Here is a 56914-nt window from a genome sequence, read left to right as displayed (position 1 = left end):
AGGTTGAATTTCTTCAGGTACCGGTACAGGGTCACCCGGCTTACGTCCAGCATCAGGGCCAGTTTGCTGATATTGCCCCCGGCGGCTTTCCAGGCGGCCACAAAGGCATCCTTGTCGTGCTTCCAGGATTTTTCAATCCGGTGTTCTCCCGGCAGTTTGATGTGGGAGGCTTCGATGACGCTTCCGGAGGTGTGGAAGAAGGCTTGTTCGATGACCCCCTGGAGCTGTTTGATGTTCCCGGGCCACTGGCAGCTGTTCAGCAGCTGGAGGGCTTCCTTGGACAGGGTCTTGCCAGGCATGTTGTGCCGGGCGGCCATTTCCGTCAGGATGTGGTTGGCGATCACTTCCACGTCTTCCACCCGCTCCCGCAGAGGCGGTACCCGGATCACCGTCCCGATCACCTGCTCATACAGGTTCCGGGAAAACAGTCCCTTGTCGGTCAGCCGTTTCAGGTTGGAATCGCAGGCGGCGATCACCCGCACATTGTATTTCCGGCGGGTGCCGGTTTCCCAGTTCAGGACCCCGTTCTTCAGGGCGTCCGCCAGGGCATCTTCCAGTTTGGTGGGGAATTTTTCAATTTCGTCCAGGAACAGGGTGCCTCCGTTGGCCAGTTCCAGGGCCCCGGCGGTTACATGGCCGGCTCCGTCGTCGCTGCCGAAGAATTCCGCTTCCAGTTCCGCTTCGGACCCGTCATGGCCCCGTACGGTAATGAGCGGTGCCGCCGCTCTGGGGCTGGCCTGATGGATCCCGTGGGCCAGGCGCTGTTTGCCGGTACCCGGTTCCCCCTGGAGCAGCAGGTTGTTGTCCCCCCGGGCCACCCGGGCGGCCTTGTGCTGGAGGGCCAGGAACTCGCTGGAATTCCCCACCATGCTGTACAGACTGTACCGGGAGCTGTACCCGGTGGCATGGGCGATGGTGGTCTTCAGGTCTTCAATGGCCATGGTGATGATCACCACACTGTCCACCTTCCCCCCGGTCTTCACCGGCAGTACGCTGGTCACATCTTCATAGGTCCGGTCCTGGGTGATCCAGGTGATTTCCTTCCGGATGGTGCTCTTCCCGGACAGCCCTTTCTGGATGGGGATGTGCTCATAGTTCAGGAACACTTCATCCAGCCGGTCCTTCCCTTCCATCCGCTTCCGGCCATTGCTGTTGGCATACCGCAGGGTTCCGTCCGGGTTCACCCAGTAGACGGAGGCGGGGATCTCTTCGGAGATCAGGCCGCAGACCTTCCAGTAGGCCAGCATGGTCAGGAAGTTCTCCACGGAATATTTCATGGTCATGAGCAGGCTCAGCAGGATGTCATAGGGCAGATCGTTCTGGTCCAGGGAGAACAGGGACAGGATGTACCGGCCCTGGCCGGCCACATCGATGGGAGCCGAGCAGGCATCCCCGGAATGGCTTTCCCGGATCCACATTTCCGGGCCGAACATCAGGAAGGGCACATTGTGGCTCCGGGCCACACAGATGCTGGAAGTACCCACATCCTCCTCCAGGACCCGCATGCCCTGGATATCCTCGATGCTCCGCTGGAAAAAGGGCAGGGCATAGTTCTTCAGTACATACCCGTCCTCATCCACCAGCAGCATGCTCAGGTTGTGAGAATTGAAATACTGTTTGTTCTGTTCAAAGAGCCCGTCCACATACTTCACCACATCCTCATGGACTTCCAGGGCCTTTTCCAGCTCCTGGGGCGACAGGCGCACCCCGTTGGACGGCATGGTCTCATGGTTCAGTTTCCGTGCTTCGCACCGGCGCCAGGACTCCGCTACCCACGGATGGACGTTGGGGTCTATAATGCCCTCCTCCACAAATTTGTTGTAGTAGCTGGTCAGTTTTTCCTTATTGCGTCGTTCCCTAATCATCGATTTACCCCCTGATTCGCTTTAGCGATATGATTTGTGCACCGGGACCAGGACCCGTTTTGCACCGTAATATCTGGATTTCCAGTAATCGTCGGACAGACTGCACAGCCGTACCCCCCGGGAGGAGGTGGCATTCCAGAACAACCCGTTCCCGGCATAGATCCCCACATGGGATGCCCCGGGCTCGTAGGTGGAGAAGAACACCAGGTCCCCGGGCTTCAGCTGCCGCTGGGTCACAAAGAGGCCCTTCTCGAACTGCAGGTCCGCCGTCCGGGGCAGCTGGGCCTTGTGCTGCCGGAACACGTACTGGACATAGCCGGAGCAGTCAAAAGCCCGTGGAGTGGTCCCTCCGAAGCTGTAGGGAACCCCCTTGTACCGGGAGGCGGTCCGGACCACATCCTCTCCCTTCACCCCGTGGATCCCCTCTTTTTCAAAGGCGGCCTCCTGAATCCGAAAATAGGTGGTGTCGTCCACTTTCCCGGTGGCCGGCAGTTTGTGTTCCTTCTGGAAGTTCCGGACCTGGGTTTCCAGTTCCCGGGTGTATTTCCCCGTCTGGGGGGTCTTCATGCCGATGGCGTTCAGTTTGATCTGCACCGTTTTGACTTTCCAGCCTTTGTCCCCCACCTTCAGAGGAGCCGCCCGATGGGCAGCCGCACCTGCCGAAAGGGGCAGAGCCAGTACAGCCAGGACCAGCGCTGTAACGAGCTTATGCAGTTTCATAGTGGTGCCTCTTTTCTTGTAACCGGAAAAATCCCTTCAGAATATCAGAAATGATACACTCTCAATACTCCATATTAGTATAAACTTCCCAATCCGTCAATTTTGAAAGTTTCTCCATGGAAACTTCCAGCTCCCGGAGCAGCCGGTCCCGGTCCTGGGGCAGGGTTCCGGCCAGGGGCACGTAGTTGGAAATGTGGTTGCTCCGGAACAGGGTGTGGTTCCCGGGCCGGATCTCCACATGTTCCAGCATGGTATGGACTTCCCGGGCCAGTCCCGCCGGAGACAGCAGTTCGAATTCCCCGGCTTCGAACTGCCGGAGCATCTCCGTTCCCTTGTACAGCCGCAGGGTCAGCACGCTGAGCATGTTGGGCTGGATGGCAGTGACGGCTTTGCCGGTTTCCACAGCATGGCGTTCGCTGCCGTCTTTGCCTCCCAGACCGGCGATTACCATCATGGACAGCTTCATGCCGCAGCGGACCACTTTCTGGCCGGCAGCAACGGCTTCTTCCCCGGTAACCCCTTTTTTGATCCGGGCCAGCAGCTCCGTGTCCCCGGTTTCCAGGCCGAAATACAGCATCTTCAGGCCCGCTTCCTGGAGCCGGATCATGTCCTCATCGCTTTTCCGCAGGATGTCCCGGGGACCGGCGTAGGACGTGACCCGCTGGAGGTTGGGGAAGGTCCGGTAGAGCACTTCCAGGATCTTCAGCAGCTTTTCCGTAGGGAGCACCAGGGCATCCCCGTCCGCCAGGAAGATCCGCTTCACCTGGTTCCGGGCATACTGGGCCGCCAGGGCGATCTGCCGGGAGATCTCCTCGTCCGGGCATACAGTGAACTGCACGTCCTTGTACATGGCACAGAAGGTGCAGGTGTTGTGGGCGCAGCCCCGGGTCACCCGCAGGATGAAGCTGTTGGCTTCGCTGGGGGGACGGAACACCGGCGTATCATAATCATCGAAATAAAGTCCAAACATGGGTATTTCCTCCAGAGTTTTAAAAAATCGCTTCCTAAAATATATATGGCTATATAGACAGTGTTTTCACAAGATTTTTTCAATTCTTTCAGCTGTACAAAAATCCACCTGCCACGCTCATTATTATAAACTATTTTACAATTTTCTGCATGAGTTTTTGTAAACTTTTTGAGAAGAAAAATTTTGCGTAATTTTTTTCATCTTCTCTTGACAGGCCTCTTTCACCCCTTGTTTTTTGCGATTTAACAATATATAATTTTTACTTGAAGTTGACACATGAAAGGTTAGAGGTGAACTGAATGTCTGCACAAGAAGCAAGTTTCATGGGCGGTGTAGAAGTACCCCCCAGCAAGTCCTTGACCGACAAAGTGGCCATCGAAAGATGCCCGGCTCCGGACGTGGTGTACATTCCGCTTTCCCAGCACATTGGTGCTCCGGCCAAGCCGGTGGTAAAACCAGGGGATAAGGTCACGATCGGACAGGTGATTGGTGAAGCAGGCGGTTTCGTCAGCACCAACATCCATGCCAGCGTCAGCGGCATGGTCATGAAACTGGAGAATCGGTATATGCCCAACGGCATGATTTCCCAGTGCGTGGTCATCAAAAATGATGGCCAGGACACCCTGTGCGAGGATATCAAACCCCGCAGCGAGGAAGAAATCACCCCGGATCTGATCCGTCAGGTCCTGCGGGAAAAAGGGATCGCCGGCATGGGCGGCGCCACCTTCCCTACGGCAGTGAAGTATGCTCCTCCCAAGGAAGGCCACTGCCCCATCGACACGATCCTGCTGAACGGGATCGAATGCGAACCCTTCGTCACGGCTGACCACCGTACCCTGCTGGAATACGCCGACGAAATCATCCAGGGCCTGAAGTACTTCATGCTGGCCTCCGGCGCTGCCAAAGGCGTCATCGGCATCGAAGACAACAAGCCTGACGCCATCGAACTGATGCAGAAGAAAGTGGCCGGGGAAGCCAACATCGAAGTCTGCGTCTGCAAGGAAAAGTACCCTCAGGGTTCTGAAAAACACCTGATCTATGCCGCTACCGGCCGTACGGTCCCTGACCGGGGTCTGCCTGCGGATGTAGGGGTGATCGTGGACAACGTGGGCACTGCGGTGGCAGCCTGCCGGGCCGTCAAGAACAACATCCCCCTGTACGAAAGAGTCGTAACCATCAGCGGTGACGGCGTAAAGAAACCGGGGAACTATATCGTCCGTCTGGGGACCCTCTACAGCGACGCTGTGGAAAAAGCCGCCGGCGGTCTGGAAGGGGCTCCCGGAAAGATCATTTCCGGCGGGATGATGATGGGCTTTGCCGTCAACTCCCTGGACTACCCCATCACCAAGGGTTCCAGCGGTCTCCTGATCTTCAATTCCAACTCTCCTTTTGCCCAATATCATGAACCGGATCCCTGCGTGCACTGCGCCCGCTGCGTGGATGCCTGCCCCATGAAGCTGGAACCCACGGAAATCGTCCAGGCTGTGAAGAAACAGAACTGGGATGATGCGGAACGGTTCTTCTGCCATGCCTGCATCGAATGCGGATCCTGTGCTTTCGTATGCCCTGCCCACATTCCTCTGGTGCAGTACATCCGGATGGGCAAGCAATTTATCAGAGGGAAAGGTGACGGCGGTCACAACCCCTTCTATAAATTCGACAAATAATTTCGCGAAAGGACTGGATATTGATTATGGAACCTATTAAAGAACCGAAACCGCTGGTTCTCGTTTCCTCGTCTCCCCACATGCACTGTGGGCTCACCATCAGCAAGTCCATGCGGGAAGTCATCCTGGCACTGGTACCGGCTGTCCTGGCTTCTGTCTATTATTTCCGCGTGGATGCGGTCCGGGTGATCGTATGCTGCGTGCTTTCTGCCATTATTTTTGAAAAACTGGCCAACAAGGTTATGGGCGTGAAGAAGGACACCATCAAAGACGGCTCTGCTGCTCTGACCGGTCTCCTGCTGGCCCTGTGCCTGCCTGCTTCCCTGCCCAGCTACATGGCTGTCCTGGGGGGCATGTTCGCTGTTGTGATCGGCAAAGCCATTTTCGGCGGCTTGGGCAAGAACATCTTCAACCCGGCCCATATCGGCCGTGCCATCCTGCTGGCTTCTTTCCCCCAGCAGATGACCACCTGGGTCATCCCCGCCACCAAAGCGGCTGCCGTAACAGCTACCACCGCCGGGGCTGACGCCACCACTGCCGCCACTCCGCTGGCCGTAATGCGGATGACGGAAAAAGTATGGCAGGCCGGCGGTGCCGCCGCCTCCCAGCTGCCTTCCCTGTCCGACCTGTTCATCGGCAACGTGGGCGGCTCCCTGGGTGAAACCTGCGTCCCTGCACTGGTCCTGGGCGGCCTGTACCTGATCTGGAAAAAGCTCATCGACTGGCGGATCCCTGCCTTCTATCTGGGCACGGTGGTTGTGATCACCGGGATCTATGGGGCTGTGATGGGTTATCCCTCCACTTTCCCTCTGTACCATCTGTTCGCCGGCGGCCTGATGATCGGTGCTTTCTTCATGGCCACTGACTGGGTCACCTCCCCCATCACCAAAAAAGGCAAGATCATCTATGCCATCGGTCTGGGCGTCCTGACTTCCCTGATCCGTCTGCGGGGCAGCTACACGGAAGGCGTGTGCTATTCCATCCTGATGATGAACATGGTCACTCCCATGATTGACCGGTTCGTTCGGAACGTATCCTTCGGAGGAGGTCAGAAAAAATGAGCAACCTCTTTGTGAAATATACCGGCATCCTGGCAATCATCTGCGGCGTCAGCGTAGGTCTTGTGGCCGCCGCCCATGAAGGGACCAAGGATACCATTGCCAAGAAACATGAAGCCGATACCCGGGCCGCCTACAAGGTGGTGCTGCCCGATCTGGGCAATCTGAAAAAGCTGCCGGCTCCCGGCGGACTGATCACTGATGTACAGCAGTCCTCCAAGAACGGCAAGCCCAACGGCTACATCTACACCGTGACCCCCAGCGGGTACGGCGGAAAAGTGACCCTGATGGTGGGCATCTCCAAAGATGGGGACAAAATCACCGGGATCAAAGTCATGAACCACAGTGAAACCCCTGGCCTGGGCGCCAAGAGCACGGAACCTGCCTGGCAGGCCCAGTTCAAGGGCAAACCCCTGAAGGATGCCCTGGCGGTCACCAAACAGGAACCTGGCAAGCCCAATGAAATCAAGGCCATCACTGCGGCAACTATCACTTCCAGAGCTGTGGTCACCGGCGTCAATGCCGCCCGGGAAGACTACATGAAGAATCATGCCAATGGAAAGGACTGATCGAGATGCTGCATGAATTGACCAAAGGTATCATCAAGGAAAACCCACTGTTCGTCCAGCTGCTGGGTGTATGTCCGTCGCTGGCCACCAGTACTTCCATGACCAACGCCATCGGTATGGGCTGTGCCTTTACCTTCGTGCTGGTTTTCACCAACATGATCATCGCTGCCATCCGGAAACTGATTCCGGACCAGATCCATATTCCCTGCTACATCGTGGTTATCGCTTCCGTGGTAACTGTGCTGGAAATGCTGATGAACGCTTTCGTACCGGCGCTGTACGCAGCCCTGGGCGTATTCGTTCCTCTGATCGTGGTTAACTGTATCGTTCTGGGCCGTGCAGAAGCCTTCGCCTGCGACCACGGCGTGATCGAATCCGCCCTGGACGCCATCGGCATGGGCATCGGCTTCACCTTCGCTCTGAGCTGCATCGCCTTCTTCCGGGAACTGATCGGTTCCGGCAAACTGCTGGACCACGCCGTTCTCCCTGCTGCTTATCAGCCGGTACTGATTTTCATCCTGCCGGCCGGAGCCTTCCTGACCATGGGCTTTGTATTCGCCACAGTCAACTACTTCAAAGAAAGAGGTGCTCACAATGCATAGTACTTTCGGCATTCTCTTCAGCTCCATTTTCGTTTCCAACATCATTTTGTCCCGGTTCCTGGGAATGTGCTCCTTCCTGGGGGTTTCCAAGAACTTCAAGAACTCCGTGGGCATGAGCGCCGCCGTATCCTTCGTTATGCTGCTGTCCACCATGCTGTCCTACGCCTGCTATCATCTGCTCCTGGTGCCCTACCACCTGGAATACCTGAAGACCCTGGTCTTCATCCTGGCCATCGCCACCCTGGTACAGCTGGTTGAAATGTTTATGAAAAAGGCCATGCCCTCCCTGCACAAGGCCATGGGTATCTACCTGCCTCTGATCACCACCAACTGCGCCATCCTGGGGATTGCGCTGATCAACGTGGAAAGCAACTACAGCTTCCTGGATTCCTGTGTGAACTCCATCGGTACGTCCATCGGTTACACCATGGCCATCCTGCTGTTCTCCTGCATCCGTGAACGTCTGGACGAAAAGGCTCTGCCCAAATGCCTCCAGAACCTTCCCATTGCCTTGATCACCGCCAGCTGCATGTCCATTTCCATGATGGGGATGAGCGGCATCCATTGAGTTAGGAGCTGAAAATTATGATTACAACTGCTGTGATTCTGGTCGCAGTGCTGGGCGGCGTATTCGGCCTGGTACTGGCTACGGCCAGCAAGAAATTTGCCGTTGAAGAAGATCCCCGGATCGGGGAGATCACCAACCTGCTGCCCGGCGCCAACTGCGGCGGGTGCGGGTTTGCCGGCTGCGGGGCCATGGCTGACGCCATTGTTTCCGGTCAGGAAAAAGACGCCACCAAATGCGTGGTCTGCAGCGCGGAAAACAAAAAAGCCATTGCCGCCATCATGGGGGTGGAATCCAACGATGACGAAAACGCCGTCCGCAGCATCCCCCGTCTCCACTGCAACGGCTGCACCGCCAACCGGACCCCTGTGGCCAACCGGGAAGGCATCAAGAACTGCTATGTGAAGGCTGCCAACGCCGGCGGCCCCGGCCAGTGCAACTTCGGCTGCTTCGGGGACGGTGCCTGTGTGGACGCCTGCAACTTCGGCGCCCTGAAAATCGGGAAAAACGGCCTGCCTGAATTCGACTACAACAAATGCGTCAGCTGCGGTGCCTGCTCCAAGGCCTGCCCTCAGCTGCTGATCGAAATGATCCCGGCCAACGAAAAAGTCCTGGTACAGTGCAACAACCGGGAAAAAGGCAAAGCCGCCATGACCGACTGCAAGGTGTCCTGCATCAGCTGCGGCATGTGCGTACGGAACTGCCCACAGAAATGCATTACCCTGGAAGATACACCCAACGGCAGCATCCCGGTCATTGACTACACCAAGTGCGATGGCTGCGGCATCTGCGTACAGAAATGTCCGCGGAAGTGCCTGGTTGACATCGTACCGGTAGAAGGCGATCCGGAGGCCCCCAAGAAGGCCGAACCCACCGGCTGTGCCTGCTGCGCCATGGCCGCTCAGTGCCCTTCCGCCCAGGCCCAAAAGCAGGAATAATGCAGGGAGCCTTCATGAAAAAACTGTTAGCATCGCTTCTGGTTTTCAGCAGCCTGACTTGTGCAGGCTGCTTTTTTCAAACCGAAAAACAGGAAGACACCCGGTTCATGATGGACACCATCGTCACCATCACCACCACCGGGAACAACACCGACGGTCTGAAGGCAGCCACCAATGACGCCTTCCATCTGTTCCAGACCATTGCCAACCAGACGGACCCCTATACGCAACAGGGGCCGGAAGACCTGTACGCCGTGAACCAGAGTGCCGGCCAGGGCCCCCACAAGGCCTCCCCCTATCTCATGGACATCCTGAGCCAGGTCCGGCCCATGGGGAACCGGGATCTGGATCTGACCCTGGGTCCGGTGATCCAGGTGTGGAATGCCCACAAGGAAACCAAGACCGTCCCCAGTGAGGGAGAAATCGCCCAGGCTCTGGCCAAAACCGGCCCTGAGAAGTATACTGTAGACACAGCCGCCAATACGGTGACCCTGGCTCCCGGCACCCAGCTGGATCTGGGAGCGGTGGCCAAAGGCTACGCAGTGGAACAGGCCGCGGACCTGTTGAGCCGGGACAAAAGGGTGAAGACCGCTCTCATCAACGCCGGCGGCAACATCAAGGTGCTGGGCACCAAGGAAGACGGCAGCCCCTGGAAGATCGGGGTCCAGGATTCCCGGAATCCCCAAAAGATCATCGGGACCCTGGCGGTGAAGGATGGTACAGCCATTGCCACCAGCGGGGACTACCAGCGGTATTATGAGGTGGACGGAAAACGGTACCACCATATTCTGGATCCCCGAACCGGCTGGCCTGCCTGGCATGCCCGGTCCGTTACCGTGGTCACCCGGTCGGCCTTCTGGGCGGACTACTATTCCACCCTGCTGTTCGTACTGCCGGAAGACCAGGCCATGGCCCTGGTGGAGAACAATCCCAATCTGGAAATGCTCTATGTGGACCTGGACGGGAACACCTACCTGTCTTCCGGTCTGAAAGACATCTATACCCCGGAAAAGTGAGGAGACCCTATGCGCAAGAATGATTTTTGGCTGATCCTGGTGCTGGCGGTGCTGGCCCTGGGAAGCTGGTTCCTGTTCCATTCCCGGACCGCCGACCGGGACAAGGTCCTGGTGGTCCGGAAGGACCAGCAGGTGATCCAGCGGATCGAACTGAAAAAAGTCACCTCGGAAACCAAACTGATCATTCCGGTGGACCATGGGGAACTGGTGGTGGCCTACGACCGGGAAGGGGGCCAGGTGGTGTCCTCTCCCTGCCCGGACCAGGTCTGCGTCCGCCAGGGCAAGATCACCCGGTCCGGCCAGACCATCGCCTGCGTACCGGAAAAAGTCCTGCTGACCCTGACCACTGCTGCAAAGGAAAATGATCATGATGCCATCCTCCGATAAACTGTCCATCCACGAAATCACCCAGCTGGGAGTACTGCTGGCCGCGGCCATCGCCCTCCGTCTGGCGGAAACCAGCCTGGCCTGGCTGCTGCCCCTCCCCGGGGCCCATCTGGGCCTGGCCAATACGGTGACCATCATCGTGCTGTACCTGTACGGACCGGGGAAGACCGCCCTGTTCCTGACCTGCCGGATCCTCCTTACCGGTCTTTTGTTCACCGGCCTTCTGACCCCCGGGTTCCTGATCGGCCTGGGAGGTGCCGCCCTGAGCTTTGGAGGCATGGCCCTGGCCCGGAAGCACCAGTGGTTCTCCACAGTGGGAGTGGGACTCCTGGGAGCCTTCCTCCACAACTGCGGCCAGATTCTGGTGGCCGTGGCCATTATGCGGACCCCGGCCCTGTTCTCCTACCTGCCGGTGCTGATCGCCATCGGCATCCCCACCGGCCTGTTCACCGGCTTTTTGGCCGGGTTCTTCCTGGAGAGGATGAAGGAGAAGGGGTCTGCTGCCTGAGCAGCAGGCCGTTGACCATTGACCACTGACAACCATACAACAAGGAGCATTCAAATCCATGGAACCTGCCACTACCTTTGAGGAACTGAAAAAACAGCTGGAGGACTGTGCCTCCTGCCCCCTCCGCCGGGACTGCCAGGCCCCGGTGGGCTGGTTCGGCAGCCTGGAAAGCCCTCTCATGATCGTGGGCGAAGGCCCGGGCGGAGTGGAGGATGACTACGGCTGTCCTCTCATCGGCCCCAGCGGCCAGCTGCTGGACAAGGCCCTCTGGTCCGTCCGGATCACCCGGGACCGGGTCTACACCACCAACGTGATCAAATGCCGGCCCAAAGGGAACCGGACCCCCACCGTGGAAGAAGGAGCCTTCTGCGCCCGGATCTGGCTGGAACAGGAGATCCGGCTCCTCCGGCCCAAAGTGATCCTGGCCCTGGGCAGTGTGGCTCTCCGGTACTTCAAGGGACCGGAAGCCCGGATCACCCGGGAACGGGGCCAGTGGTTCACCACAGGGGAAGGGCTCCCCTGCCTGGCCACCTTCCATCCCTCCTACCTGCTCCGGCTCACCGGTCAGGCCCAGATCGCCGCCAAATGGGACGTGTTCCACGACCTGGAAGCGGTGAAGGCCAAGGTGGAGGAACAGTGCCCCGGCTACAGCTGGAGTTCCGGTACCCCGGTGCATCTGTTTGAATTGTTTCGGAAAAGAGGCTGAAAAGGCTGCCGCAATGCGGCAGCCTTTTCTGTGCTAAAATAAAGGAAAGAGAGGTGTTTCCTATGACAATCCTTGCTTCTTTTGCGGTCCCCCATCCCCCCATCATCCTGCCGGAAGTGGGCCGGGGGGAGGAGAGAAAAATCGCCGCCACCACCGCTGCCTATGAGGCAGTCATGAAACAGGCGGCGGAGCTCCATCCGGATACCCTGATCATCACCAGTCCCCATGCGGAAATGTACCTGGACTACTTCCACATGGCCCCGGGCCGGAAGGCCCAGGGGAACTTCGCCCAGTTCCGGGCCCCCCAGGTGGAGATTTCCGCAGCCTATGACCAGGAGCTGGCATCCCTGATCGCCGACGAAGCGGAAAAAGCCGGGATCCCGGCGGGTTTTGAAGGGGAACGGAATCCGGACCTGGACCACGGCACTATGATTCCCCTGTATTTTTACCGGAAATACGGTTCCCTGGACCAGGTGAAAGTGGTCCGGATCGGCCTGTCCGGCTTCGGTCCTGATGTCCATTACCTTTTCGGCCGGTGCATCCGGGACGCGGCGGACAAGCTGGGCCGCCGGGCGGTGTTCATCGCCAGCGGGGACCTGTCCCACAAACTGAAGGAGGACGGTCCCTACGGCTATGTGCCGGAAGGTCCCGTCTTCGACCGGCAGTGCACGGAAGCCCTGGGCCAGGGGGACTTTTTCCGGCTCCTGACCCTGGACCATTCCCTGTGCACCCGGGCGGCGGAATGCGGTCTCCGCTCCTTCTGGATCATGGCTGGTGCCTGGGACGGCCGGGACGTGGCCTCCCGTCTCCTGTCCTATGAGGGACCCTTCGGGGTGGGCTACGGAGTGGCTTCCTTCCTGCCCCAGGGACCGGATCCTGCCAGGCAGTTCCTTTCTCCGCTGCTCCAGGCGGAGAAGCAGCAGCGGGAGGACCGGATCGCCCGGGAAGATCCCTATGTGAAGCTGGCCCGGCTGTCCGTGGAAACCTGGGTGAAGCACCGGGAAATGGCCTCCCTGCCGGCCCATCTCCCCCCGGAGATGCTCCAGACCCGGGCAGGTGCCTTTGTCTCCCTCCATCTCCATGACCAGCTCCGGGGCTGCATCGGCACCTTCCTGCCCACCCAGGCCAATGTGGCGGAAGAAATCCTCCGGAACGGGATCTCCGCCGCCTCCCGGGATCCCCGGTTCCCACCGGTACGGCCGGAAGAACTGCCCTTCCTGGAATACAATGTGGATGTGCTCAGCACCCCGGAACCGGTTTCCGGACCTGAAGGACTGGATCCCCGGAAGTACGGCGTCATTGTGAAAAGTGCCCGGGACGAACGGAGAGGTCTTCTGCTGCCGGATCTGGATGGAGTGGATACAACGGAGGAACAGATTGCCATCGCCCGTCAGAAAGGAAATATAGCGGCCACAGAGCCTGTCCAACTGTACCGGTTCCAGGTGGTGAGACACAGATGACGGAAACAGACGCCCTGCTCACCTGCCCTCTCTGTCCCCATCACTGCCGGCTGGCCCCGGGGCAGGCCGGCTTCTGCCGGGCCCGCTCCAACCGGGACGGACGCATCCTGCCGGACAATTACGGCTTCCTCACTTCCCTGGCCCTGGACCCCATCGAGAAAAAGCCCCTCCGCCGGTTCCATCCCGGCAGCCAGATCCTGTCCCTGGGCAGCTGGGGCTGCAGCCTCCGGTGTCCCTTCTGCCAGAACGCCTCCATTGCTCAAGCCGGACCGGAAACCGCCCGGCTCCGTCTGGATCCGGAGCAGCTGCTGGCCCTGGCCCTGGAATACCGGGAAAAAGCCGGCAGCATCGGGGTGCCCTTTACCTACAACGAGCCCCTGGTGGGCTATGAATATGTCCGGGACTGTGCCCGTCTGCTGAAAGAGCACGGCCTTGCCACGGTCCTGGTGACCAACGGGTTCCTGTGCCGGAAGCCCTGGGAAGCCCTGCTGCCCCCGGTGGACGCCGCCAACATCGACCTGAAAGGGTTCACCCCGGAGTTCTACCAGTGGCTCCAGGGGGATCTGGAAACGGTGAAGACCCATATCCGGCTGGCAGTGGAAGTCGGCTGCCATGTGGAAGTGACCACCCTGGTGATCCCGGGGAAAAATGACGGAGAGGAAGACATGGAAAAGGAGGCCCGATGGCTGGCCTCCCTCTCCCCGGATCTCCCCCTCCACATTTCCCGGTACTTCCCCCGCTGGCACCTGGACCTGCCCCCCACCCCGGTGGAAACGGTGTACCATCTGGCCGCTCTGGCCAGGAAATGGCTGAAGTACGTGTATGAGGGGAATTGCTGACCGTTGACAAAAAAAGTGGTGCCTGCGTGTATTTTTTGCACAGGCACCACTTTTTTATCTCCACCACCCTGCCTTCTGCTGGATGGGATTCAGTTTATGGACCTGTCCGTGCAGGACCTGTCCGCTTTGGGCATCCACCAGGAACTGGTAGCCCATGCCGTCTTTTTCACACCGGGCCAGATACACCCCCGGGAAAGCATTGGCCGCCTTGGCCATTTCCGGACGGGGCATCCCCGGCTGCCGGGAAGTGGCTCCGGTCCGGCTGTCCTTCCGTTCTTCCTTCTTTTCTCCCGGTTTCCGGTCATCCAGGGTAATGCTCTGGAAGGTGATGGAGGAAGGATCCGTTCCCAGGGTGCTGGCAATGCTTTCCTTCACCGCATCAGTGGACACCAGGGTAATATTCTGCTGGGCCGCCATGTTCTGGAGCATCCGGGTCTTGGCCTGGGCTTCCTGGAGCCTGGCTTCCGCCTTGGCCTTGTGCATGGCGAACTTGCCTCCCCCGGCCACAATGGCCAGGGCCACAAGGCACCCGGCGCCTTTCTTCAGCCGCTGAGGGGTGATCTGTTTCCGGCCCCATTGTGCTGCTTCAACCAAACGTGCTTTGCATTGTTCCATTTTTTCCTTTTCCATAACAAACCCTCCTCAGATGGATGCTGTGTTTTCCTTTTGATGGTTACAGTATAGGGGAGGAAGATGAAAAAGGAATGAAAAGCCAGAAGGTGCTTCCCTTTCCCACCTGGCTTTCGGCGCCGGCTTTGCCTTTCATCAGTTTGGCGGCGGCGGCCACGAAGGAAAGCCCCAATCCCAGGCCTGTGTTCTGTTTCTTGTTCCGGGAAGGATCCGCCTGGTACAGCCGGTTCCAGATCTTATCCAGTTCCTCCCGGGGCAGGCCGTTCCCATCATCGGTAATGGAAAGCCGGACGCCTCCCTCGGCTTCTTCCAGTCTCACCTGGATCCGGGTCCGGGTGAACTTCAAGGCATTGTCCAGATAGTTGCTGAGGATCCGGTTCAGCAGCGGTTCATCCCCCAGCACCTGAAGATCCGGAGCGATCCGGGCCTCCCACTGGAATTTCCCCGCCTGGGGCAGCTTCTGATAATCCTCCAGGGTCTCCCGGACCAGCCGGCTCAGGTCCACCGGCACCAGTTCCAGATTCTTCCGGTTCCCCAGCCGGGACAGTTCCAGCAGCTGGTTGATCAGCTGGCTCATCCGCCGGGACTGCTGGAAAATATGCTGGAATTCCTCCCGGGCTTCTTCCAGATTGTCCGTATAATCCTTGCCGAATTCGCTTTCCGCCATGATCACCGCCGTGGGAGTCCGCAGTTCGTGGGACACATCGGAAGTGAACCGTTTCTCCCGTTCCAGGAGTTCTTCGATCTGTCCCAGCATCCAGTTGAAGGTCCGGCCCATCTGGTGGATCTCATCCCGGCTGTCGTCCAGGGGGATCCGCTGGGACAGGTCCCCGGTTTCCCCAATGGCCCGGGCCGCCTCGCTGATGGCCCTGACCGGAGCAAAACTCCGTTTGATGATCTTGTAGCCCCCCAGGGTCACCAGGATCAGGAACAGGGGCAGGGCAATCAGCGCCCCCAGCAGCATGGCCTGATGGTACCGGGCATACACCGTATCCGCCAGATAGCCCCGGATGAACCGGCCCGGCCCGTGGTATGTCCCTTTCCGGAATTCCTCCCGATCCGGCCGCAGGGGCAGATCCAGATAATGATAGGGCACCCCATTGATCACCACCGGCTGAGGTCCCCGGCCAAACACGGGCTCCTTCGGATGAGGCGCGTTTTCCGGTTCCGTCCCCTGAAGCAGATTTCCCCGATCGTCCCGTAAGGCCAGATACACATTGTCATCATAGGCCCGGAATTTCCCCCCTTTTTCCATATACCGGTCCCCGGCTTTTTCCACCGCTTTGGTCAGGCTCCGGGTGGCGGTCCGTTTTTCATAATCCGCCCCCATTTTCAGGATCACCCCGGTGAAAAGCAGCAGGATGATGGACAGGAACAGGGTGTACCACAAAGTGACCCGGAGGGAAACCGGGAGACTCTTCAGCTGCTTCCACCTTTTTTGCAGCCAGTGACAGACGGCTGTTTTATACTTTAAGGACATAGCCGGTGCCTCTTACGGTGTGGAGCAGTTTGGGTTCGAAATCTTTGTCGATTTTTTTCCGCAGGGTCTTGATGTACACATCCACCATATTGGAATACCCTTCATAGGAAAAATCCCAGGCGTGTTCCAGGATCTGTTCCCGGGACAGGACCGTCCCCTGGTTCCGCAGGAGATAATCCAGCACGGAGAACTCCTTGGGAGTCAGAGAAATCTCCTGGCCCCCCCGGGTCACCTGATGGGTCCGGGTATCCAGGGTGAGATCCGCCAGGATCAGCTGGGTCCGGGCTGTCTGCTGGGCATTGCTCCGCCGGAGCAGGCTCCGGATCCGGGCCAGCAGCTCATCGAATTCAAAAGGCTTCACCAGGTAGTCATCTCCCCCGGCATCCAGGCCGGTGACCTTGTCCTGGGTGCTGTCCAGGGCCGTCAGGAACAGGACGGGCACCCGGCTGCCCTTTTCCCGGATCTTCTTCACCAGGGTCAGCCCGTCCATTTCCGGCATCATGATATCCACGATCAAAAGATCGTATTCCGCGGCGTCCAGATACTCCAGGGCTTCCTTCCCGTTGAAGGCGCAGTCCACGGAGTAGGCTTCGATCTTCAGCCGTTTGGCGATGATTTTATTCAGCGTGGGTTCATCTTCCACCACAAGGATTTTCATGCAGCATCCCTCCCATACTTCTACATTGTACAGGATAGCAGAGGAAAATGAAAAGCCAGTGAAGGGTGGATCTGCAGAAGAACTCCTATTGATTATAGTTAGTGTAACCTAAAATATTTTCACCAGGTTATAAGCCGCATTTTTCCTTGTTTTTTAACAGAAATAGAGTACAATATCTACAGGGGAGAAACAGTGGCAGAAAAATTTTTAAAAGTTTTTTCGAAAAAAGCTTGCATCCCTAGTGGATGTATGCTAGAATTGCTCCTGTAAGTAAAGACTAACCGCATTGTCTTTATTTTTTTCAAGGCTAATGGTTATGATTTCCTAACCATTAGCCACTCCCCTTGCTTATTGTCTTTGAGGACCTTCCTACCGATGGTCTTCAGCTCATTGTCATAAAGGAAACACCGGGTTGTGTGCCCCGGTGCCTCCACTCCCTCTCTGGGAGGGACCGCCACTCCTCAGGCCCTCCCCAACCGACCCTTTTTTATTGTCAACCTTCAAACAAAAACAGCGGCAGAGAAGCGCAGCTCTGCCGCTGTTTTTGTTGGGGCTGTTGCATGCGCAACAGCCCCTTAGTCGGAAGTCAGGAGTCTGAAGTCGGAAGCCTCAGGACAGGATCCGCCTGGCTGGACGGATCCTTTTGATTATGTAAAACCAGAATCGAATTCAATCTGAGCGACCATTTCGTCTAAAGGTTCTACATATTCAAAAATTTGCCTGCAAATTTAACATTCGGCTTCAGACTTCAGACTCCAGACTTGAGCCGCTATGCGGCTCTACAGCTAAGGGGGTGTTGCACGGAACGTGCGACACCCCCTTTTTTTTACATCTGGAACACACCCATGATCCCGGCAGCAAATACGGTGATGATGCTGAGGATCCACAGATAGGGAGCGGAGAATTTCAGCTGTTCCTTCAGGGATACCCCGGCCATGCCGATCAGCAGCCAGGTGGTGGCGTTGTGAGGAGTCACCATGATGCAGAAGTCTTTCCCGATCAGCATGCTCATGGCAATATCGTGAGCGGCCACCCCGAACTTCTCCGCCACCCCGATGCACAGAGGCATGAAGCCGAAGAAGAAGGAGTCGGTGCCCAGCATCATGCCGAAAGGCACGGACAGGCAGCCCATGACGGTGGCCAGTTTGGGCCCCAGGGCATCCGGCATAATGTAGATCAGGATATTGGCCATGCTCTTCATCATCCCGGTGCCGTTCAGGATCCCCAGGAAGATCCCGGTGGTCAAAAGGATCATGGGAGTCAAAAGAGCCGCGGAAGCATGGCGTTTCACCGCGTTGGCCTGCTCCTTGGCGGAACGGAAGTTGATGATCAGGGCAGCGGCCAGGCCGATCATGAAGGCGCCGTAGAGAGGAATCTTGGTGAAGCACATGAGCAGGATGACCACCAGGGTCACCAGCCAGTTGATCCACACCAGTTTGGGCCGTTTCAGGCTGGGATCAGCCGGCGCATCGTTCCCGGCCATGCTCAGGTCTTCACTGAGTTCCGCAGCCTTCCCGGTGGGGTTCAGGCCGGCGCCCCGTTTCTTTTCCAGGAGGCCCAGGTAAATGCAAAAGGCCAGCACAATGATCAGGCCCACACCCTGGAGAGGCAGCAGTTCATGCCACAGGATGCTGGCATCGGTTTTCAGGATAATGGCAGTACGGGCCACAGGGCCGCCCCAGGGGGTCAGGTTCATGATACTGATGGCGGCGGAAATGATGCAGCACAGCACCACAGGACGGATGTGGAGCTTTTTGTACAGGGGCAGCATGGCAGGGACGGTGATCAGGCAGGTCCCGGCAGTAGTGCCGTCCAGGTGGGCGATGGTGGCGATGATCCCGGTGGCGATGGTGACCAGGACAATGTTGTTCCCGGCTTTCTTGGCCAGGAAGTTCATGAGAGGATCGAACATGCCCACATCATTCATCAAAGCAAAGTAAACAATGGAAAACAGGAACAGGATGGCGGTGGACATGGTGGTGCCCACGCCTTTTTTGATGAAGGCGAATACTTCTGCAGGGGCAAAACCGCAGAGCAGGGCAATGATAATGGGGAATGCCACGAAAATGGGGATGGCATTCATCTTGGAGGAGATCAGACAGTACACGACCAGTCCGATCAGGACGAAACCAGCAATACCTAACAACATGTTGTACTCCTTTCTGCCAGGAAGCAGGAGAAGGAAGGGCCTGTGCCCGCCTTCTCCTCTTCAGGTTGGACGGCAGATCTTATTTTTTGCTGCCTGCGTAGTAGTTGATCAGACAGCCTGCAGCCAGGATGTCTTTCTGGGAGGGTTCCACACTGCCCAAGTGCAGGGTGATCTCCCCGGTCTTCTTTCCGTCCCGGATCAGGAAGCCCTTGTATTCATCCTTGTCACTCAGGAGGATTTCCCGAACATTGGGGACATAGACCAGATCCCCCACCGCCAGTTTCCGGGAGTCTTCATAGGAAGTCAGGAACGGCAGCATTCCCCAGTTCATCACATTGCTGCGGTACCGTTTGGTGGCATATTCCAAGGCAATGTTGGCTGCCCCGCCCAGTACCCGCTGGCAGGAAGCCGCCTGTTCCCGGGCGGACCCATCACCCGGTTTGTTGGCATAGACCACCGAACCTACAGAAGTATCTTTCTCCATCTGGTCCACAGATTCCTGCAAACACAGAGCATTTTTTACAGAACTGTACAGATTGTTCAGTTCTTCACAGTTTTCCCCGTCCTGCCGGGCTTTTTCCAGGGTCCGGACAGCTTTGGCCCGTCCCACATATTCCGGCACCTTCCGGCTCAGGGCAAATTCGCTGAGGGCATAGGGATCGCTCCGGTAGGAAGAGGTTTCCCCGGAGGGGATCAGTTCGTCGGTGGTGGTCACCGGATCATCGATCCAGGCAGCCACTTTCAGCAGCAGGTTCTTGTTGAGCTTTTCAATGGAAGGCCAGGGTTTGATGGAAGGTCCGTACACCAGCTCTTCCTTTTTGTCCGGCTGGCCGATGCCGTCGAACACCTTGTGGTCATAGGGCAGGCTGTCGTAATGGTAAGCCGGCACGCTGTCGTCGTAGTCCACCTCCGTGGCCGGGGTCAGGGCCCCATGGTTGGCCGCCGTGGCTGCCACGCTCCGGGCATCCATCAGGGCTACGGAAGCGATCTGTCCCTTGCCAGGCTTGCTCCCTTCCCGGTTGGGGAAGTTCCGGGTGGTGTGCCGGACGCTGAATCCCTTGTTGTTGGGAGTATCCCCAGCGCCAAAGCAGGGGCCGCAGAAAGCGGACCGGACCACGGCGCCGGCGTCCATGAGATCTGCCAGGGCTCCGTTGCGCATCAGTTCCATATAGATGGGATGGCTGGAGGGATAGACGCTGAAGGCGAACCGTTCGCTGCCGATGCTCTTTCCTTTCAGGATATGGGCGGCCGCCACCAGGTTTTCGTACAGACCGCCGGAGCAGCCGGCAATCAGACCCTGGTCGCAGTGCATCTTCCCGTCATAGTATTTGTCCGCCAGACCCAGGGACAGTTCCTTGTTGTCCAGCATGTTCACTGCCTGTTCTTCGATTTCCGCCAGCAGGTCTTTGCCCCCTTCGTTCAGTTCCTTGATGGTGTACACATGGCTGGGATGGAAGGGCATGGCAATCATGGATTCCACCTTGTCCAGATCTACCACCACGGCTCCGTCGTAGCAGGCCAGATCTCCCGGTTTCATTTCCTTGTAGGCTTCCGGACGGTGGTGGAGTTCCAGGTAGTCCTTTACGGTGGTGTCCGTGGACCAGATGGTGGTCAGGCAGGTGGTTTCCGTGGTCATCACGTCGATGCCGTTCCGGAAGTCCATGGACAGGCCGGCGATCCCCGGTCCCATGAATTCCATCACCTTGTTCTTCACGAAACCGTTTTTGAAAACGGCTTTTTCAATGGCCAGAGCCACATCCTGGGGCCCTACCCCATGGCGGGGTTTCCCTTTCAGATAAATGGCGATCACCTGGGGCCGCTGGACATCGTAGGTATGGCCCAGGAGCTGCTTCACCAGTTCCGGACCTCCTTCCCCGATGGCCATGGTGCCGAAGGCCCCGTACCGGGTATGGCTGTCGGACCCCAGGATCATCTTCCCGCCGCCGGCCATCCGTTCCCGCATGTATTCATGGATGACAGCCATATGGGGCGGTACGTAAAGACCCCCGAACCGCTTCACGGCAGACAGGCCGAAAACATGGTCGTCCTCGTTGATGGTGCCTCCTACGGCGGCCAGGCTGTTGTGGCAGTTGGTCAGGATGTAGGGGATGGGGAAATGGTCCAGGCCGCTGGCAATGGCCGTTTGGATGATCCCCACATAGGTGATGTCATGGCTGGTGAGAGCATCGAACTTCAGATGGAGGTCTTCCATCCCGCTGCCCTGCTGGTGGGCTTCCATCACCTGATAGGCCAGGGTCTTCTTCACCCCTTCCGCCCGGTCGGCTTTAACCCCCTGGGCAGCCAGTTCCTGCTCCGTCAGCAGCTGTCCATCTCTGTAATATACATTCTCGTGGATCAGTTCAACCATTTTTGTCCTCCTCCAAAATTCCGATTCAATTGTGCACAGCCTTATCATAGAATTCTCTGTGAAATAACACAAATACGTGTTTATTTGTATCAGCCATCAAATTATTCTATGGCTATTTTGAAACCACCGGCAGGCGGTTTCAAGGTTTTCCACAATTGGGAGAACCGGGACAGGTTCTTTCCATGGGCCTGAGACTCATGGCTTGAGACTCGAGACCCCAAAAAGGGACTGCTGCTCATGCAACAGTCCCTTTTGGGTTTGCTGGTTTCCAAGAGGCGACGCTCTCTTTCGAGATCTGCCCGCTGTCCCCTCTTTCCCTTTCAGTGTACCTGTTCCCGACCTAAAAAACAAATAGGATTTTATTCGGTTTTGCGATAAAATATATTTATCCTTTTAAGCCCTGAAGGAGGCCCCCTTATGGACAACAAAGACATCCTGCTGCTGAAGACCCTCTACGAAGAAAAGAACATCACCCACACCGCCAAGCGGCTGTTCCTGTCCCAGCCGGCCCTTACCGACCGGCTGAAACGGCTGGAGGCGGAATTTGGCTGTACCCTGTTCCTCCGCCAGCCCCGGGGGATCCAGTTCACTTCGGAAGGAGAACTGCTGTACCGGTTCTTCCTGAAAACTGAAGCCTCCTACCTGAAGATCCGGGACACCCTGTCCGACGCCAGGGTCCACCCGGCCGGCACCCTGTCCATTGCCTGTTCCAACGTGTTCGCCAAATACCATATGCCCCGGATCCTGACCCAGTTCCGGCAGACCTACCCCCGGATCGAAATCCACATGAAAAGCGGGTTCAGCCATGACCGGTACCGGGACTTCCTGGAAGGGAAATACCATGTGTGCATTGTCCGGGGCGGCCACAACTGGAACGAAGAAAAACGGCTCCTGTGGCAGGATCCTCTCTGTGCCTTCAGCCGGGACCCTCTGAACATGGATCTGCTGCCCAGCTATCCCTACATCCATTACATCACCGACCCCATGCTCCAGAACGTGCTGGACGAATGGTGGTACGCCCACTACCGGAAGCCCCCCTTCACCATCATCGAAACCGATGCCATGGACACCTGCCTGAAAATGGTCCAGGAAGGACTGGGGTTCACCCTGCTCTCCCGGAGCTGCGGCCAGGACACTCCCCAGGTCCACCCCACCGTGCTCACCACTGTGGAAGGCCAGCCCCTGATGCGGGAAACCTGGATGTACTACCGGAAAAACTACCACCTTCTGGCCAGCGTCCGGGCCTTTGTGGATTTCATGAAGGAGAAGTATTAAGAGGCGGCATAGGCGCCGCCCCGGTCAGCGGTCAACGGCCGATGGAAGGAACCCGGACACGGGTTCCTTTGCAAGAGGACGCAGCCTGCGGCTGCTAACCCACCACCAGCCTACTGGCTGGTCCCCCGCCCTTGCAAAGGGCGGATAATGAGTACCAGGGCATATGCCATGGCACTCACATAATGCAATGGGCCGAAGGCCCGAGCAGATATCCGCCCGTTTCAAGGGCGGGGGACCGTTGCGCTTGCGCAATGGTGGTGGGTTAGCATCCAACGGATGCGTTTCCAATCAAAAGCAGTTCCCTTTTGGGGAAAAAATTACGTACTTCCCAGCGAAATTTTTACTGTCTGCAATAAGCGTTGGGGAAATAAAAAGGGGCTGTTGCACGTTGCGTGCAACAACCCCTTGAGTCGCGGGCTTGTTAGTGCTGGCCGAAGGACCCGTTTTGCTGATTCCAGCAGATTTTGCCTTGTCATCCTATAGAAAAAGGTCAAACGGCTTGGACGTCCAGGCTCGCGACCCATGACCCACGGCCCGCGACCGGGGGTGTGGATACATTCACACCCCCTTACATATGCCCCATCTGGTGCATCTGATGCATTGGAGCGGGCATAGGCTGCCAACCGGTAATGGTGGGATCCACCATGCCGAACACCATGGCCACGTGGCTCACCACCAGGAACCCGATCAAAAGACCGAAATGGCGCAGGGTCCGCTGCTGATCCGTGAGATGCTTCCCTGTGATTCCCAGTTCCATGAGAGCAATGGCCCCCAGGGGAACGATTCCCAGCAGATAGGCCACGATGGCCAGCTGGTCCGCCCAGCCCTTCCAGTGGATTCCGGGCACAACGTTCACCAGAAGATACAGCACTACCAGAGCGAAATACACTCCGGCAGCAATTCCCAGCCAGTGATTCCAGGTCTTCCAGCCCGCCGCTTTGCCGTTGTAATAGGTGGTGTAGAATTCCGTGGCCACCAGGGATTCCGCCAGCACCACCGGGATCACCATAAACAGGATCAGGTTCCAGGGCTGGTTGGCCGCCAGCAGATCCATATAATTCGTCATAACCATTGCACATCGCTCCTTTTCAGCAGTTCCTTAAAATCATAGTTGTATTATAGGGATAGAATGTGCAGATGGTGGGAAGAGAATATGAAGAAAATATGAAGGGGTTGTTGCCTAGGCAACAGCCCGGTCAACGGTCAGCTGCCAACGTTCAACGGCCGCTGACCATGGACCGCCAACAGGCCGGCAGCCTATGCAGCCGGCCCTACAATTCCACCACAAACTCCGCCCCGCCCTCTTTCCGGTTCCGGGCAGTGATGGTCCCGCCCTGGGCTTCCACGAAGCTTTTGGCCAGAGAGAGCCCGATACCGCTGCCTCCAGAAGCCCGGTTCCGGGATTTGTCTCCCCGGTAGAACTGTTCGAACACATGGGGCAGGTCTTCCGGGGCAATTCCCGGCCCTTCATCGGCAATGGTCAGCCGCACCCGGTCTCCTGCCGGTTCCGTTTTCAGCAGGATGGGGGTCCCCGGATGGGTGTACCGGATGGCGTTGGTGATCAGGTTGTACAGAATCTGGTTCAGCCGGTCCGGATCCAGCTGCCGTTCCGGCAGACCGGGTGCCAGTTCCTTTACGAACCGGAGCTTTTTTTCTTCCAGCAGAGGTTCCAGCATGTCCGCCGCCCGTTCCACTTTTTCATCCAGATCCACCGGCTGGAGATGGAGTTCCAGACGATGAACCTGGGCCAGGGACAGATCCCGGAGATCTCCCACCAGCCGGGTCAGCCGCATAACCTCTTCCTGCATGGAGAACAGCTTGTCCGGAGCCGGTTCCTCCACTCCGTCCAGCATGCTTTCCAGGTGGCCCTGGAGCACCGCCAGCGGGGTTTTCAGTTCATGGGCGATGTTGGCCAGAAGCTCCTGCCGGTTGCTTTCATTGGCCGCCAGTTCCGCGGACATCTGGTTGAACACTTCCGCCAGCTGGCCCACTTCATCCTGGGTATCCACCGGGACTTCCTGTTTCAGGTCCCCCTGACGGATCTTTTCCGCCGCCTGGGACAGCTGCCGGAGAGGCCGGGTGATGTTCCCGGACAGGAAGTAGCTGACCACCAGCCCCACTCCTGCAAACAGGAAGCCAACCCACCACAGGGACTGGTGATAGGATTCCACAAAGGTCCGTTCCGCCACCCCCAGCATCATCCGGTGGTGCATGCCTCCCATGCCCATGCCGCCCCCCATCATCCCACGGCCCATGCCCCGGCCATAGCCGCCGGCTCCCTGCTGGCCCGCCAGGGCGGAAGGATCCTGGAGATACTGGAAAAAGTGGGTTTCCATCTGTTGGCTGCAGATGGAAATCACAATCAGGGCACAGACCAGGATCAGCAGGAAAGTGCTCACCATCATTTTGTTCCGTACACTGTGAAAGCGCATGGCCTCAGCCTCCGAATTTGTAGCCGATCCCGTACACCGTCAGGATGTACCGGGGATTTTTGGAATCCGGTTCGATTTTCCGCCGCAGGTTCCGGATGTGGGCATCAATGGTCCGTTCATAGCCGTCAAAGGCAAATCCATGGCTGTTTTCCATTAATTGCAGCCGGTTGTAAACATGGCCAGGGCTTTTCATAAGGACTTCCAGCAGGCTGAACTCAATGGGAGTCAGTTCGATGGATTTCCAGGTGCCGTCCCCTTCCTGGCGCAGCAGCAGATGCCGGTCCAGATCCAGCTCCAGATTCCCGGCCCGGATCACTGTTTCCGGTTTTTCCTGCTTCTGCTGGCCATAGGCTCCGTAGGTCCGCCGGAGCAGGGCCCGGACCCGGGCCACCAGTTCCCGCATGCTGAAGGGTTTGGTCACATAGTCATCCGCCCCCAGTTCCAGTCCCATGAGCCGGTCGAATTCCGCATCCCGGGCCGTGAGCATGATAATGGGCACAGTGCTTTTCTGCCGGATGGTCCGGCACACGTCCCGGCCGTCAATTTTGGGCAGCATCAGGTCCAGCACCAGCAGCTGGGGCTGTTCCTGTTCAAAGACCCGGAGGGCCTCCTCCCCGTCCCGGGCGGAAAACACCGTAAATTGTTCTTTTTGGAAATAGTTCACCAGAAGATCCAGCAGCTTGGGATCATCGTCCACCAGCAGTACAGAGTAGTTGTCCATAAGCGCCTCCTTGTTGGAGACATTATATAAAAAGGAGGTGTTGCTGTGCAACACCTCCTTTTTTCAGCTCTGCTGCCCCTGGCCGTTGTCTTCCCAGCAGGGGGGCCGGTCCTGGTTCCAGCAGCCGCCCCGGCGGCCGGCTCTCCGATGATGTCCGTTCTGCTGATAGTAAGGGCATCCAACCTGGTTGTCCAACGTTTGTACAACCGGCTGATTTTCCGTTACCGCTTCCGCTGCATGAACCGGAGATACCGCCAGCAAACGGGGTCCGGCAATGCTTCCTGCTGCAAAGAATGCTGCTGCCACTGCCAGAGTCTTGAATTTGGTTGTCATGATGGATCATCCTTTCTTTCTCATCCAGGAGGGTGGGTTTCTTTTTCCTTTGTCTTTATTATACCCGTTCCCTGTGCAGGAGTTGTTGGGGAAATATGAAGAAAATATGAAGAGGGAGGCATGGAACGTGCCCCCTCTGTCAGCGGCCCCCTACTTCAGGCTTTCGTAGATCCGTGCCAGATTCTCTTCCATCTGGACCAGATAGTCTCCTTCCCCTTCTCCCCCTTCCAGGGTGTGGATGGGCACCACTTTGGCTCCCACTTCCCGGGCCAGGGATTCACTGGTCTTGGGGCTTACCGCCGCTTCAGTGAAAATGGTCCGGACCTGATGGGCCCTGCAGTATTCCACCAGGCTGGCCAGCTGCCGGGCATTGGGTTCTCCGGAGGCAAAGACGCCTTCCACGCTGTTCTGTTCCAGGCCGAAATCCCGGCACAGATAGGCAAAGGCTGCATGACCGGTGACGAATTCCTTCCGGGGGAGATCCTGGAATTTCCCTTTGTAGGCAGCTTCCAGCTGCCGGAGACGGCCGATGAACTTTTCTCCGTTTGCCTGGTAATAGCCGGCGTTGACCGGATCCGCCTGGGACAGGCCCCGGACAATGGCCGCCGCTTCCACCTGAGCACAGGCAGGGCTCAGCCAGGCATGGGGATCATACTGGCCGTGTTCCCTGGCTTCCTCGGCATCCTCATTGGCAATGGGAGTCACTTCCCGGGCCGCCACCACCTGGACCAGGTCCCGGTTTTCCGCCGCCTTCACCATTTCTTCCGCCCAGGGTTCCATACCCAGTCCCTGGATCACCAGGACCCGGGCCCGGCTCAGGTCCTTCATGCTTTTGGTGGTGGGCTGGAATTCATGGGGCTCCGTCCCTTCCGGGATCAGGGTGGTCACCGCCACCTTGTCCCCTCCGATGGCTTCCGTCATTTCCTTCATGGCATAGAAACTGGCCACCACCGGCAGTTTCCCCTCTTTCGTCTTTTCCGGGGCCGTCTTTCCCCCGCATCCCGCCAGCAGCACCAAAGCCCCCGCCAGCAGCAAAAATAAAATCCGTTTCATTGATTGTTTCCTTTCCTTTTGCATAGCCCTGTAATGGCTAAAGCAAAATCGTGGGGAAATGCAAACCATTTGCATTTTCGCGAAAGATATCATATCATATAGAGTATCGTCCGTCAATAAACGCAAATGATTTGCATTTGCGCCATTATACTGGAAAGAGGTCGTACCATGCTTCAAATATCCCATCTGTCCTTTGCTTATGAGCAGGGACCCTATCTGCTCCATGACCTGTCCATGGAAATCCATGACGGGGACTATGTGGCCATTGTAGGAGAAAACGGCAGCGGCAAAAGCACCCTGGTAAAGCTGATCCTGGGGCTCCTGTCTCCCAGCAGCGGCACCATCTCCTGCACCTTCCGCCGGCCCGCCTATGTGCCCCAGCCTACGGACATGATCAACAAGCAGTTTCCCATTACTGTCCGGGAAGTCCTGGACTATACCCGGAAAGTCCTCCAGATCAAAGACCGGAATGCGGTGGACCGGGCCCTGGACCGGATGCACATCTCTTCTCTCCAGGATCATCTCATCGGTGCCCTCTCCGGCGGTCAGTACCAGAAGGTGATGATTGCCAAAGCCCTTTTGGGAAAGCCGGATCTGATGATTTTCGATGAACCTTCCACCGGCATGGATCTGAAAAGCCAGGATGACCTGTATCCCCTGATCCATCATCTCAACGAAGAACGGGGGATCACGGTGATCACTGTAGAGCACAACCTGCGGTATGCCGCCCACAACGCCTCCAGCTTCTTCCATGTGGTCCGGGGCCAGGGGCATTTCTGCACCCCCCAGGAATACATCCGGGAATACCTGGCAGAAAACGGAGGTGACTGCGCCCATGTTTGATTACGCCTTTATGCGGAACGCCCTGGCGGTGTCCCTGCTGATTTCCCTTATCTGTCCCCTGATCGGCACCTTCCTGGTGCTCCGCCGGTACTCCATGATCGGAGACGCCCTGAGTCATGCGTCCCTGGCAGGGGTGGCCACCGGTCTCCTGTTCCATGCCAACCCCATTATCAGCGCCTTCTGTGTCACTTCCTTCTTCGGCCTGCTGATCGAAGTGCTCCGGGAAAAATTCCGCCGGTATGCAGAACTGACCCTGGTGATCGTCCTGTCCCTGTCCGTGGGCATCGCCATTACCATCATCAGCTCCGGCCTGGTCCACGCCAATGTGGATTCCTTCCTGTTCGGCAGCATCCTGACCGTAACCCAGGGAGAAGTGACCACCGTGGCCATCCTGACCGTGGTGTCCCTCCTGGCCATTTTCAGCCTGTTCCCCCAGCTGGTGCTCCTTTCCTTTGATGAGGACGGCGCCCGGATCCTGGGCGTGAAGGACCGGGCCATCAACTATGTGTTCTCCCTTCTGGTGGCTGCCACCATTTCCGTGTCCATCCGGATCGTGGGGATCCTGGTGATCAGCTCCCTGATCGCCCTGCCGGTGGCCACCGCCCTCCAGCTCCGTCAGGGATTCAAGAGAACCATGGCCCTGGCGGTACTCTTCAGCTTCCTGGACGTTATGGCCGGTCTCTTTGCCTCCTATTACATCGGAGCCGCCCCAGGGGGAATCACGGCCATTGTGTCCGTCCTGCTCCTTCTGCTGGTCCTCTGTTTCCAGACCCGGCGCCAGAAACGGCAGGTGCGCCATGGATAAGAACGGATCTCCCCTGGACGCCCGGCAGCTGATCCGCCGGGCCGGCCTGAAATGCACCCAAGCCCGGTGCCAGGTGCTGGAACTGCTCCTGGAACAGCGGGAAGTCCTCAGTGCCGACGATATTTATGAAAAACTCCTCCAGGCCGGAGCCAGCCTGAATTTTTCCACCGTGTACCGGATCCTGGAAAGCTTCACGGAAAAGAAGCTGACGGAAAAGGTCCTGCTGCCCCAAAGCCGGAAATACGGGTTCCTGCTGTACACCCTCAGCCACACCCACCACCTGATCTGCCTGGGCTGCCACAAAGTGGTGAACATCGACGGCTGCCCCCTCCACGGCTTCGAAGAAGAACTGGCCCAAAAGACCCGGTTCGAAATCGTGGGCCATTATCTGGAGCTGTACGGATATTGTGAAGAGTGCAGGAAAAAGGGGCGCTACTGAGCAGCGCCCCTTAAAGCCGTTCTGCCCCTTCAAGCGGCAGAACGGCTTTTTATCAATCCCCACACCGGAAGCAGAATCAGATACACTCCCAGGACCACGGAGCTGTGAGGGGCTCCGGTGGTGTCCAGGATGGTGGCGCAGGCAATGGACCAGGGAATCAGAGGAGAAATCACCACCGCCGTGTTCTCCAGGTCCAGGGCCAGCTGTTCCCGGTCCTTCACAAAGGGACTGCACAGCTGGTGGGTGAGCACGATGCTCAGGGTCTGGTTGCAGGACACCATGCCGGTAAACAGGGCGGCCAGGATGATGGCCGGATAGGTCCCCGCCTTCTCCTTCAGCTGCTGGAACAGTCCCTCGATGCCTTTCAGCAGCCCGGTGCCCTTGAAGATGCCTCCGAAAGAAGCGGACAGACACACAATGGAGGCCACCCGGACCATGGAGGTGATGCCCCCGCCGCTGAGCATCCCTGCGTATTCCGGGTCTGACAGATGATAGCCGGTGGCCAGGATCCGGACCAGATAGGCCCAGGGCCAGCCCTGGACAAAATGGCACAGGAGCAGGGCAAGGAAGATGCTTACGGCCATGTTCTTCTTCACGGACACCCGGAAGAAGCTCAGCACCAGGATGCTCACCGCCGGCAGTACCAGCCAGGGAGTGAAATGGTAAATGTCATACAGACCGCTGACCATGGCGCCCACCTGGCCCATACCCGGCAGCCACAGGCCCAGCCCCAGATAGAACAGGCTGGCCAGGGCAAAGGGGACCAGGGCAAACCGGGCCATGTTCCCGATGTTTTTGTAGATGTCCGTTCCTGTAAGCACGCTGACCAGAAGGGCACTGGTGGAAACCGGAGACATCCGGTCTCCGAAATAGGTGCCGGACAAAATGGCGCCCCCGCTGTAAAAAGGAGAGATCCCCAGGGTCTCCCCGATGGACAGGGTAATCACCCCCATGGTGGCCGCCGTGCCAAAGGACGTCCCCAGCAGGAAGGATACGGCGCAGTTCAGCCAGAAGGTAAGCAGCAGGAACACGGAAGGCCGGATGAACCGGACCGCCAGGGCAATGATGTAGCCGATGGTGCCGGAAGCCCGCCAGGCCGCCGTCAGCATGCCAATGAGGATGAACACCAGGAAAATGGTCTTCACTGACAGGACTCCCTCCCAGGCCATTTTCAGCACGGCCCCGAAAGAGTGCCCCCGGTACAGTCCATAACCGAAAAACAGCAGGAACCCTACAAACAGCGCCCCCAAAAGGGGCAGTCCCGTAAAAATAAACAAAAAAAGCACGAGGCAAAAAGCCCCCAGGATAAGATTTTCCATAACTTGTGATAACTCCGTAAAAACTGTCAATGGTCAGCGGTCAATGGTCAATGGCCATTGACAAAGGGTGTTGCCCAAAGGCAACACCCTCATTATATCACGTAATCGGTGCCGGATTGAAGATGCACAGATCGTTGTGGAAGCCGTACTGATCGCTGTAGGGCTTCTTCTTTCCGCTGGCCACATCCAGGATGAACCGGAAGATCTCCGTGCCCACTTCCGGGATGGTGGCTTCCCCGGTGGCCACCCCACCGGCAGAAATATCGATCATGTCGAACCAGTTGTCCTTCATTTCGTTCCGGCTGCACACCTTGATCACCGGGGCAATGGCCAGGCCGTAGGGGGTGCCCCGTCCGGTCATGAACACCTGGAGCCCGATCCCCGAAGCCAGCTGGCTGGGGCCGCACACAATGTCGCTGGCAGGAGTGGCTGCATAGATCAGCCCGTGTTTGGTGGGTTTTTCCGCCGGGGACAACACTTCCACAATGGGACTGGTGCCGCTTTTGGCAATGGACCCCATGGCCTTTTCCACAATATTGGCCAGGCCGCCCTTTTTGTTCCCCGGAGTGGGGTTGGCATCCCGGTCCACACCCCCATCAGCCAGGTAGTCGTCGTACCATTTCATTTCCGCCGCCAGTTTGTCCCGGACTTCCCGGTTCACGCACCGGGCCGCCAGCATGGGCACCCCGTCCCGGACTTCCGTCACTTCACTGAACATCACCGTGGCGCCGCCTTTTACCAGCATGTCCGCCGCGTAACCGGCACTGGGATTGGCGGTGAGCCCGGAAAAGGCATCGGAGCCGCCGCACTGGAGCCCCACCACCAATTCACTGAGAGGCAGTTCTTCCCGCCGGCGCTGCTCCAGTCTTTGGAGCTTCTTTTCCGCCATGTCCAGGATGGCCTGCATCATGGCGTCATGGCCGTGGCAGTCCTGGAGGGTCAGGCAGTTGTCCGGATTGATTTCTTCCGGTTCCAGCAGCCGGTCATAGGTGAGCTTTTCACAACCCAGGCCGATGAGCATGATTTCCCCGCCGAAATTGGGGTGCCGGATCAGGTTCCGGACCGCTCGGATGGGGATCTTGGCCATGGGAGCGTTGATGGCCACCCCGCAGCCATAGGGATGGTTCACCGCCACCACATCATCCACATGGGGATACTTGGGCAGCAGTTCCCGGCGGATCCGGTCCACTGCCACATTCACCACCCCGGCGGCACACTGGACGGTGGTCACCACCCCCAGCAGGTTCCGGGTGCCTGCCGGACCCTTTTTGTTCCGGTAGCCCCACCAGGTGGTCTGGACCGGATCCGGCAGTTCTTCCGGCGGAACGATGTGGGTGGCATAGGGCAGATCATGGAGGGCCGGACTTTCCGGCAGGTCCAGCATGTGTTCGTTGATCCAACTGCCCTTGGGGATGGCGTCCTTGGCATAGCCCAGGACCACCCCGTAGCGGATGATCTCTCCCCCTTTGGGAATATCCTCCAGGGCGATTTTGTGGGCCTGGGGAATGGGCTGGAGGGAAACCACTCCCGGCAGTACTTCCGTGCCCACCGGCAGGTCATGGACGGCAATGGCCACATTGTCCTTGTCCTTGACCTTGATTACAAGAGGTGCAGTCATAGGATTTCTTCCTTTCTCAGATTTTTGTCAGCAGGGTCCCTGCTGCATCGAATTCCAGGGCTTCCGGTTCATCCAGGGCTTCCAGATGAGGGTACTGCCCGGCCTTTACGGCTTCATAATAGCTTTCGCTGAGCATCACGGTGCCGATGTGGGAAGTATTGGGGATCCGGACCACCCGGACTTTGGCCGGGTCCCGGTCCACCCCGTTGGTGGTACGGATGCACAGCTGGATGGCTTCCTTGTCCGTGGGCACCACAAAGGGAATCATCCCGGATTTGAACACCGTGTTGGTGACGATGTTGGGATACATGGCATCCATGTCGATCTTGTTGAACAGCCGGGCGGTGATGCAGTTGGCCAGGCCGATGCCCAGGGCGTTCCCGTGGGAGGCTTCCGACAGGTCCAGGAAGCAGGTCCGCTGGACCTTCAGGCCTCCGTGGGCGTATTCGGTGGAGAAGGTCCCGGCAATGTTGGGGTCCACCCCGGTGCCGGAATAGTTCTTCCCGATTTCATCCACCACCAGCACATCCGCTTCCTTCACCAGCAGGGAGGGCATGTTGGCAAAGGCGAATTTCAGCCACTCCGCCTCTTCCTCGATCATGTGCGGGGTATCGATGGCCACGATTTTGCAGGTTTCGTCGTAGGCGTTTTCAATGGAGGGGATGGCAAACAGGATGGGGGCTTTTTCCAGGAACACTTTGGCCATGGAAGGGATGTGTTCCGCAATCTTTCCCATACCGTCGGCGTGAACGTTTTCCGCCCCTTTCTGTTTCCCCAGGCCCACCGCCATCATTTTGCAGGGACCGCTTTCCACCTTCCCCCGGAAAGCATTGTGCGGCTTCAGCCGGCAGGAGAGGATGATGCCGTCCGCCTCATAGGCGTTCTTGTCCATGTACACCGGCCGGCCGGAACCGCTCATGCCCAGGTACACCGTTTCCATGCTGCTGCGGATCTCACAGCCCATGGCTTCTTCGGTGATCCCGTAGCCGGCCAGGATTTCCAGCTGGCCTTCCGCCGTGGCCCCGCCATGGCTCCCCATGGCCGGGACGATGAAGGGGCGGGTGCCCCGTTCTTTGCAGAATTCCACAATGGACCGGGTGATCAGGGCCACATTGGCAATGCCCCGGCTCCCGGCAGTAATGGCCACGGACATCCCCGGTTTCAGCTTGCTCACAAAAGGTTCCCGGCTCATTTCACTCCGGACCGCCCCGGGAATCTCCTCCGGGGTCAGCACCGGCCGGGGAAAGGTCTGCCGGGCCCGGAACATCCGGGGCAAGAGTACATTTTCCAGCAGTTGGGAAACGACCCCGCCTCTGGTGGTGATTTTCATAACATCCAACCTCCTTCAACCTCAGGCAAAGCCCGAAGCCCATCCGCACAGATTTTTCTGATACCTTTATTGTACGGTCCGGGGAAGTATAAATCAAATTCATTGTTTTTAGATGATTCATTAAATATATTAAGAGAAAAAAAGGGGGCTGTTGCATAAGCAACAGCCCCCTTTTGGAGGCCGCGGGTCTCGAGACCTGCGACCCGGCTGCGGCCCTGGCAGCAGCCGATCAGCAAAACGTCTTGTCCGCATACTCCTGGAGTTCTTCCCGGAAATCCGGATGGGCTACGGCGATCATGGCCTGGGCCCGTTCTTTCAGGGAGAGGCCGGTGAGATGAGCCACCCCGAATTCCGTGGCCACGTTCTGGATCAGGGCCCGGCAGCCGGCAATGGAGCTTCCGGCGGCAATGGCCGGGACGATGTTGGAATGACGGACCCCTTTCTTGTCCACCCGGGAGGATTCGATGCAGATGTAGCCGGCGCCCCCATGGGACAGGAAGGCCCCTTCCAGGAAGTCCAGCTGGCCTCCTACCCCGGACAGCTGCCGGGTGCCGATGGATTCCGCATTTTCCTGACCCATAAGATCCAGCTGGACCCCGCCGTTGATGCTGATGTAATTGGAGATCTTCTCCATCACCCGGGGATTGTGGATGTAGTCCACTTCCGCCGGATAGAACAGCTCCGGTTTTTCCTGGAGCCAGTCATACAGTTCCTGGGAGCCGCTGGCCAGGTTCCAGGAGGCCAGGCCGGTCTTTTCCTCTTTCCGGGCGTTGGTCAGCTTCCCGGCCTTGTACAGGGCCAGGAAGGCGTCGCTGATGGTGCCGGTGTGGCACCCCAGGTCTTCCCGGTCGGACTGGGCCAGGATCTGGGCAATGGTAAAGGGAATGGTCCCCACCCCCAGGCTCAGGGTGGCCCCGTTGGGGATCTCCGCCACCACGTTCCGGGCGATCTGGAGATCCGCTTCCGAAGGAGTCCGGTAGCCGGAAGTGCACAGAGGGGCATGTTCCCCTTCCACAATGATGTCCGCATCATCCAGGGACACCCGGTGGGACCCGTCCACCCCCTGGAGGGTGGGCATGTGTTCATTGATTTCAAAGATCACGGTCCGGGCCTTCTTCATGATGGTCTTCCAGCAGTAGCTGGCCAGGCCCAGGCCGCAGTACCCGTTGGCATCGGGACGGGACACGGGCACTACCGCCACGTCCACTTTCAGATAGTCCCGGTACATTTCCGGCAGCAGCCGCAGCAGCATGGGGACGAAATGGAGCCGCCGGGCGGTGAACATCTTCCGTTCATAGGCTCCCAGATGCCAGCTGTAGTACTGGAAATGCTTCATTTCCGGGTCGCAGTCGATGGTGTGGATAATGGGACGGTACACCAGCCCGCCCCGGATCTTCACATCCGTCAGTTCGTCCTTCCGGGCAGCCAGGGCTTCATCCATCAGTTCCGGGAACCCGTTCCCGAAGCCGAAGTCCACCCAGTCCCCGCTTTTTACCGCCTTGGCCGCTTCCGCCGCCGTCATCACCTTGTTCCCATATTTTTCCAGCATAGTCTTCCTCCCAGCTCTTCGCTCTTCACTCTTCACTCTTCACTCTTCACTCTTCACTCATAATGATACCACGAAACGCCGGAGTCCCCGTTGGCAAAGGGGCTCCGGCGTCATTCATCAGAGGGGTTGGTTTCTTACCATTGAGGGATGGTCGTTCACGCTTTTTATTTGGTGAGATGGAAGGAAAAGCCTCCGATATCCCCGTCCAGATAGACGAAGATGACCTTTCCGTCAGCATCCCGGCGGATGGTTTCCTCCTTGAAGGAAATCCCTTTCCTGGCCAGGTCCGTCATGGCCAGTTCCACATCGGGAGTCTGGAGGGCGATGTGCCCGCATTTCCCCCGGGTGCTGTCCTTCATCACTTCGAACATGCCGTCAACGAAGATGTGCGTGTCATTTTCGTTGCCTGGCTCCAGGTCAAACAGGCTGCATAAGAGGGATACCAGCTGTTTGGCCTCTTTTTCGTTTTCACAGTTGATGCCCACATGCTTCAGCTTGTAGGTGATTTTCTCTGCCATGGATTCTGCCTCCTGTAAAGTGGGAGACGCTGTTATGGGAACGCCCCCCGTTTTCTTTCTATTTTACCTGAAGGACAGCCCCTTTGTCAGCAGAAGATACCAAAGCTGCATATTTTTTCAGCATGGGGGAAGTGGCCTTCACCACCGGTTTGAAATGTTTCTTCCGTTCCGCCAGTTCTTCGTCGGATACATCCATGGTCAGGCTCCGGTTGGGGATGTCGATATGGATCACATCCCCGTCCTGGATCAGGCCAATGGGGCCGCCGGCAGCAGCTTCCGGAGAAACGTGGCCGATACATGGCCCCCGGGTGGATCCGGAGAAGCGCCCGTCGGTCACAAGAGCCGTGCTTTCGTCCATGCCCCGGCCCACCAGGAGGGCGGTGACCAGGAACATTTCCCGCATGCCCGGACCCCCTTTGGGCCCTTCATACCGGAGGACGATCACCGTACCCGGTTTGATTTCCCCGGCTTCGATGGCTTTCATGGAATCTTCCATGCTGTCGAACACCCGGGCAGTCCCGGTGAATACATGCATGTTGGGTTTCACCCCGCTGGCCTTCACCACGGCTCCGTCAGGAGCCAGGTTCCCCCGCAGGATGGCAATGCCCCCTTCTTTGTTCTTGGGCTTGCTCCGGGGGAAGATCACGTCATTTTCCACCAGAGGCTGGGCGGCGATGTTTTCCTTCAGGGTGTGGCCGGTGACAGTGATATGGTCATCCAGCTTGTCTTCGATGGCCTTCAGCACCGCCGGCACCCCGCCGTTGGCGTGGAGCACGTCCACTGCATACTGGCCGGAAGGCCGCAGATTGCACAGATAGGGGACTTCCCGGCTGATCCGGTCGAAATCTTCCAGGGTCAGGTCCACATGGGCTTCATGGGCAATGGCCATCAGATGCAGTACCGAGTTGGTGGAAGCTCCCATGGCCATAACGGCCTTTACCGCATCCAAAAGGGCGGTACGGGTCAGGATATCCTGGGTGGTGATGCCTTCCTTCACCATGGCCACGATCCGTTTGCCGCTGGCCCGGGCCAGTCTCCGTTTTTCGGAAGAAACCGCCGGAGAGGTGCCCATCCGGGGCAGGGTCAGCCCCAGCACTTCCGCCAGGCAGCTCATGGTGTTGGCGGTGCCCATCATGGAGCAGGAGCCCACAGTAGGCAGGGAAGCCATTTCCATCTTCCGCAGTTCTTCATAGCTCATTTTGCCCACCTGATACTGGCCCACGAATTCCCGCAGGTTGCTCAGGCAGATGTTGGTGTACCCGTCGCAGTTGCCGGCCAGCATGGGGCCGCCGGTAACGATGATGGCGGGGATCTTCATCCGGGCTGCAGCCAGGATCATCCCGGGGACGATTTTGTCGCAGGAGGCCAGCATTACTACCGCATCCAGCTGGTTCCCTTCCACCACAGCCTCTACAGAGTCTGCGATGATTTCCCGGCTGGGCAGGGAATAGCGCATGCCGCTGTGGCCCTGGCACAGACCGTCGCACAGGGCGATGGTGTCAAATTCCCGGGGGATGCCGCCCGCTTCCAGGATACCGTCGCTTACATCCCGTGCCAGCTCCCGCAGGTGGATATGGCCGGGCACCAGTTCACTGAAGGAATTGGCGATCCCGATGATGGGTTTCCGGAAGTCATCCTCTTCCAGTCCCATGCTGTACAGAAGGGCCCGGTTGCCGCTGCGGCCCACTCCGTTGACCATGATTCCGCTGCGGTTGTCCTTGTATTTCAGTTCATTTCCGCTCATGGATTCTACCTCAATTCGTTGGTTGGTACGTTCTTATTCCAGGGTCAGCCCTTTTTCAAAAGCTTTCCGGTTGCTGTCGATGACTTTCTGCTTGCCGGCGAACCGTTTAGCAATGCCCTGTTCCACGCTTTCCGGCTTCAAAAGGCCGGTCTTTTTCATCATGGCCCCCAGGGCGATGAAGTTGGCACTCTGGATGCTGCCCAGTTCCACCGCCAGTTTCCGGAAGGGATAGCCGATGGCAGTGCCTTTGGCCCCTTCCTTAGGGGTCACTTCGTCAGAATCATAGAACACCAGGGTATCAGCGGTGAATTTGTCCACATACCGGTCATAGGCCACCTGGGCCAGGCACAGGATCAGATCCGGCACCGCCACGTTGGGATAGCCCACCAGTCCGTCGCTTAAGACCACGTCGGTTTTGGTGAAGGTCCCCCGGGCTTCCGCCCCGTAGGAGGCACTCATGGTGGCGTTGATGTTCTCTTCATTCAGGGAGGCAAGGCCCATGACTTCCCCAACGGAAACTACGCCCTGGCCGCCGACCCCAGACAATACGATTTCTTTTTTCATGGTTATCCCTCAATTCTGTTGGCATCGATGATCTTTTTGTAACTGGTGTAGTAGTCTTCCCGAGGTGCGTTCTTCATGCACCCTACCACAATCTTGCCCTTGAGCTCTTCTTCGCTCATTTTGGCTGCCTGGGCCACAGTTACGCTCTGTTCGTTCATCAGCTGCATCATGTGGGCAGCTGCTCCCAGTTTGTTGAATTTCCCGTAGTGGGTGGGGCAGGCGCTCATCACTTCGATCAGGGAGAACCCTTTCACCTGCATCCCTTCCTTGATCAGCTTCCGGAGCATCACCGGGTTGTAGGCCGTGGCCCGGCCCACATAGGAGGCTCCGGCGGCAATGGCCAGCTTGCATACATCGAAGTTCTGTTCAATGTGGCCGTAAGGAGAGGTCTGGGTAATGCTGTGGGTAGGGGTGGTGCCGGAGTACTGGCCCCCGGTCTGGCCATAGTTGTAGTTGTTGGAGATGATGGCCGTCACGTTGATGTTCCGGCGGGCCGCATGGATCAGGTGGTTGCCCCCGATGGTGGTGCCGTCCCCATCCCCCATGGTTACCAGCACGTGGAGGTCCGGATTCCCCAGGGCCACACCGGTGGCGGCGGCCAGAGCCCGGCCGTGGGTCACGTGCATGCAGTTGATGTCCAGATAGTCATCCACCCGGCCGAAGCAGCCGATGCCGCTGACCAGAGCCATGTCATGCTTGTCCACTTCCAGTTCCGCCATCACGGCGGCAATGGACTGGAGCACGATTCCGTGGCTGCACCCGGCGCACCAGGTTTGAGGCAGTTTGTCAAACAGCATATAGTCCTTGTAAGATTTCATTATTTTTCACTCTCCTCATAAACATCCACGATCTGCTGGGGGGTAATCAGGATCCCGTCGGTCCGGTTGGCCTGGAGCACTTTGCAGCCATAGTCGTTGTATTTCCGGACTTCCCCGGCCAATTGACCCAGGTTCAGTTCCGGCACGATCACGGTTTTGGCCTGCTGGAGAGCAGCCCGGATTTCTTTTTCCGGCATGGGCCATACGGTGACCAGCTGCAGGAGACCGGCTTTCACGCCTTTTTTCCGCAGGATTTCAATGGCGCTCAGGGAGCTGCGGACGGAGCAGCCAAAGGAGATCAGGACCACATCCGCATCGTCCATCTGGTATTTCCGGGTGATGGTGATGTCGTCCACATGTTTTTCAATCTTGTCCACCAGGTAATGGGTCACCCGGTCGATGTTTTCCGGAGAGGGGCAGAATTCCCCTTTTTCGTCATGGGTGGAGCCGGTGGTCCGCATGAGCAGGTCCCGATCCCCCACAGCCACCATGGGAGCCACTTCCGTGCCGCTGTAGTCATAGGGACGGAATTCAGACTGTTTCTTGGTGGCAGGAGCCTTCCGGTTGATGATTTCGTCCGGTTCCGGTTCCCGGATGGTCAGGGTTTCCCGCAGGTGTCCCACCACTTCGTCCGCCAGGAAGATCACCGGAGTCCGGTATTTTTCCGCCAGGTTGAAAGCGGTGATGGACAGGTCATAGCAGTCCTGTACGGAAGAGGGGCTGAGGGCGATGATGCTGTGGTCCCCGTGGGTGCCGTACTTGGCCTGCATCAGGTCTCCCTGGGCCGGTTTGGTGGCAGCCCCGGTGGAGGGGCCGCTGCGCTGCACATTGTAGAGGACGCAGGGCAGTTCGGACATGATCCCCAGACCCAGGTTTTCCTGCATCAGGGAGAAGCCCGGGCCGCTGGTGGCGGTGAAGGCCTTTTTCCCGGCCAGGGAAGCTCCCAGGAGGGCTGCCATGGAGCTCAGTTCATCTTCCATCTGAATGTAGATCCCGCCATGACGGGGCAGTTCCTTGGCAGCGGCTTTGGCCACTTCGGAACTGGGGGAAATGGGATAGCCCGCGAAGAAACGGGCGCCGGCGGCAATGGCCCCAGCGGTCATTGCTTCATTGCCTTCCATGAATTTCTTTTCTACCTTAGCCATTATTTGACCTCCACTTCAATTGCAAAATCAGGGCAGCGCAGTTCGCACAGCTTGCAGCCGATGCAGGCATCCGGGTGAGCCACCTTGGGATAGCTGCCGTAGCTTTGTTCCAGCACCTGTTTGGGGCACAGGGCAGAGCAGATGCCGCACTGCTTGCACAGTTTGTCATTGATGTTGATGGTGATTTCTTTGCTCATTGTCGATCCTCCCATATACGGGCTGCAGCCTTCCTGCAGTCTCACTCAGTCTTTTTTCGGATGGTTGATGATAAATTTGGGTTCCCGGCCGTTCAGCAGGTCGTCAATGGCCTGGGCGCAGTTCATGGCCACCGCATCCACCGCCTCTTCCGTCAGAGCCGCCGTGTGGGGGCATCCGATGTAGTTGGGCAGGCTGAACAGGGGCATGTCCGGAGCAGGTGGTTCCGTTTCGAACACATCCGCTCCCGCCGCTGCGATCCGGCCTTCCTTCAGGGCCTTGTACACGGCTTTTTCATCCCAGATGGCACCCCGGGATACGTTCAGCAGCACCGCCGTGGGCTTCATGTGGGAAATGGCTTCCTCGTCGATGATGTGGAAGGTCCCTTTGTTGAGAGGCAGGTGGGGAGAAACCACATCCGCCTGTTCCATCAGTTCATCCAGGGTATCCACGAATTCCACCCAGTCCGGGAACTGGCTCCGGTCCACGAACTTGTCGTACACCAGGGTCCGCATCTGGAATCCGAAATGGGCGATCTTCACGGCTTCCAGGCCGATGGGCCCAATGCCGATGCTGCCGAAGGTCTTGTACCGGGCTTCGTGGGTCTCGATGGCATCCCGGCTCTTCCAGTTGCCCTTCCGGATTTCCGTATTGAACTGGGGGATCTGCCGGAAGCAGGCCAGCATCAGAGAAATGGCATGTTCCGCCACCGAATAGGTGTTGCAGCCCCGGGCCAGGGTCACCGTGACATTTTTGGCGTCACAGGCCTCCAGATCGATGTTTTCGTAACCAATGCCGTACCGGGCGATGATCTTCAGGTTCTTCCCGGCATCCACCACAGTCTTGGTGTATTTTTCCGTCCGGGCGATGACCCCATCCACATCGGCAATGGCTTTGGCCAGGGTGGCTTCGTCCGTTGCTTCCGGGCTTACCAGTTCATACCCTTTTTTGGTCAGGAACTCACGGGCCACCGGTTTCAGGGCCTTGGGCACCAGGATTTTATACATGCTTACCCCTCCTATACATTCTTGCAAGGTCATGAGATTTCAACAGGGAAGATTCCTCTGGGAAAACCAGGGAAGGATCTCTGGCTTTCCCAGAGGAGCTGCCTTTGGCAGCTCCGGTTGAGCAGTCTGGAGTCAGAAGTCGGAAGACCCTGGAAAGGAACTGTCTGCCAGTTCCTTCTGAGGATAAAAACCTTCCAGTCTTTCCAGCTTCAGAAAAATTTGCCTGCAAATTTTATCCAGCGGCTCCAGACTCCAGACTTAACCGCTTATCAAATGAAATACTGGGCCACCAGCAGTTCCAGGAGACCGACGCCGGCCATGATCATGGACACAGCGGTTTTGCACTGGAGCTGTTCTTTCAGGTCGCTGACACCGAACATGCCGTTCCAGACCCAGAACCCGGAGTCGGTGAAGTACCCGAAGGAAATGGCACCCACGCAGCAGGACAGAGCCATGAGCAGCGGGCTGATGGTCAGCTGGCTCATCAAAGGCATGGTCAGGGAGGCGGAAGTTACGATGGCCACCGTAGCGGACCCCAGGCAGATCCGCATGAGAGCGGCGATGCAGAAGGGAATCAGCACCGCAGGCACCGGCCAGGTCACAACCATCTGGCCCAGCACATTGCCGATGCCGGAAGCCCGTACCACATACCCCAGGGAACCGCCCACACCGGTGATCAGCATGATGATGCCGGTGTCTTTGATGCCGTCATCCATCATCTTCAGCACTTCTTTGCTATCCCGGTTGGGCACCAGGCCATAAATGGCGATCAGGGTCCCGATCATCAGGGCCACAATGGGGCTGCCAAAGAGAGCCACAAAGTAGTAGTACCCGGCACTCTTGTCCGCTCCCATCAGATCCAGCACCGTCTTGGTCAGGATCATGATCAGAGGAACCACAATGGGCGCCGCGGAAATGGCCAGCCCGGGCAGATCCGTCCGGTTCAGGAACTGATCCAGAAGTTCCGTGGAAGCCAGTTTCACCTGTTCGCCCTGCTGAGGACGGACGTATTCATCATCTGTATTGACCACCTGGTAAATCTTCTTGCCGATCCATTTGCAGTAGGGGACGATCACCAGCAGCATGGGGATACTGAGGATGGCACCCCCGGCGATCATCTGCCCCACATCGATGCCCAGCATCCCGGCTGCGGTCAGAGGGCCGGGGGTAGGAGGCACCAGCACGTGAGTCAGCTGGAGCCCGCAGGCCAGGGACAGCCCCAGGCCGATGACGGATTTGCCGGTTACCTTGGAGATGGCTTTGCACAGGGGGCAGAGCATCACCACAGCGGAGTCAGCAAAAACCGGGATGGAAACCACCCAGCCGGTGACCCCCAGGGCCCATTCTTCATTGCCCTTCCCCACCAGTTTGATGAAGCTGATGGCCAGTTTTTCCGCAGCCCCGGATTTTTCCAGGATGGCCCCCATCATGACCCCCAGGCCGATGATGATGCCGGTGCTGGACAGGGTGTTGCCGAAGCCGGTGCTGATGGCGTTGATCACGCCCACAGTGGTTTTGCCCGCCACCTTCACGGTAAGAATGGGCATGCCTCCGATGATCCCGGTGATCAAGGCGGCGATCAGCATGGCGATGAAGCTGTGGACTTTTGTTTTAGCGACTAAGATTATCATGACCAGGATGCCCAGGCCCAAGCCCAGGACCATCCGTGTGGATTCTGCCATTTTCTATTCCTCCGATTCGTGAACCCTGTCCTTACCGTACCAGGCAGGGAGATTTTGCATCGAATTTCCAGCCGGGGATCAGGTACTGCATGGTGATGGCATCGTTCCGGACACCCAGGCAGTGTTTCTTGTACAGCTCGTGAGCCTTCATCACCTGTTCCCGGTCCACTTCCACACCCAGACCCGGTTTGTCCGGCACTTTAATGCCGCCGTCCACGATCTGCATGGGTTCCTTGGTCAGCCGTTCCCGGCCTTCCTGCCAGATCCAGTGCGTATCCAGGGCATTGTAGAAGCCCGGCACCGCAGCCCCCACCTGGACGCACATGGCCAGGGAGATGTCAAAGTGGTTGTTGGAATGGCTGCCCCAGGTGTAGCCGAATTCATGGCACATCTGCGCCACCCGTACGGACCCGTTCATGGTCCAGAAATGGGGATCAGCCAGGATAATGTCCACTGCCTGGCTTTCCAGGGAGTGACCCACCTGCCGCCAATCGGTGGCGATCATGTTGGTGGCGGTGGGGAAGCCGGTGCGCCGGCGGAATTCGCTCATGATTTCCCGTCCGGAATATACTCCTTCGGCACCGCAGGGATCTTCACAATAGGTCAGGATGCCGTGCATGTCGGACACATACTTCACAGCATCTTCCAGCAGCCAGGCTCCGTTGGGATCCAGGTCCATCCGGGCATCCGGGAAGGCTTTCTTCATGGCCTTGATGACTTTCATTTCTTCGTCACCGGGCAGCACGCCGCCTTTCAGCTTGAAGTCCTTGAACCCGTATTTTTCCTTGGCAGCCCGGCACAGAGCCACTACGCTGTCCGCATCCAGGGCTTCTTCGTTCCGCAGCCGGTACCATTCACAGTCGGAATCTTCTTCATGGTCGTAGGGCAGATCCGTTTTGTTCCGGTCCCCTACAAAGAACAGGTACCCCAGGAACCGGACGAAATCCCGCTGCTGCCCGTTGCCCAGCAGCCGGCATACCGGCATGTCCAGGAATTTCCCCAACAGGTCCAGGCAGGGGGCTTCGATGGCGGTCATTACATGGACCCCGGTCCGCAGATCGAAGGTCTGGTTCCCACGGACATCTTCTTCGCCGTTCTTGTCCAGATGGGCTTTCACCGCCAGCAGGGTGTTCCGGTAATCAGAAATTTTGGTCCCCACCACAATGTCCTTCACCTCTTCCAGGGCATTGGTGATCTTGGGGCCTCCGGGGACTTCCCCCACCCCGGTGTTTCCTTCAGAATCCGTAAGGATTACAATGTTCCGGGTGAAATAGGGGGCGTGCCCGCCGCTCAGGTTCAGCAGCATGCTGTCCCTGCCGGCAACCGGGTAAACTTCCATTTTGGTAATTACGGGTGTCATTGATTTGCTCCTCCTTGATCATAACCAACAGTATCCAACAATGTCACAGGCCCTTGACGATCCAATCCGACAGCTTCCCTGAAATTGCGCGTTTTCAGTCTATTGTGAATAGCGTCCGGATTCAATGTTTGACTTTATTGTAATTTTCATGTTACTATAAATCAAATTGTTTATTTTTAGTTATAAAATAAGTTTTTCTAAGTGAGGTGTGCCCGATGGATCTGAAACAGATCGAATACATCGTGAAGATTGCGGAAACCGGCAGCATCACCAAAGCCGCCGAGCATCTGTTCATTACCCAGTCCGCCCTGAACCAGCAGCTGCTGAAGCTGGAACAGCAGCTGGGGATCAAACTGTTCGTCCGGCACAAACATGACCTGACCCCCACCAGTGCCGGCCAGGTGTATCTGGAATATGGCCGGAACATGCTCCGGGAAAAACGGGAAGCCTACAACATCATCCACGACATGGCCCAGAGCAGCCTGGGAGATCTCCGGCTGACCTTTTCCCGGGAACGGGGCATCGACATGCTGGTAGCCACCTATCCCCAGTTCCACCGACGGTTCCCGGGGATCACCCTCCGGCCCCATGAAATGTTCGTAGTGGACCAGCTGAACTGGCTCAGCCGGGGAGATACGGACCTGGGGGTGGTGACAGTAACGGAGAAACAGAAGACCCCTGACCTGGAATTCGAGCTGATCCGCCGGGAACCCATGCTCCTGGCCATTCCCCGGGAAAGTCCCCGGGCAGTGGACCCGGCCCGTCCCGGCACTCCTTTGGAAGACCTGCCCTATCTGCCGGTGGATCAGTGCAAGGACAGTCCCTTCGTACTCATGTTCCCCAAATCCACCATGCGCCAGATCATCGATCAGGTGCTGAAGGAAGCGGACTACCATCCCTATGTGCTGTTCGAAAGCGCCAGCATCCGGGCCCTTCTCACCATGGTGAAGAACAACATGGCCTGCACCATCGTCTCCGCCGGCTACTACAAATACCAGGACAAGATCGCCTACTACCGGATCCCTGGAGACCCCTACTGGGAAATGTGCATTACCTATAAAAAAGGAGCCTACCTGAACAAGGCCATGCTCTACTACAAAGACCTGATCCACGAGTATTTCCAGGTAAAGGCCCCGTTGATCACAAAGAAATAAGGGGGATGTTGCACGTAAAAAATATGCGTGCAACATCCCCGTCAATGGTCAATTGTCAATCGTCAATGGCCGAATGATAAAAAAGCAGTGGCACGCGTATGTTTTTTACGTGTGCCACTGCTTTTTCATTCCCCTTTACTCTTCGTAAACCGGTTCGCCGCTGCGGTGATGCAGAAGGCGCAGAAGGCGGACAGGAACATGCAGAAGGCGAAGCCCAGCACATTGTTGGACAGGGTGGGGGCCACGATGCTGGGCACATAGGCGGTACCCCGGACATTGAAGTACCCTACGGCCACTCCCCCTACCCCGGCAGACAGGATGGCTCCGGCCATCACCACTTTATTGGAAAACATAAAGGGATAGGCCGCTTCCACAAAGGTCCCGAAGGCCATGTTGATGAACAGCCCGGGAATGGCCAGGGCCCGGTCGTCCTGCCGCCGGGGCGCCAGGATGTTGGCGGCCATGATCCCGGCGGACACCATTACCAGGCCCACCATGTCGATGGCTCCCAAAAAGGAGTTCCCGGTCTTTTCCATTTCCAGCAGGATAATGGGCAGGATGGCCGCATGGTACATGCCCCCCATAATGGCCGGCCAGATCAGGAGTCCCGCCAGGCCTCCGCAGAGCACCGGATGGATGGAGAAAGCCCAGTCGATCACGTAGCGGATCCCGTTGCCCACCGCTTCCGCCAGCGGCGCAATGAACAGGTAGATCAGGAGCCCGGCGGCCAGGCCTGCAACGCCCCCGGCCACAATATTGGCAGTGGTGGCAGGGAAATTCAGCTTCAGGCATTTCAGCAGCAGGAACTGGACCAGGATCCCGGCGATGATCCCGCCGATGATGCCCCCGATGAGCCCGCCCTTTACGGACAGGATCCCGGTGACCACCCCGGCCACAATGGCCACATCCCCCATGCCGGATACCTGTTTGGCGGCCACCGTGGCCACGATCACCGGCAGAGCGTCGATCATGATGTTGAAGATCTTTTCAAAGTATTCCAGTCCCGGCACCTTGCTGAGAATCAGGGTGAGGGCCATGGCAATGAATCCGGGGAGGGACGCCATCAGGATCCCCCGGACGCTGATCCGGGACAGGAGGCTCCCCTGTTCCCCGGCGTCCCCGGCGGTGACCCCGCCGTTCATGGCCGGCCGGTAGCTGAGCTTCCAGAATTTGGCCAGGGCAAACACATTGGCAATGGCCCGGGTCCGGTTGGTGGTGCCGGTGGTACCGGAAACCGCCACCACATTGAGACCCATGGACTGGGCGAGGGCCATGGAGGTACCCCCGGTACCAGTGGCCGCCAGCTTCTTGTCCGCGGCCGCCTCCATGGCTGCCCGGTTGGCTCCTTTGGGGTCACAGCTGGCCAGGATCAGCCCGTCCACTTTGTCCTCATCGATGAGCCCGGCGATCCGTTCGTCTTCCAGCACTGCTTCCCGGTTCACTTCTTCCAGGGTCCCCCGGAACACCACCTTCGGTTCTTCCCCGTTCCAGGTCCACAGTGCCGCTTTGGTGTCCGGTTTGGCCGTATCCATGGAGGCTTCCGCCCCGATGAACTGGATGGCGGTCAGTTCCATCCCCGCCCCTTTGATCTGCCGGACCATTTCTCCCAAAAGAGAAGCCGGATCTTTCCCGCCCAGGTTGTACAGGTTTCCCCCGCTGCTCCCCAGTATCGCCACTTTTTTCGTCATCCTCAGGACCCCCTCAGAAACCGAAACGGTCCGCCTTCCTCAGCCGGACCGTTCAGTTGTGTTTTGCTTTACTCCGCTAGTGTACTAAAATACAGGAAGTATGTCAAGATTTTCTCCCCCACACCTCCGGATTGGCCACGCCTTTCCATTCCTTTCCCTGGCACACGGCATAACAGCCTTCCACGGCGGCGCAGGCCATCCTGGCCCAGGAATCGGGGGTCAGGGCGGCACTGTGGGGGGTGCAGAGGATCCGGGGCGCCGTGAACACTGGGTTATCCAGATCCGCCGGTTCTGTCCCATACACATCCACGCCGGCCCCGGCAATGACGCCCTGGTTCACCGCATCCGCCAGGGCCTGTTCATCCACCACCGCTCCCCGGGCCGTGTTGATGAGAAAGGCGGTGGGTTTCATCATGGCCAGTTCCCGGGCTCCGATGAAATGCCGGGTCTCTTCCAGCAGAGGTACATGGAGGGACACGAAATCGCTTTCCCGGAGCACTTCCTCCAGGGTGTCCCCATACCGGCAGCCCGCGTCCTCCACCCGGGCCCGGTTCCGGGAATGGCTCCAGCCCAGGCAGTCCATGCCCAGGGCCCGGCACAGATGGGCCAGCAGGCTGCCGATGCCGCCTACCCCCACGATGCCCACGGTTTTCCCGGCCAGTTCCATCTGTTTTCCCTGGGCCCGGATTCCCCAGTTCCCTTTCCGGTTCTCGGCGTCCATCTCCTTCAGATCCTTGGCACAGGCAAAGATCAGGGCCAGGGCATGTTCCGCCACGCTCCGGGCATTGGCCCCGGGAGCCAGCACCACCGGGATCCCCCGCTTGGTGCAGTAGTCCACCGGCACATTTTCAAAGCCCATCCCCGGGCGTCCCAGCACCTTCAGGTTGGGGCACCGGCGGAGCACGGATTCCGGACATTTTTCCAGCCGGACAATGAGAGCATCAGTACTTTCCAAAAGGTCATCGGGGTATTCTTCCCAGTTTAAGCCGGGACCCACTTCCCACTGGATCCCCAATTTTTCCATCATTTCCATCCCCGCCGGGGCCAGAGGCAGGCTCAGTACGAATTTCATCAGGCACCTCCCTGTTTACTCGATCCACCGGATCCATTCTTCCTGGAACCGGTCATGCTTCCTGGTTTCCTCTCCCGGATACCCCAGGGAGAACATGGCAAAAGCTTCTTCTTCCGCCGGCAGGCCGGCAATCTTCCCTACAGCCGCCATCCTTTCAGGCCGGGGATAGACCCCCATCCAGACGCCTCCCAGTCCCTGGGCATCGGTTTCGATCCAGAGATTTTCCAAGGCCGCACTGGTGTCCACCGGAGCAAACTCCGGCAGCAGGCAGTCTTTCCGATAGCTGATAACCAGAATCACCGGAGCCGCTGCAGCAAAAACGGAATACTGGCTGACGGCCGCCAGTTCCCGGATCTTTTCCCGGTCCGTCACCACGGTAAAGCGCCAGGGCCGCTGGTTGCAGGCAGAAGGAGCCGCCATGGCCGCCCGGAGGATTTCCAAGATCTTTTCTTTTTCCACCGGTTTGTTCAGATATTTCCTTATACTGATACGATGAAACAAATTTTCCATAGTCAGGATCTCCTTTTCCCATATTCGTAAGCCTACTATACCAAAGCAGTAGGTTTCCTGCAATAGGGGCCGCACAACCAGCGGCCCGCCGGCTGTACTATACTTTCACCCTGGCGGTCCCAAAGCCCGCCCTGGGAAGGGTATAAGCAGGCGCCCGACATTTCGGCAACGTTGGCGGTCGCTTATGCCGCGGCTGGGGTCCGTGCGGAGCATGGTGGTGGGGGATCGGCGACAGCCGATACTTTGCAGGACCGGCAGACTACGATGGAATGTTCGACAGAAGCATTGAACTTATATTTATAATTTTGTATCTGTCCGTCCCCTGAAAGGGGCGGGGGACCGTTGCGCTTGCGCAATGGTGGTGGGGTTCGGCCAGAGTCCTTTTACTTTCTCTATATAAGAAAGGTGTATCCCCGCCTGGGGAGAACCCTCTACCCGCTAACGCGGGTCCTTTCCCCCTTGCTCCACGGGACTAGGTTGCTCCTATTCGTCGCATCCGTCGCAGGGGGACACATCTGGACCACTCCTGCAGGACGGATTTGGTCTCCGGCCTTGCTGGCACTTTGCACGAGTATACGTCGATTCTTCGGGAGCCGGGAGGGCAGGCCCAGGAGGAGTCGGCGGGACAACGCCGGGTGTCGTCGCTCCTGGGGTGGAGCACGCGGGCGATAGGGTCCGGCTTCCTGGTCCGTAGCCGCTGCCTTTGACCGTCAGGGCAAAGCGATAGGCTGTGAGCCTCCCGCCAGGGACGAACGGGTCTGCCCTCCCGGCGGAGAGCTTTCGCGGTTGAAAGAGTATAAACGCTTCTGCCCTCTGGGCGGCCATGCTCCGTTGCTTTTGTAATGTTTTTTATTTGCAAGTTCATATTTCTATTGCAACCGTAAACATCCATCAGCAAACAATGGATAAATGTACCTGAAATTATTGACTTCCCTGCCGCCACGTGTTAAAATTTCATTCATATTTTCAGTTTGCTCAGGTAAACTGCCGTATTCTTTTATCCGGGGCGGGAAACTCCTTCACCGCCCTCATTTTATTTTCGGGGGGTATGTTTTTATGACCATGTGGACTGCACTGCTGATTGTCCTGGCCGTTTTTGCTTTCGGGGATCTGATTTCCCAGCTGACCCGGGCCCGGCTTTCTTCTCTTTTCGTCATTATGATGACCTTTCTGGTCCTGTTCATTTTCAAGATCATTCCGGCAGACATCATCAAACAGGCCGGTCTCACCACCCTGGGGCCCATTTCCATGGTGATGCTGCTGCTGAACATGGGCACCACCATTGACCTGGCCATGCTGAAGCGGGAATGGCGGTCCGTGGCCGCCAGCTGCATCGCCATGGCCATTGCCATTGCCTCCTGCCTGGTGCTGATTCCCTTCATCGGCCGGGCCAACGCCTTGGCTGCGGCACCGGTGATCAACGGAGGCATCATCGCCACCACCACCATGGTCAAAGCCGCCACAGACCAGGGACTGGCCATTACCGCCGCCCTGGCCGCCTTCCTCTATGCCACCCAGAAATTCGTGGGCACCCTGCCCGCCTCCTACTTCGGTCTGAAAGCCGCCCGCCGGTATGTGGAAGAATACCGGCAGCAGAAGGCAGCGGATCCGGACAGCGTCCTGACCCGGGAAGAGATTCCCCAGGACAGCCCCCGGCAGAGCTGGGCGGAACGGAACACCCGCCGGTTCACCATCTACATCAGCCTGTGCATCGGGGCCGCCAGTGCCTGGCTGGGCACCATCGGCGGCAAACTGACCCACAACTGGGTGGGGATGTTCCTGTGGTGCATGATCATCGGCCTGGTGCTCCGGAACCTGGGGCTGGTGCCTGCCAACCTGATCAAGAAAAACGCCAACGCCAGCGGCTTCTTCATTTTCGGGGCCCTTACCGCCATCGTCCCCTCCCTGGCCAAAGTGGATTTCAGCATGCTGGGCCAGCTGGGGATCACCGTGCTGGCCGTGTTCGCCGTAACCGTAGCCGGCATCGTCCTGGCCTTCAAGATCCTGCCTCTGTGGAAGATCGTGGGAGACAAGGACCTGTGCATCGGCATCGCCATGTGCCAGATGATCGGTTATCCCGGCACCCAGCTGATCAGTGAGGAAATCGCCAAAACCGTGGGAAAGACTCCGGAAGAAATCGACTACCTGGAAAAACGCATTGGCACTGCCTATGTGATTTCCGGCTTCACTTCCGTAACGGTGCTTTCCATTGTAGTGGCCACCATTATGGCCAAGATCCTGTAAAAAAGAAGGGAGAAACCTATGGATATTGTTGAAGAGTTCAAAGAGCTGGTACAGATTGACTCCGCTTCCGGCAAAGAACGGGCCATTGCGGACGCCCTTGCCGGAAAACTCCGGGCCCTGGGCTTTACGGTAACGGAAGACCGGGCAGGGGATACCTTTGGAGGGAATACCGGGAACCTGGCGGCCTTCCGGGAAGGGGACCGGCCCGGTTCCATCCTGTTCTGCAGCCATATGGACCGGGTGGCCAACGGCTTCCACATCCGCCCTCAGGAAAAAAACGGATACCTGGTGTCCGACGGCTCCACCATCCTGGCCGCCGATGATGTAAGCGGCCTTTGTGCCATCCTGGACGGGGTCCGCCGGGCGCTGGCCTCCCGCAGCCCTCTGCCCCGTCTGGAAATCGCCTTTACCGTGGGGGAAGAAGCCAACCTGTGGGGCGGCCGGGCCCTGGACCTGTCCCAGTTCCAGAGTCCTTTCTGTTATGTAATGGACAGCCCGGGCACCCTGGGCCGGCTGATCAACGGAGCCCCCGGTCTGGCCAAGCTCCAGGCGGAAGTCCGGGGCAAAGCCGCCCATGCCGGCAACGAACCGGAAAAGGGCATCAACGCCGCCCACATCCTGTGCCACCTGCTGGATACCCTGAAGGACGGCCGGCTGGATGCAGAGACGGTTTCCAACTTCCCCCTGCTGGGCACCGGGAACACCGCCACCAACATTGTCTGCGACCGGGCCTGGGTGAAAGGAGAAAGCCGCAGCCGGGACCGGAAGAAGCTGGAAGACTACATGGCCTATTTCCGCCGGCACTGTGAGGAAATCGTCCAGGGCACTGGAGCCCAGGTCACTTCCAGTGCGGAGATTTCCTTCGCCCCCTTCCGGCTGGAGGAAAAGGAGCCGGTAGTGGCTCTGGCCTGCCGGGCCCTGAAGGCCATGGGCATCCAGCCCCGGATCGAACAGGGAGGCGGAGGCATGGACGCCAACATTTTCAACGCCAAAGGCCTCCCTTCCCTGGGCATAGCCACCGGCTACACCAAGAACCATACCAAAGAAGAGAACCTGGACCTGGAAAGCTTCACCCGGAGCGGAGAACTGGTGGAGAAGCTGATAGAGATGGTGGAATAAAAAAAGGGGCTGTTGCAAAAGCAACAGCCCCTTTGGTCAGCAGTCCTTATTTTCTATTCTTCCAATACATCCAGAAATACAGCACCTCCAGCACGCAGCAGGTGGTCCAGCCCACCGGGTAGCCGAAACCTACGGTGAGGGGAGTATTGCTGATGTACCGGGTCATGATGTACAGATAGATCTGCCGGACCAGCACAAAGGACAGGAGCATGATCACCATGGGTCCCATGGAATCTCCCCGGCCCCGGAGGGCACCGGCCAGCACCTGGTTCACACAGTTGCACAGCAAGAAGAAGATGTTCACGTGGATGAATCCCACCCCGGACTGGATCACCGCTTCGTCCCCGGTGAACAGCCGCAGGGAGAAATCAGCAAAAATGAACAGCAGGGCGGCAATGGCCCCGGTAATGGCCAGGCTCAGAAGGATGGATGACACAGTCCCGTCGTTGGCCCGTTTTTCTTTTTTGGCCCCGATGTTCTGGGCCACGAAGGTGGTGGCTGCCATGGCCATGGACAGGATGGGCAGCATGACGAACTGGTCCAGCTTGTTGTAGCAGCCCCATCCGGCCATTACCGTGGCCCCGAAGAAGTTGATGTAGGACTGGACGAAAATGTTGGAAAAAGAAGTAATGATGCTCTGGACGGCGGTAGGCAGCCCCACCCGGAAAATCTGGCTCAGCAGGTTCCGGTCCAGGCACAGGTCCCCGAAGGAGAACCGGTACACATCCCGGGTCCGGAGCAGCACCCCCAGGGTGGCTCCGGCGGAAATGAACTGAGCGATGATGGTGGCATAGGCCACCCCGGCGATTCCCCAGTGGAACACCAGTACAAACAGCAGATCCAGGACAATGTTCAGGATGCTGGTAAGGATCAGGAAATACAGGGGCCGCTTGGTGTCCCCCACTGCCCGGAGCACCCCGCTGCCCATATTGTACACCAGAAGCCCAGTGACCCCGGCAAAATAAATCCGGAGATAGAGGGCCGCCTGGTCGAACACATCCGCCGGAGTCTTCATGAACTGGAGCATGAAATCCGTGCCGGCAAAGAAAAACACCGTGAACAGCACGCACAGGCAGAAGGTGGCCGCCATGGTGGTTTCCACCGCCCGGTGGAGCAGGCCGTGGTCCTTGGCTCCGAAGCATTTCCCGATGATCACCGTAGCCCCAATGGAGAATCCGTTGAAAAAGAAAACGGACATGTTGGTGATCATGGTGGTGGAACTCACCGCCGCCAGGGCCTGGGTCCCCACAAAATTCCCCACCACAATGGAATCCACCGTGTTGTACAGCATCTGGAAAATATTCCCGATCATCAGAGGCAGGGCAAATTCCAGGATAAGCCGGGGAATGCTGCCGGAAGTCATGTCTTTGGTTGTGGTACGGACCATGGGGATCCCTGCCTTTCGTTGATTTGATATAAGTAACTTTAATTATAACATAGAAAAAAGAGGGTGTGAAAAAATTCACACCCCCGGTCCCGGGCCCAAAAAAGGGGCTGTTGCCCATGCAACAGCCCCTTTTCTTATCAATCCAAAGCCGCGAAGGCCTGCTTCAGATCGTCGATGATGTCGTCGATATGTTCCGTGCCGATGGACAGCCGGATGGTGGCCGGGGTAATCCCGGAAGCTGCCAGTTCTTCTTCGTTCATCTGGGAATGGGTGGTGGAAGCCGGATGGATCACCAGGCTCTTCACATCCGCCACATTGGCCAGGAGGGAGAAGATCTTCAGATGGTCGATGAACTTCTGGGCAGCAGCGGCGCCTCCTTTGATTTCAAAGGTAAAGATGGAAATCCCGCCGTTGGGGAAGTACTTCTTGTACAGTTCATGATCCGGATGGTTGGGCAGGGAAGGATGGTTCACCTTGGCCACATGGGAATCCTGGGCCAGGAAGTCCACCACTTTCAAGGCGTTTTCCACCTGACGTTCCACCCGCAGGGACAGGGTTTCGGTGCCCTGGAGCAGCAGGAACGCGTTGAAGGGAGAAATGGTGGCCCCGGTATCCCGGAGGATCAGGGTCCGGATATAGGTTACATAGGCGGCAGGTCCCACGTCTTTGGCAAAGCTAATCCCATGGTAGCTGGGGTTGGGGTCAACCAGCCAGGGGAACCGGCCGGAAGCCACCCAGTCGAACTTGCCGCTGTCCACGATGATGCCCCCCAGGGTGGTGCCATGGCCGCCGATGAATTTGGTAGCGGAATGGACTACCACATCAGCCCCGTGTTCAAAGGGCCGCAGCAGGTAAGGAGTGGCAAAAGTGCTGTCCACAACCAGAGGGATCTTGTGTTTGTGGGCAATGGCGGCCACGGCCTCGATGTCGATCAGGTTGGCATTGGGGTTGCCCACGGATTCAATGTAAATGGCCTGGGTGTTTTCCCGTACGGCCTCTTCGAAGACCTGGACCCCTTTGGTGGGATCCACGAAAGTGGTTTCAATGCCGAAATCAGGGAAGGTGTGTTCGAACAGGTTGTAGGTGCCGCCGTATACGGTGGTGGCGCAGACAATGTGCTGACCGGCATGGACCAGGGCCTGCATGGCGTAGGTCACGGCAGCGGCGCCGCTGGCCGTAGCCAGAGCTGCCACCCCGCCTTCCAGGGCGGCGATCCGTTTTTCAAAAACGTCTTCCGTAGGGTTGGTGAGACGGCCGTACACATTCCCGGCATCCTTCAGGGCGAACCGGTCAGCAGCATGCTGGCTGTTCCGGAACACATAGGACGTGGTCTGGTAAATGGGCACTGCCCGGGAATCAGTGGCGGGATCCGCCTGTTCCTGCCCCACATGGAGCTGCAGAGTTTCAAAATGGTATTTCTTTTCTTCGCTCATTGTCTTGGCCTCCCAAAATAATCTCCGCTTTAATTACTACCGCTTTAGTATGATTTACATTATAGGGACTCAAACCCTGGCTGTCAATAGAATTTGCAATCTTTTTTTCCATCAGTCATTCCGGGCCAATACACAGACCATGACGATGATGCACAGAGCCCCCAGCAGTTCCACCAGCCCCACCCGGTTCCCCATGACCGCCACGGAGAAAAAGTAGGCGGAGAGAGGTTCAAAAGCCGCCAGGGCCCCGGTTTCCGCCGGAGGGATGTATTTGGTGCTCTCCAGGTACACATAATAGGCCACCAGGGTCCCCAGCACGAACAGGATCCCAAAAGCCGCCGCCGTGTGGATGTCCAGGACGGCCCCCTCCAGAGTGGGATGGTGGAACAGTTTCAGGAGCAAGGCATTCCCCAGGCTGCTCCAGCCCAGGATCAGGAAGCAGCTGTACTTTTTCAGCAGTACCGCCGCATAGGCCGTATAGAAAGCCATACCGAAGGCCCCCAGGATCCCGTACACCAGCGCCTCCCGGGAGACCGCCAGGGACGCCCCCTGGCCCTTGGTGGCAATGAGGGCCGTCCCCAGAAGAGCCAGCACCACCGCCAGCACTTCCCGCCGAGTGGGCAGCCGCCGGTCCTTCACCAGGTACATGAGCAGCAGGATGGCGGGCATGGTGTACTGGAGCACCGTGGCTGTGGCCGCATTGCTGTAGTAGATGGCCTTGAAAAAGGTCACCTGCATGAGATACAGCCCCAGGACAATGAACTTCATCATCCATTTCCAGTCGTTTTTCAAGGGGGCCAGAAGATCCTGCTTCTGGAACAGGCAGATTCCCAGGAAGGAGATCCCGGTACAGATCATCCGCCAGAACAGGATGGTGGACCAGGTGAAATGCTGATCCACCATCAGGTATTCCACACTGTTGCTGCTGCTGCCCCACAGAGTGGCCCCCAGTAGGACCATCCCCACACCGATTTTCTTCTTCCGTTCCATCAGCCGTCTCCTTTCCGTCCTCCGGCCCCCCCTTCAGACAGTTCTATTCTACCTTTTTTCCCGTTCTCTGACCAGACGGGTTTCCCCCTGATTCCAGCCCTTCCGGATAATATCCTCCCCGAACCGCTGCTTCAGGGCGTCCAGGGCCCGGTTCCGCTTTTCCTGCCGTGCATCTTCCACAGCCAGGCTCTGGGATCCTCCAGGCACCAGGTGGCTGACGCTGACTCCCAAAAGCCGAACCGGCTGGGTCCAGGGCAGCTGCCGGGCCAGGAGACGGATCTGTTCCATCAGGGCCTCATCCTGGCAAACCGGTTCCTCCACCGTCCGGCTCCGGGTCAGCAGCTGGAAGCCGGCGGTCTTCACCTTCAGAGTTACCGTGCAGCCGGACAGGCCGGCGCACCGGAGCCGCCACCCTACCTGCTGGCACAGGTCCCACAGGGCTCCCAGACAGGTTTCCGGCCCCACCAGATCCACCGGGAATGTGTTCTCCTTCCCCAGGGATTTCCGCTGTTCGTCCGGCACCACCGGACGGCTGTCCAGGCCCCGGGCCCGGTCCCGGATTTCCTCCGCGTTTTTCCCCAAAAGAGGCCGCAGGATCCGGGGATCGCAGCCCGCCAGCTGGCCAATGGTCCGGATGCCCATTTTTTTCAGGGCCCCCACGGATTTCTGCCCCAATCCAAAGATCCGTCCCACCGGCAGGGGCCCGATGAAGGCCGCCGCCTCTTCCGGCCGGATGATCACCAGCCCGTCCGGCTTCCGGAGATCGCTGGCCAGTTTGGCCAGGAATTTGTTGGGGGCCAGCCCCACGGAAGCGGTAAGGCCGGTTTTTTCCCGGATCACCTGTTTGATCCTGGGTCCCAGGGCATACACATCCCCGGCCAGGGCCTCCATACCCGTAAGGTCCAGGAAGGCTTCATCGATGGACAAGGGCTCCACCACCGGAGAAAATTCCCGGAAGATCCCCCGGATCTCCCGGGAGATTTCCGTATACCGGTCATACCGGCCCTGGACATAGATGGCCTGAGGACAGAGCCGCCGGGCCGTGGTCATGGGCATGGCGGAATGGACCCCGAATTTCCGGGCTTCATAGGAGCAGGTGGACACCACTCCCCGGCCGGAAAGCCCTCCCACAATCACCGGTTTTCCCCGGTATTCCGGATGATCCAGCTGCTCCACCGAAGCAAAGAACGCATCCATATCCACATGCATGATGTACCGCTGACGGACCATTTTGATGTCCTCCTTTTGGAAAAGGGCTGTTGCTTGTGCAACAGCCCTTTTTTAAGAAAGGTGTCAAGGCTTTTAGACACATCGAACCGAGACACCTCGTTAACTTACTAATTGCTGGTATTTTTCATTCGGAGTTAAATAATCAATACTCGAATGAATACGGTTTGCATTGTAATCGATTA

At 58.0% G+C, this 56914-nt stretch carries 52 protein-coding genes (1 of these 52 cut by a window edge); 19 read left to right on the top strand and 33 right to left on the bottom strand.

The genetic code is table 11. The features are described 5' to 3' along the window. The 3 genes from FX155_RS08795 to FX155_RS08785 form a co-directional block, all read right to left on the bottom strand. On the bottom strand, positions 1 to 1865 hold the 5' portion of the coding sequence (locus FX155_RS08795; RefSeq protein ID WP_022487910.1) for a sigma-54-dependent Fis family transcriptional regulator. It extends 43 nt beyond the left edge of the window; only the first 1865 of its 1908 coding nucleotides appear in the window; its start codon is at positions 1863 to 1865; its stop codon lies beyond the left edge, outside the window. 21 nt (positions 1866 to 1886) lie between these two features. Further along, entirely contained in the window at positions 1887 to 2585 is a 699-nt protein-coding gene (locus FX155_RS08790; protein WP_022487909.1) for a C40 family peptidase, read from the bottom strand. A 61-nt stretch (positions 2586 to 2646) separates the two neighbouring features. Further along, positions 2647 to 3555: a radical SAM protein gene (locus FX155_RS08785; protein ID WP_022487908.1), complete on the bottom strand. Its 909-nt coding sequence runs from the start codon at positions 3553 to 3555 to the stop codon at positions 2647 to 2649. 323 nt (positions 3556 to 3878) lie between these two features. Here FX155_RS08785 and rsxC point away from each other — a divergent pair, with 323 nt between their 5' ends. The 12 genes from rsxC to amrS all read left to right on the top strand — a co-directional run bounded on the left by rsxC (position 3879) and on the right by amrS (position 13870). Next, entirely contained in the window at positions 3879 to 5222 is a 1344-nt protein-coding gene (gene rsxC / locus FX155_RS08780; protein ID WP_154488452.1) for an electron transport complex subunit RsxC, read from the top strand. Between the two features lie 26 nt (positions 5223 to 5248). Beyond that, positions 5249 to 6283, top strand: a complete 1035-nt coding sequence (locus tag FX155_RS08775; RefSeq protein ID WP_154488451.1) for an RnfABCDGE type electron transport complex subunit D — start codon at positions 5249 to 5251, stop codon at positions 6281 to 6283. Then, positions 6280 to 6849: an RnfABCDGE type electron transport complex subunit G gene (locus FX155_RS08770; protein WP_022487905.1), complete on the top strand. Its 570-nt coding sequence runs from the start codon at positions 6280 to 6282 to the stop codon at positions 6847 to 6849. Before FX155_RS08775 ends, FX155_RS08770 begins: the two co-directional genes overlap by 4 nt. A 5-nt stretch (positions 6850 to 6854) precedes the next feature. Next, positions 6855 to 7451 carry an RnfABCDGE type electron transport complex subunit E gene (locus FX155_RS08765; RefSeq protein WP_022487904.1) on the top strand — a complete coding sequence of 199 codons (597 nt, stop codon included), beginning with the start codon at positions 6855 to 6857 and terminating at the stop codon, positions 7449 to 7451. Further along, a complete protein-coding gene (locus FX155_RS08760; RefSeq protein WP_012937509.1) occupies positions 7444 to 8019 on the top strand; it encodes an electron transport complex protein RnfA in 576 nt (191 codons plus the stop codon). The genes FX155_RS08765 and FX155_RS08760 overlap by 8 nt, the downstream gene beginning before the upstream one ends. A 17-nt stretch (positions 8020 to 8036) precedes the next feature. Beyond that, positions 8037 to 8954, top strand: coding sequence for an RnfABCDGE type electron transport complex subunit B (locus tag FX155_RS08755; protein ID WP_022487903.1), 918 nt, complete (start codon positions 8037 to 8039; stop codon positions 8952 to 8954). Positions 8955 to 8968: 14 nt separating this feature from the next. Then, complete coding sequence (locus FX155_RS08750; RefSeq protein ID WP_022487902.1) at positions 8969 to 9970, top strand: FAD:protein FMN transferase; 1002 nt, start codon at positions 8969 to 8971, stop codon at positions 9968 to 9970. A 9-nt stretch (positions 9971 to 9979) separates the two neighbouring features. Further along, positions 9980 to 10357, top strand: a complete 378-nt coding sequence (locus tag FX155_RS08745) for a NusG domain II-containing protein (protein WP_022487901.1) — start codon at positions 9980 to 9982, stop codon at positions 10355 to 10357. After that, positions 10338 to 10865 (top strand): Gx transporter family protein, encoded by a 528-nt coding sequence (locus FX155_RS08740; RefSeq protein ID WP_022487900.1) that lies wholly within the window; start codon positions 10338 to 10340, stop codon positions 10863 to 10865. The genes FX155_RS08745 and FX155_RS08740 overlap by 20 nt, the downstream gene beginning before the upstream one ends. A 58-nt stretch (positions 10866 to 10923) precedes the next feature. Next, a complete protein-coding gene (locus tag FX155_RS08735; protein ID WP_154488450.1) occupies positions 10924 to 11571 on the top strand; it encodes a uracil-DNA glycosylase in 648 nt (215 codons plus the stop codon). Between the two features lie 62 nt (positions 11572 to 11633). Then, positions 11634 to 13031: an AmmeMemoRadiSam system protein A gene (gene amrA / locus FX155_RS08730; RefSeq protein ID WP_154488449.1), complete on the top strand. Its 1398-nt coding sequence runs from the start codon at positions 11634 to 11636 to the stop codon at positions 13029 to 13031. After that, positions 13028 to 13870: an AmmeMemoRadiSam system radical SAM enzyme gene (gene amrS / locus FX155_RS08725; protein WP_154488448.1), complete on the top strand. Its 843-nt coding sequence runs from the start codon at positions 13028 to 13030 to the stop codon at positions 13868 to 13870. Before amrA ends, amrS begins: the two co-directional genes overlap by 4 nt. Before the next feature lie 54 nt (positions 13871 to 13924). Here amrS and FX155_RS08720 read toward each other — a convergent pair whose 3' ends face one another. From FX155_RS08720 to FX155_RS08700, 5 genes are all read right to left on the bottom strand, one after another. Then, positions 13925 to 14500, bottom strand: a complete 576-nt coding sequence (locus FX155_RS08720) for a hypothetical protein (protein ID WP_154488447.1) — start codon at positions 14498 to 14500, stop codon at positions 13925 to 13927. 43 nt (positions 14501 to 14543) lie between these two features. Then, on the bottom strand, positions 14544 to 15980 hold the full coding sequence (locus FX155_RS08715) for a sensor histidine kinase (RefSeq protein ID WP_154488446.1): 1437 nt from the start codon (positions 15978 to 15980) through the stop codon (positions 14544 to 14546). Next, positions 15964 to 16638: a response regulator transcription factor gene (locus FX155_RS08710; RefSeq protein ID WP_022487893.1), complete on the bottom strand. Its 675-nt coding sequence runs from the start codon at positions 16636 to 16638 to the stop codon at positions 15964 to 15966. The genes FX155_RS08715 and FX155_RS08710 overlap by 17 nt, the downstream gene beginning before the upstream one ends. Positions 16639 to 17464: 826 nt before the next feature. Next, a complete protein-coding gene (locus FX155_RS08705) occupies positions 17465 to 18787 on the bottom strand; it encodes a CitMHS family transporter (protein WP_022487892.1) in 1323 nt (440 codons plus the stop codon). Between the two features lie 79 nt (positions 18788 to 18866). Next, entirely contained in the window at positions 18867 to 21155 is a 2289-nt protein-coding gene (locus FX155_RS08700; RefSeq protein WP_022487891.1) for a hydratase, read from the bottom strand. 417 nt (positions 21156 to 21572) lie between these two features. Between FX155_RS08700 and FX155_RS08695 the strand changes: the two genes are divergently transcribed. Beyond that, positions 21573 to 22430: a LysR family transcriptional regulator gene (locus FX155_RS08695; protein ID WP_022487890.1), complete on the top strand. Its 858-nt coding sequence runs from the start codon at positions 21573 to 21575 to the stop codon at positions 22428 to 22430. A 568-nt stretch (positions 22431 to 22998) separates the two neighbouring features. On the opposite strand, the gene FX155_RS08690 is transcribed toward FX155_RS08695, so the two are convergent. From FX155_RS08690 to FX155_RS08670, 5 genes are all read right to left on the bottom strand, one after another. Beyond that, a complete protein-coding gene (locus FX155_RS08690; protein ID WP_154488445.1) occupies positions 22999 to 23502 on the bottom strand; it encodes a DUF6803 family protein in 504 nt (167 codons plus the stop codon). Positions 23503 to 23701: 199 nt separating this feature from the next. Beyond that, entirely contained in the window at positions 23702 to 24862 is a 1161-nt protein-coding gene (locus FX155_RS08685) for a sensor histidine kinase (protein WP_022487885.1), read from the bottom strand. Positions 24863 to 24866: 4 nt separating this feature from the next. Beyond that, on the bottom strand, positions 24867 to 25583 hold the full coding sequence (locus FX155_RS08680) for a response regulator transcription factor (RefSeq protein ID WP_022487884.1): 717 nt from the start codon (positions 25581 to 25583) through the stop codon (positions 24867 to 24869). Between the two features lie 63 nt (positions 25584 to 25646). Beyond that, complete coding sequence (locus FX155_RS08675; RefSeq protein ID WP_022487883.1) at positions 25647 to 25916, bottom strand: hypothetical protein; 270 nt, start codon at positions 25914 to 25916, stop codon at positions 25647 to 25649. Between the two features lie 150 nt (positions 25917 to 26066). Beyond that, a complete protein-coding gene (locus FX155_RS08670) occupies positions 26067 to 26969 on the bottom strand; it encodes a metal ABC transporter solute-binding protein, Zn/Mn family (protein WP_022487882.1) in 903 nt (300 codons plus the stop codon). Positions 26970 to 27137: 168 nt separating this feature from the next. Between FX155_RS08670 and FX155_RS08665 the strand changes: the two genes are divergently transcribed. Genes FX155_RS08665 through FX155_RS08655 form a run of 3 tightly spaced genes read left to right on the top strand, consistent with a single transcriptional unit; the run spans position 27138 to position 29056 of the window. Next, complete coding sequence (locus FX155_RS08665; protein WP_022487881.1) at positions 27138 to 27812, top strand: metal ABC transporter ATP-binding protein; 675 nt, start codon at positions 27138 to 27140, stop codon at positions 27810 to 27812. Next, positions 27805 to 28617, top strand: a complete 813-nt coding sequence (locus FX155_RS08660; protein WP_154488444.1) for a metal ABC transporter permease — start codon at positions 27805 to 27807, stop codon at positions 28615 to 28617. Before FX155_RS08665 ends, FX155_RS08660 begins: the two co-directional genes overlap by 8 nt. Further along, positions 28610 to 29056, top strand: a complete 447-nt coding sequence (locus FX155_RS08655; protein ID WP_022487879.1) for a Fur family transcriptional regulator — start codon at positions 28610 to 28612, stop codon at positions 29054 to 29056. The genes FX155_RS08660 and FX155_RS08655 overlap by 8 nt, the downstream gene beginning before the upstream one ends. A gap of 29 nt (positions 29057 to 29085) precedes the next feature. On the opposite strand, the gene FX155_RS08650 is transcribed toward FX155_RS08655, so the two are convergent. The 13 genes from FX155_RS08650 to FX155_RS08590 all read right to left on the bottom strand — a co-directional run bounded on the left by FX155_RS08650 (position 29086) and on the right by FX155_RS08590 (position 43905). Next, the gene (locus tag FX155_RS08650; RefSeq protein WP_154488443.1) at positions 29086 to 30375 is read right to left on the bottom strand and encodes a Na+/H+ antiporter NhaC family protein; all 1290 of its coding nucleotides are present in this window, start codon (positions 30373 to 30375) and stop codon (positions 29086 to 29088) included. A gap of 97 nt (positions 30376 to 30472) precedes the next feature. Further along, positions 30473 to 31993 (bottom strand): galactarate dehydratase, encoded by a 1521-nt coding sequence (gene garD, locus FX155_RS08645; protein WP_022487877.1) that lies wholly within the window; start codon positions 31991 to 31993, stop codon positions 30473 to 30475. A 16-nt stretch (positions 31994 to 32009) separates the two neighbouring features. Then, positions 32010 to 33323: a lactate racemase domain-containing protein gene (locus tag FX155_RS08640; RefSeq protein WP_154488442.1), complete on the bottom strand. Its 1314-nt coding sequence runs from the start codon at positions 33321 to 33323 to the stop codon at positions 32010 to 32012. 229 nt (positions 33324 to 33552) lie between these two features. Beyond that, entirely contained in the window at positions 33553 to 34872 is a 1320-nt protein-coding gene (locus tag FX155_RS08635) for an acetyl-CoA hydrolase/transferase family protein (protein ID WP_022487875.1), read from the bottom strand. 164 nt (positions 34873 to 35036) lie between these two features. Continuing rightward, positions 35037 to 35390, bottom strand: a complete 354-nt coding sequence (locus FX155_RS08630) for a VOC family protein (RefSeq protein WP_022487874.1) — start codon at positions 35388 to 35390, stop codon at positions 35037 to 35039. Positions 35391 to 35448: 58 nt separating this feature from the next. Then, positions 35449 to 37134, bottom strand: coding sequence for a dihydroxy-acid dehydratase (ilvD, locus tag FX155_RS08625; protein ID WP_022487873.1), 1686 nt, complete (start codon positions 37132 to 37134; stop codon positions 35449 to 35451). 33 nt (positions 37135 to 37167) lie between these two features. Further along, a complete protein-coding gene (locus FX155_RS08620; RefSeq protein ID WP_022487872.1) occupies positions 37168 to 37698 on the bottom strand; it encodes a 2-oxoacid:acceptor oxidoreductase family protein in 531 nt (176 codons plus the stop codon). Positions 37699 to 37700: 2 nt separating this feature from the next. After that, complete coding sequence (locus tag FX155_RS08615) at positions 37701 to 38516, bottom strand: thiamine pyrophosphate-dependent enzyme (protein WP_022487871.1); 816 nt, start codon at positions 38514 to 38516, stop codon at positions 37701 to 37703. Then, positions 38516 to 39661 carry a 2-oxoacid:acceptor oxidoreductase subunit alpha gene (locus tag FX155_RS08610; RefSeq protein WP_154488441.1) on the bottom strand — a complete coding sequence of 382 codons (1146 nt, stop codon included), beginning with the start codon at positions 39659 to 39661 and terminating at the stop codon, positions 38516 to 38518. Before FX155_RS08610 ends, FX155_RS08615 begins: the two co-directional genes overlap by 1 nt. Continuing rightward, complete coding sequence (locus FX155_RS08605; RefSeq protein WP_022487869.1) at positions 39661 to 39858, bottom strand: 4Fe-4S binding protein; 198 nt, start codon at positions 39856 to 39858, stop codon at positions 39661 to 39663. The genes FX155_RS08610 and FX155_RS08605 overlap by 1 nt, the downstream gene beginning before the upstream one ends. Before the next feature lie 45 nt (positions 39859 to 39903). Then, positions 39904 to 40863, bottom strand: coding sequence for a hydroxyacid dehydrogenase (locus tag FX155_RS08600; protein WP_022487868.1), 960 nt, complete (start codon positions 40861 to 40863; stop codon positions 39904 to 39906). Positions 40864 to 41132: 269 nt separating this feature from the next. Next, a complete protein-coding gene (locus FX155_RS08595) occupies positions 41133 to 42545 on the bottom strand; it encodes a GntP family permease (RefSeq protein WP_154488440.1) in 1413 nt (470 codons plus the stop codon). A gap of 31 nt (positions 42546 to 42576) precedes the next feature. Continuing rightward, positions 42577 to 43905 carry an enolase C-terminal domain-like protein gene (locus tag FX155_RS08590; protein WP_022487866.1) on the bottom strand — a complete coding sequence of 443 codons (1329 nt, stop codon included), beginning with the start codon at positions 43903 to 43905 and terminating at the stop codon, positions 42577 to 42579. Positions 43906 to 44120: 215 nt separating this feature from the next. On the opposite strand from FX155_RS08590, the gene FX155_RS08585 reads away from it, so the two are divergent. Beyond that, entirely contained in the window at positions 44121 to 45059 is a 939-nt protein-coding gene (locus FX155_RS08585) for a LysR family transcriptional regulator (protein WP_154488439.1), read from the top strand. A 125-nt stretch (positions 45060 to 45184) separates the two neighbouring features. Here FX155_RS08585 and FX155_RS08580 read toward each other — a convergent pair whose 3' ends face one another. The 3 genes from FX155_RS08580 to FX155_RS08570 all read right to left on the bottom strand — a co-directional run bounded on the left by FX155_RS08580 (position 45185) and on the right by FX155_RS08570 (position 48329). After that, on the bottom strand, positions 45185 to 46747 hold the full coding sequence (locus FX155_RS08580) for a PTS sugar transporter (RefSeq protein ID WP_154488438.1): 1563 nt from the start codon (positions 46745 to 46747) through the stop codon (positions 45185 to 45187). A 103-nt stretch (positions 46748 to 46850) separates the two neighbouring features. Then, entirely contained in the window at positions 46851 to 47819 is a 969-nt protein-coding gene (locus FX155_RS08575) for a hydroxyacid dehydrogenase (protein ID WP_154488437.1), read from the bottom strand. Between the two features lie 15 nt (positions 47820 to 47834). Further along, on the bottom strand, positions 47835 to 48329 hold the full coding sequence (locus FX155_RS08570; protein WP_022487862.1) for a nitroreductase family protein: 495 nt from the start codon (positions 48327 to 48329) through the stop codon (positions 47835 to 47837). 1056 nt (positions 48330 to 49385) lie between these two features. Between FX155_RS08570 and FX155_RS08565 the strand changes: the two genes are divergently transcribed. Both FX155_RS08565 and FX155_RS08560 read left to right on the top strand, forming a co-directional pair. Continuing rightward, on the top strand, positions 49386 to 50573 hold the full coding sequence (locus tag FX155_RS08565) for a hypothetical protein (protein WP_154488436.1): 1188 nt from the start codon (positions 49386 to 49388) through the stop codon (positions 50571 to 50573). 18 nt (positions 50574 to 50591) lie between these two features. Next, positions 50592 to 51692, top strand: a complete 1101-nt coding sequence (locus FX155_RS08560; RefSeq protein WP_154488435.1) for a M20/M25/M40 family metallo-hydrolase — start codon at positions 50592 to 50594, stop codon at positions 51690 to 51692. Positions 51693 to 51738: 46 nt separating this feature from the next. Here the strand turns inward: FX155_RS08560 and FX155_RS08555 are convergent, their stop codons facing one another. The 4 genes from FX155_RS08555 to dinB form a co-directional block, all read right to left on the bottom strand. Continuing rightward, complete coding sequence (locus tag FX155_RS08555) at positions 51739 to 53079, bottom strand: MATE family efflux transporter (RefSeq protein WP_154488434.1); 1341 nt, start codon at positions 53077 to 53079, stop codon at positions 51739 to 51741. 137 nt (positions 53080 to 53216) lie between these two features. Continuing rightward, complete coding sequence (locus FX155_RS08550; protein WP_154488433.1) at positions 53217 to 54512, bottom strand: O-acetylhomoserine aminocarboxypropyltransferase/cysteine synthase family protein; 1296 nt, start codon at positions 54510 to 54512, stop codon at positions 53217 to 53219. A 111-nt stretch (positions 54513 to 54623) separates the two neighbouring features. Then, entirely contained in the window at positions 54624 to 55502 is an 879-nt protein-coding gene (locus tag FX155_RS08545) for a DMT family transporter (RefSeq protein ID WP_022487234.1), read from the bottom strand. Between the two features lie 48 nt (positions 55503 to 55550). Next, positions 55551 to 56732 (bottom strand): DNA polymerase IV, encoded by a 1182-nt coding sequence (dinB, locus tag FX155_RS08540; RefSeq protein WP_022487235.1) that lies wholly within the window; start codon positions 56730 to 56732, stop codon positions 55551 to 55553. Positions 56733 to 56914 lie beyond the last annotated feature (182 nt).

Source organism: Acidaminococcus fermentans (assembly GCF_009696675.1).
Lineage (GTDB): Bacteria > Bacillota > Negativicutes > Acidaminococcales > Acidaminococcaceae > Acidaminococcus.
This window is presented reverse-complemented; position numbering and strand designations above follow the sequence as displayed.

What these genes read in the sequence shown, in the direction of transcription:
- FX155_RS08565 (WP_154488436.1), top strand. Translation starts at nt 49,386, where the DNA reads ATGACCATGTGGACTGCACTGCTGATTGTCCTGGCCGTTTTTGCTTTC.
- FX155_RS08560 (WP_154488435.1), top strand. Translation starts at nt 50,592, where the DNA reads ATGGATATTGTTGAAGAGTTCAAAGAGCTGGTACAGATTGACTCCGCT.
- FX155_RS08775 (WP_154488451.1), top strand. Translation starts at nt 5,249, where the DNA reads ATGGAACCTATTAAAGAACCGAAACCGCTGGTTCTCGTTTCCTCGTCT.
- FX155_RS08760 (WP_012937509.1), top strand. Translation starts at nt 7,444, where the DNA reads ATGCATAGTACTTTCGGCATTCTCTTCAGCTCCATTTTCGTTTCCAAC.
- FX155_RS08575 (WP_154488437.1), bottom strand. Translation starts at nt 47,819, where the DNA reads ATGAAATTCGTACTGAGCCTGCCTCTGGCCCCGGCGGGGATGGAAATG.
- FX155_RS08570 (WP_022487862.1), bottom strand. Translation starts at nt 48,329, where the DNA reads ATGGAAAATTTGTTTCATCGTATCAGTATAAGGAAATATCTGAACAAA.
- amrS (WP_154488448.1), top strand. Translation starts at nt 13,028, where the DNA reads ATGACGGAAACAGACGCCCTGCTCACCTGCCCTCTCTGTCCCCATCAC.
- FX155_RS08720 (WP_154488447.1), bottom strand. Translation starts at nt 14,500, where the DNA reads ATGGAAAAGGAAAAAATGGAACAATGCAAAGCACGTTTGGTTGAAGCA.
- FX155_RS08600 (WP_022487868.1), bottom strand. Translation starts at nt 40,863, where the DNA reads ATGTATAAAATCCTGGTGCCCAAGGCCCTGAAACCGGTGGCCCGTGAG.
- FX155_RS08680 (WP_022487884.1), bottom strand. Translation starts at nt 25,583, where the DNA reads ATGGACAACTACTCTGTACTGCTGGTGGACGATGATCCCAAGCTGCTG.
- FX155_RS08715 (WP_154488446.1), bottom strand. Translation starts at nt 15,980, where the DNA reads ATGTCCTTAAAGTATAAAACAGCCGTCTGTCACTGGCTGCAAAAAAGG.
- FX155_RS08770 (WP_022487905.1), top strand. Translation starts at nt 6,280, where the DNA reads ATGAGCAACCTCTTTGTGAAATATACCGGCATCCTGGCAATCATCTGC.
- FX155_RS08555 (WP_154488434.1), bottom strand. Translation starts at nt 53,079, where the DNA reads ATGGTCCGTACCACAACCAAAGACATGACTTCCGGCAGCATTCCCCGG.
- FX155_RS08650 (WP_154488443.1), bottom strand. Translation starts at nt 30,375, where the DNA reads ATGGAAAATCTTATCCTGGGGGCTTTTTGCCTCGTGCTTTTTTTGTTT.
- amrA (WP_154488449.1), top strand. Translation starts at nt 11,634, where the DNA reads ATGACAATCCTTGCTTCTTTTGCGGTCCCCCATCCCCCCATCATCCTG.
- FX155_RS08685 (WP_022487885.1), bottom strand. Translation starts at nt 24,862, where the DNA reads ATGCGCTTTCACAGTGTACGGAACAAAATGATGGTGAGCACTTTCCTG.
- dinB (WP_022487235.1), bottom strand. Translation starts at nt 56,732, where the DNA reads ATGGTCCGTCAGCGGTACATCATGCATGTGGATATGGATGCGTTCTTT.
- FX155_RS08665 (WP_022487881.1), top strand. Translation starts at nt 27,138, where the DNA reads ATGCTTCAAATATCCCATCTGTCCTTTGCTTATGAGCAGGGACCCTAT.
- rsxC (WP_154488452.1), top strand. Translation starts at nt 3,879, where the DNA reads ATGGGCGGTGTAGAAGTACCCCCCAGCAAGTCCTTGACCGACAAAGTG.
- FX155_RS08580 (WP_154488438.1), bottom strand. Translation starts at nt 46,747, where the DNA reads ATGACGAAAAAAGTGGCGATACTGGGGAGCAGCGGGGGAAACCTGTAC.
- FX155_RS08610 (WP_154488441.1), bottom strand. Translation starts at nt 39,661, where the DNA reads ATGGCTAAGGTAGAAAAGAAATTCATGGAAGGCAATGAAGCAATGACC.
- FX155_RS08750 (WP_022487902.1), top strand. Translation starts at nt 8,969, where the DNA reads ATGAAAAAACTGTTAGCATCGCTTCTGGTTTTCAGCAGCCTGACTTGT.
- FX155_RS08655 (WP_022487879.1), top strand. Translation starts at nt 28,610, where the DNA reads ATGGATAAGAACGGATCTCCCCTGGACGCCCGGCAGCTGATCCGCCGG.
- FX155_RS08605 (WP_022487869.1), bottom strand. Translation starts at nt 39,858, where the DNA reads ATGAGCAAAGAAATCACCATCAACATCAATGACAAACTGTGCAAGCAG.
- FX155_RS08590 (WP_022487866.1), bottom strand. Translation starts at nt 43,905, where the DNA reads ATGACACCCGTAATTACCAAAATGGAAGTTTACCCGGTTGCCGGCAGG.
- FX155_RS08615 (WP_022487871.1), bottom strand. Translation starts at nt 38,516, where the DNA reads ATGAAATCTTACAAGGACTATATGCTGTTTGACAAACTGCCTCAAACC.
- ilvD (WP_022487873.1), bottom strand. Translation starts at nt 37,134, where the DNA reads ATGAGCGGAAATGAACTGAAATACAAGGACAACCGCAGCGGAATCATG.
- FX155_RS08710 (WP_022487893.1), bottom strand. Translation starts at nt 16,638, where the DNA reads ATGAAAATCCTTGTGGTGGAAGATGAACCCACGCTGAATAAAATCATC.
- FX155_RS08790 (WP_022487909.1), bottom strand. Translation starts at nt 2,585, where the DNA reads ATGAAACTGCATAAGCTCGTTACAGCGCTGGTCCTGGCTGTACTGGCT.
- FX155_RS08630 (WP_022487874.1), bottom strand. Translation starts at nt 35,390, where the DNA reads ATGGCAGAGAAAATCACCTACAAGCTGAAGCATGTGGGCATCAACTGT.
- FX155_RS08785 (WP_022487908.1), bottom strand. Translation starts at nt 3,555, where the DNA reads ATGTTTGGACTTTATTTCGATGATTATGATACGCCGGTGTTCCGTCCC.
- FX155_RS08735 (WP_154488450.1), top strand. Translation starts at nt 10,924, where the DNA reads ATGGAACCTGCCACTACCTTTGAGGAACTGAAAAAACAGCTGGAGGAC.
- FX155_RS08700 (WP_022487891.1), bottom strand. Translation starts at nt 21,155, where the DNA reads ATGGTTGAACTGATCCACGAGAATGTATATTACAGAGATGGACAGCTG.
- FX155_RS08705 (WP_022487892.1), bottom strand. Translation starts at nt 18,787, where the DNA reads ATGTTGTTAGGTATTGCTGGTTTCGTCCTGATCGGACTGGTCGTGTAC.
- FX155_RS08755 (WP_022487903.1), top strand. Translation starts at nt 8,037, where the DNA reads ATGATTACAACTGCTGTGATTCTGGTCGCAGTGCTGGGCGGCGTATTC.
- FX155_RS08695 (WP_022487890.1), top strand. Translation starts at nt 21,573, where the DNA reads ATGGACAACAAAGACATCCTGCTGCTGAAGACCCTCTACGAAGAAAAG.
- FX155_RS08745 (WP_022487901.1), top strand. Translation starts at nt 9,980, where the DNA reads ATGCGCAAGAATGATTTTTGGCTGATCCTGGTGCTGGCGGTGCTGGCC.
- FX155_RS08660 (WP_154488444.1), top strand. Translation starts at nt 27,805, where the DNA reads ATGTTTGATTACGCCTTTATGCGGAACGCCCTGGCGGTGTCCCTGCTG.
- FX155_RS08690 (WP_154488445.1), bottom strand. Translation starts at nt 23,502, where the DNA reads ATGGTTATGACGAATTATATGGATCTGCTGGCGGCCAACCAGCCCTGG.
- FX155_RS08740 (WP_022487900.1), top strand. Translation starts at nt 10,338, where the DNA reads ATGATGCCATCCTCCGATAAACTGTCCATCCACGAAATCACCCAGCTG.
- FX155_RS08585 (WP_154488439.1), top strand. Translation starts at nt 44,121, where the DNA reads ATGGATCTGAAACAGATCGAATACATCGTGAAGATTGCGGAAACCGGC.
- FX155_RS08550 (WP_154488433.1), bottom strand. Translation starts at nt 54,512, where the DNA reads ATGAGCGAAGAAAAGAAATACCATTTTGAAACTCTGCAGCTCCATGTG.
- FX155_RS08670 (WP_022487882.1), bottom strand. Translation starts at nt 26,969, where the DNA reads ATGAAACGGATTTTATTTTTGCTGCTGGCGGGGGCTTTGGTGCTGCTG.
- FX155_RS08765 (WP_022487904.1), top strand. Translation starts at nt 6,855, where the DNA reads ATGCTGCATGAATTGACCAAAGGTATCATCAAGGAAAACCCACTGTTC.
- FX155_RS08545 (WP_022487234.1), bottom strand. Translation starts at nt 55,502, where the DNA reads ATGGAACGGAAGAAGAAAATCGGTGTGGGGATGGTCCTACTGGGGGCC.
- garD (WP_022487877.1), bottom strand. Translation starts at nt 31,993, where the DNA reads ATGACTGCACCTCTTGTAATCAAGGTCAAGGACAAGGACAATGTGGCC.
- FX155_RS08640 (WP_154488442.1), bottom strand. Translation starts at nt 33,323, where the DNA reads ATGAAAATCACCACCAGAGGCGGGGTCGTTTCCCAACTGCTGGAAAAT.
- FX155_RS08635 (WP_022487875.1), bottom strand. Translation starts at nt 34,872, where the DNA reads ATGCTGGAAAAATATGGGAACAAGGTGATGACGGCGGCGGAAGCGGCC.
- FX155_RS08620 (WP_022487872.1), bottom strand. Translation starts at nt 37,698, where the DNA reads ATGAAAAAAGAAATCGTATTGTCTGGGGTCGGCGGCCAGGGCGTAGTT.
- FX155_RS08675 (WP_022487883.1), bottom strand. Translation starts at nt 25,916, where the DNA reads ATGACAACCAAATTCAAGACTCTGGCAGTGGCAGCAGCATTCTTTGCA.
- FX155_RS08595 (WP_154488440.1), bottom strand. Translation starts at nt 42,545, where the DNA reads ATGGCAGAATCCACACGGATGGTCCTGGGCTTGGGCCTGGGCATCCTG.